The organism is Mycobacteriales bacterium (genome assembly GCA_035533475.1).
GTDB lineage: Bacteria > Actinomycetota > Actinomycetes > DATLTS01 > DATLTS01 > DATLTS01.
In genome coordinates this window covers 1-52969 of record DATLTS010000068.1, presented here as the reverse complement: position 1 = coordinate 52969, position 52969 = coordinate 1, and the positions used below count along the sequence as shown (strand labels likewise).

The following is a 52969-nucleotide window of genomic DNA, read 5'->3' as shown; positions in this document are numbered from 1 at the left end:
CGCCGGCAGTTTGACAGGGTGGGAAGAAGCCATAAATCCCGGCTGCCCGCTGACGGGACCGCTGGACACACCTCGCGGTGACAAGCGATCCTGAAACACGCCCGTTAGGCGATCACCCGTGCGTGGAAGGGCAGGCTAGCGGCGAGGCCACGCCCCCGCTCAGCCGCCATTCCGGGTGACCTCACCCCGCTCGGTGGGTAGGTTCGGCTAGATGATCGGACGCATCCCCATCCTCGACGTGGATCCCCTCGTCGAGTGCGGCCGTTGGCCGGCCAAGGCAGTAGTCGGGGAGTCCGTCATGGTGTCCGCAACGGTCTTCCGTGACGGTCACGACGTCGTCGGCGCCAACGTCGTCCTCCGCGATCCGGCGGGTCGTCCAGGTCCCTTCACCCGGATGGTGCTCATCGCACCGGGCACCGACCGGTGGGAAGCTCCGGTCACGCCGACCTGCGCCGGCCGCTGGACCTTCCAGATCGAGGCGTGGTCGGACCCCTTGGCTACCTGGCGACACGACGCGCAGATCAAGGTGGGCGCCGGTCAGGATGTAGAACTCGTCCTCGAGGAAGGCGCCCGACTGCACGATCGGGCAGCTCGCTTGGTACCGCCGGATCTGCGCCCGTTGGTGCGTTCGGTCAGCCGGGTCCTGCGAGACGCCTCGCGGCCGGCAGACGAACGGCTGGCCGTCGCGCTGGATCCGCACGTGATCGCGACCACGGATGACCACCCCGTGCGTGAGTTGGTGACCAAGGGCGCGATCGCCGCGCTCATGGTCGAGCGCGAGCGGGCCCTCGTCGGATCCTGGTACGAGTTTTTCCCGCGGTCCGAGGGGGCGGTGGCCGATCCGGTGAGCGGACACGTTCGGCCCGGTACCCTTCGCACCGCGCTGGAACGCCTCCCGGCGGTCGCGGCCATGGGCTTCGACGTTGTTTATCTCCCGCCCGTGCACCCGATCGGGCGCTCCTTTCGCAAGGGGCCGAACAATGCCGTCGAGTCCGGTCCCTCCGACCCAGGTTCGCCCTGGGCCATCGGCGGACCGGAAGGCGGCCACGACGCCATCCATCCCGAACTGGGCACACTCGAGGACTTTGACGCCTTTGTCGCCGGCGCCGCCGAACTGGGCCTCGAGGTGGCCCTGGACCTCGCCCTTCAGTGTTCGCCGGACCACCCGTGGCTGGCCGAGCATCCGGAATGGTTCACCACCCGTTCCGACGGTTCGATCAAGTACGCGGAGAACCCCCCCAAGCGCTACCAGGACATCTATCCGCTCAACTTCGATAACGATCCGGAAGGGCTCACGGCCGAGGTGCTCCGGATCGTTCGGCACTGGGTGGCCCACGGAATTCGCATCTTCCGGGTGGACAACCCGCACACCAAGCCCATCAGGTTCTGGGAGTCCCTGATCGCCGAAATTTGGCGGAGCGATCCCGACGTCGTCTGGCTGGCCGAAGCCTTCAGCCGACCCCCGATGATGCACGCCCTGGCCAAGGTCGGATTCAGCCAGAGCTACACCTACTTCACCTGGCGCAACGAGAAGTGGGAGCTCGAGGCTTATCTCCGGGACCTGGCCGGGCCACACGCCGCCTTCATGCGGCCGAACTTCTTCGTCAACACGCCCGACATCCTGCATGCGTACCTGCAGTCCGGGGGGCCGCCGGCCTTCAAGATTCGCGCCACCCTCGCCGCACTGCTCAGCCCGACTTGGGGCGTCTACGCCGGCTTCGAGCTGTTCGAGCACGTGGCCGCAGAGCCGGGGAGCGAGGAGTACCTCGACTCGGAGAAGTACCAGTACCGGCCGAGGGACTGGGCCGGCGCGGACCGCGAGCAACGTACCCTCGCCCCTTATCTGACCCGGCTGAACGAGCTGCGTGGGCGGCACCCAGCGCTGCGCCGGCTCCGCAACCTACGCTTCCATGCCGTGGACACTCCCGAGTTGATCTGCTGGTCCAAGCGGCTGCCCGGCGCCGCTGCCGAGGACGACATCGTGCTCGTCGTCGTCAACCTCGACCCGCACAGCGCACGGGAAGGCACCTTGAGCCTCGACCTACCCGCACTCGGGGCCGCCTGGTCCGAACAGCTGGAGGTAACCGACGAGTTGACCGGTGCGACGTACCACTGGGGGTCCAGAAGCTACGTCCGGCTCGACCCTTCGGTGGAACCCGCGCATATTTTCAGCGTTCGCCGGCTGCCGCAGTGACCCAGGATCCGCCCACGCGAGTGGCCCCCCGGGACCCGCTCTGGTACAAGCGCGCGATCTTCTACGAAGTTCTCATCCGTGGCTTCTCCGACAGCAACAACGACGGCACCGGTGATCTGCGCGGACTTCGGCAAAAGCTCGACTACCTCCAGTGGCTGGGCGTCGACTGCATCTGGTTGCTTCCGATGTACGGCTCGCCGCTGCGTGACGGCGGGTACGACATCAGCGACTTCATGTCGGTCCTTCCCGAATATGGCGACCTCGGCGACTTCGTGCTCCTCGTCGACGAGGCGCACCAGCGCGGGATCCGGATCATCGCGGACCTCGTCATGAACCACACCTCCGATCAGCACCCCTGGTTCCAGGCATCGCGTTCGGATCCCAGCGGGCCGTTCGGAGATTTCTATGTCTGGTCCGACAGCGACGAGCGGTACCGCGACGCGCGGGTCATCTTCGTCGACACCGAACAATCGAATTGGACGTTCGACCCGGTCCGCGGGCAGTACTACTGGCACCGGTTCTTTTCGCACCAGCCCGACCTGAACTTCGAGAACCCGACGGTGCAGAGCGTCATGATCGAGGTACTGCGGTTCTGGCTGGACCTGGGAATCGACGGCTTTCGCCTGGATGCTGTGCCCTATCTGTTCGAGGCGGACGGCACCAACTGCGAGAACCTGCCGGCAACGCACGCCTACCTCAAGCGGATTCGGAGGGAAATCGAGACGCAGTACCCGGAGACCGTACTGCTGGCCGAGGCGAACCAGTGGCCGGCGGACGTGGTCGAATACTTCGGGACCGGCGATGAGTGCCACATGGCGTTCCATTTTCCGCTGATGCCGCGAATCTTCATGTCGGTCCGGCGGGAACAGCGGTATCCGATCTCGGAAATCCTCGCGCAGACCCCGGAGATTCCGGCGAACTGCCAGTGGGGCATCTTCCTGCGCAACCATGACGAGCTCACCCTCGAAATGGTGACCGACGAAGAGCGTGACTACATGTACGCGGAGTACGCCAAGGACCCGCGGATGAAAGCGAACCTCGGAATCCGGCGCCGGCTCGCCCCGCTACTCGACAACTCCCGGGACCAGATGCAGCTCTTCACCGCACTGCTGCTCTCGCTACCCGGATCGCCGGTGATCTACTACGGGGACGAGATCGGGATGGGCGACAACATCTACTTAGGTGACCGGGATGGGGTCCGGACCCCCATGCAGTGGTCGCCGGACCGTAATGCCGGGTTCTCGACCTGCGACCCGCAGCGGCTGTACCTGCCGGTGATCATGGATCCGGTCTACGGTTACGCGGCACTAAACGTCGAGGCCGAGATGCGCCAGGCGACGTCGCTGTTGCATTGGACGCGGCGGATGATCGGTGTTCGGCGCCAGCACCCGACCTTCGGCCTCGGCACGTACTCGGAGCTGTCATCCTCCAATCCGAGCGTCCTTGCCTTCGTGCGCGAATTCGGCGACGACCTCGTGCTCTGCGTGAACAACCTTTCGCGCTTCGCCCAACCCGTGGAACTTGACTTACGCCGATTCGAGGGACGCACGCCGATCGAATTGCTCGGTGGTGTGCACTTCCCACCGATCGGGGAGCTGTCCTATCTGCTCACGCCGCCCGGACATGGCTTCTACTGGTTCCTGCTCTCGAACGTGGAGGGATGAGCTGACCACGACCCCGGAACTCCCGGCCGGATTGCCCGAGCTTCTGCGCGATTGGCTGCCTCAGCAACGCTGGTACAGCGGCAAGGGCCGGCCGATCCACAGTCTGGCGATCTCGAACACGACCCGGCTCAGCCAGCGTGACCCCACCCTCGACCATCTGGTCGTCGCGGTCGACCACGGCGACGGCGCCGAGCGCTACCAACTCTTCCTCTCGCTGCGGACGAGCGTGCCCGAGCGGCTCGACCATGCGCTCGTCGGGTGGGCGGGTGAGATCGCCGTACTCGACGCCGCGCACGATCAGGAGGCAACCCGAATCCTGCTGTCCGGGCTGGCGGCTGAATGGACGGTCGAACCGATGACCTTCCGCCGGCTCACCGACCGGCTGGAGACCGACCTACCCAGCCTGATGATGGGCGCCGAACAGAGCAACAGCTCGCTGATCTACGGTGACCGCTACATCCTGAAGCTATTTCGGCGCATCTCGCCGGGGCTCAACCCTGACCTCGAGGTCACCCGGGCCCTCGCAGATCTGGGGTGTCTGCGGATCGTGCCGCCACTCGGCTACCTGGAGACCATGCTGGACGGTGAGCCGACCACCGTCGCCATGCTCCAGCCGTTCCTCAAGTCCGCCAGCGACGGGTGGGCGCTCGCGGTCACCAGCGTCCGCGACCTGTACGCAGAGGGCGACCTGCACGCCGACGAGGTCGGCGGGGACTTCGCCGCCGAGGCCGAGCGGCTGGGGCAGGCCACCGCGGAGGTGCATCAGCGGATGGCCGAGGCGCTGCCCAGTGGGGTCGCCGACGCAGATGATCAAGCGCAGACCCTGGTTCGAATGCAAGAGCGACTCGACGCGGCGCTCGGCGCCGTCCCCGCCCTTCGCCGGTTCGAGGCGGGCCTGCGAGCCGCCTTCCAGGCGGTCGCCGAAGAATCCGGTCCGATCGCGGTCCAGCGCATCCACGGCGATTTCCACCTCGGTCAGGTCATGCGAACCGAGGCGGGCTGGGTGCTGTTCGACTTCGAGGGCGAACCGGCCCGCCCGCTCGAGCAGCGGGTCGCGCTGATGAGCCCGCTGCGCGACGTGGCGGGCATGCTGCGATCATTCGACTACGCGGCGCGACACCTGCTGACCGACCATCCGGCGGAACCGCACCTGGCATACCGCGCAGCCGAATGGGCAGAACGCAATCGGGAGGCGTTCTGCGACGGATACGCGTTGGCCGGCGGCCCGGATCCGCGGGACGGCGGACGGCTCCTGCGAGCGTTCGAACTCGACAAGGCGGTCTACGAGGTTGTCTACGAGACGCGGAACCGACCCAGCTGGCTCCCGATCCCGCTCGGCTCGATCGAGCGCATCGTCGCCTGAGTCGACGGGCGATTCAACCCTCCCAGCCGAAGAGATCGACCGGCTGATCGCGGGTAGGCATCACAACCCGCACACCATCCTCGGTGCCCACCCGAACGACCGCACCGTGACCGTGCGCTCGTTCCGCCCGGACGCCACCACGGTCGCCGCGCTGGTCGGCGACACCCGCTACCCCCTGACCCACCTCAGGGCCGGCGTCTGGACCGGTGAACTCGACCTGGCGAACGTCCCGGACTATCGGCTCGAGGTCACCTACGGTCAGGACCGTTTCGTCATAGACGATCCGTACCGCTTCCTCCCCACCCTCGGCGAGCTCGACTTGCACCTCATCGTGGAGGGGCGGCACGAGCAGCTCTGGCAGGTGCTCGGCGCGCACGTCCGTCGACTCGGCGGCGCGGTCGCAGAGGTCGATGGCACGTCCTTCGCGGTGTGGGCGCCGGCTGCCCAGGGGGTCCGGGTCCTCGGCGACTTCAACTCCTGGGACGGGCGGGCGCACCCGATGCGCTCGTTGGGGCCGAGCGGAATCTGGGAACTGTTCGTACCGGACGTCGGCGATGGAGCGCGCTACAGGTTCGAAGTGCTCGGTTCCGATGGGGTCTGGCGAAACAAGGCCGACCCGATGGCGTTCGCCGCCGAGCAGGCACCGGCCACGGCATCGATCGTCTACACCCCACAGTTCGAGTGGAGCGACAGCGAGTGGCTGGAGCGCCGCGCCCGAACCGACTGGTTGCGGGCCCCGATGAGCGTCTACGAAGTGCACCTCGGGTCCTGGCGGGCCGGCCTGTCATATCGGGAGCTCGCCGCGGAACTCGTCGACTACCTCACCGACACCGGCTTCACCCACGTCGAATTCCTGCCCGTCGCCGAACATCCATATGGCGGGTCATGGGGCTACCAGGTGACGTCGTACTACGCACCGACCTCCCGGTTCGGCTCGCCGGACGACTTCCGCCACCTCGTCAACGAACTGCACCGGGCCGGGTTCGCTGTGATCGTCGACTGGGTACCGGCCCACTTCCCCAAGGACGGTTGGGCGTTGGCCCGGTTCGACGGCACCGCGCTCTACGAACACGCCGACCCACGCCGCGGGGAGCAACCCGACTGGGGCACGCTCGTGTTCGACTTCGGCCGGAGCGAGGTCCGCAACTTCCTGGTGGCCAACGCCGTCTACTGGCTCGAGGAACTACACGTCGACGGGCTGCGGGTCGACGCGGTCGCCTCGATGCTCTACCTCGACTACTCCCGAAAGCCGGGCGCCTGGGCGCCCAACAAGTTCGGTGGCCGGGAGAACCTGGAGGCGGTCGCCTTCCTCCAGGAGATGAACGCGACCGTGTACAGGCGGGTTCCCGGGATCGTGACCATCGCCGAGGAATCGACTGCGTGGCCCGGGGTCACTCGGCCGACTTATCTCGGGGGCCTGGGGTTCGGATTCAAGTGGGATATGGGCTGGATGCACGACACGCTCGACTACCTGGCGAACGCCCCGGTGCATCGGATGTACCACCACCATCAGATGACGTTTTCGATGATGTACGCCTACACCGAGAACTTTCTGCTGCCCCTATCGCACGACGAGGTCGTACACGGCAAGGGGTCGCTGCTCCGCAAGATGCCCGGCGACCGCTGGCAGCAGTTGGCCAACCTGCGTGCCCTGTACGCCTACTTGTGGGCGCATCCGGGAAAGCATCTGCTGTTCATGGGCTGCGAGTTCGGTCAGGAGTCCGAGTGGTCGGAGTCGAGGTCCCTGGACTGGGCGCAGGCCGGCCAACCCGATCATGCGGCGGTGCGGGACCTGGTGCGTGACCTCAACGCCGTTTACCGGGGCTCCCCGGCACTCTGGTCCCAGGACGGGGCACCCGGCGGATTCGCCTGGATCGACGCGAACGACGCGGACAGTAATGTCTTCTCATTCCTTCGCTGGGGAGACGACGGCTCCGTGCTGGCATGCGTGGCGAACTTCGCCGGGATCCCGCACGAGGACTACCGGCTGGGGTTGCCCCGACCCGGCGAATGGCGGGAATTGATCAACACCGACGCCCCGGCCTACCTCGGCAGCGGGGTGGGCAACCTCGGCGCGGTCCGGGCGGTCGATCAGCCGTGGCACGGCCAGTCGGCGTCGGCGGTGCTCCGGCTCCCGCCCCTTGGGACGCTCTGGCTGGCCGGCCCCGAGTGAACTCGGCGGCACGCTAGAACAGCGCGTTGGCGAGCGCCCGACGGCCGGCGGTCACCCTTGGGTCCTCCGGATCGAGGGCGTCCAGCAGGCCCAGCAGGTGAGTGCGCACCTGCTCGCGCTCCGAACCCTGGGCGCCTCGCAGAGCCTCGATCAGCCGCGTCACTGCCTGTTCGACCGCCCCCTCGACGACCTCTAGGTCGGCGGCGGCGAGCTGAGCCCGCAGGTCGCCCGGGGTCGCTGCCGCGGCGCGGCGCGTCGCCTCCGGGTCGAGATCGCGGGTCCGCTCGATCAATCCGATCCGGGCCAGGGCCACCCGGGGTTCCGGGTCCGCCGGGGCCCGGAGCGCGAGCTGTTCGAAGGCCGCCCGCGCGGCGGCAAGGTCCCCTCGGGCCAGTGCCTGTTCCGCCTCGGCATAGCCCGGGTCCGCGACCGCTGCTGCGCCCGGCTCGACCCCTGACACGACTGTCATCAGGTCACTGATCCAGGCCCGAACCTCGGCTTCCGGCAGTGCGCCGGTGAACTCGCCGGCGATCGCCCCGTCGACGACCGCCTTGACGGCCGGGATTCCCTGCACCCCGAAAGCCTGCGCCAGCCGGGGATTCTGGTCGCAGTCCACCTTGCCGAGAAACCATCCGCCGGCGCCTTCGGCGGCCAGCTTCTCGAGCACCGGGCCGAGCGTGCGACACGGTGCGCACCAGGTGGCCCAGAAGTCGAGGACCACGGGTGTGGTCCGGGATCGTTCGACCACCTCGGTGGCGAAGTTGGCCTCGGTGACCTCGACCGTGTGGGCGCCGCTCGGCGCCGGCCCGGCCGGTACGGGGGCCGGCGCCCGGAGTGCAGCCAGGTCGACTGCGCCGTGCAGGCGCAGGTCAGCGGGTCGGGCGATCACCTGACCATCCTCGCCTAGACCCGCCGGTCAGAAACGCGGGGGTTCGAGGTAGGTACCCCACACCTCCCGCAACGCGTCGCACATCTCGCCGAGGGTGGCCTCGGCGCGGGCGGCGTCGAGCATGACCGGAATCATGTTGTGCCCGGACCGGGCCGCCGCGGTGAGGCCGGCGAGCGCCGCGTCCACCGCGGCCTGGGAGCGTTCCGCCCGGCGGGCGGCCAGAGCCGCACGCTGCGCCCGCTCGACCTCCGTGGAGACCCGGAGGATCTCCAGCGGCGCCTCGGTGGTGTCGGTCGCCACGTTGACCCCCACGATCCGCTTGTCGCCCTTCTCGAGCTTCTGTTGGTAGGCGAACGCGGCGTCCGCGATCTCGCTCATGAAGTAACCGTCGTCGATGCCCCGCAGGATGCCCGAGGTCATCGACCCGTCGGTGCCGAGTTCACGGATTCGGGCAAAGATCTCCTCGGCGGTGGCCTCCATCCGGTCGGTGAGCGCCTCGACGTAGTACGCGCCCCCGAGTGGATCAGCGACATTCGTGACCCCGGTCTCTTCCATCAGAACCTGCTGGGTCCGAAGCGCGATCTCCGCAGCGCGCGCCGAGGGGAGTGCGAGCACCTCGTCGAGCGCGTTCGTGTGCAGCGAGTTCGTCCCGCCCAACACCGCGGCCAGCGCCTCGACGGCGGTCCTCACTATGTTGTTCTCGGGCTGTTGCGCGGTCAGTGAGACCCCGGCGGTCTGGGTGTGGAAACGCAGCCACTGGGCCCGTGGATCGGTGGCCCCGTAGACGTCACGCATCCAGCGGGCCCAGATGCGGCGCGCCGCCCGGAACTTGGCGATCTCCTCGAAGAAATCGATATGCGCATCGAAGAAGAAGGACAGACCGGGCGCGAAACGGTTGACGTCGAGCCCACGGGACAGCCCGAGCTCGACGTAGCCGAAACCGTCGGCCAGGGTGTAGGCGAGCTCCTGCGCGGCTGTCGAGCCGGCTTCCCGGATGTGATAGCCGGAAACAGACAGCGGCTTGTAGCGCGGGATCTCGCGGTCGCAGAACTCCATCAGGTCGCCGATCAGACGCAGGTGCGGCTCCGGCGGGAACAGCCACTCCTTCTGCGCGATGTACTCCTTGAAGATGTCGGTCTGCAACGTGCCGTCGAGTCCCCCGATCGCGACCCCCTGCCGCTCGGCGGCCACCAGGTACATGCAGAACACCGGAGCGGCCGGCCCGGAGATCGTCATGCTCGTTGTCACGGAGCCGAGGTCGATGCCGGCGAACAGAACCTCCATGTCCGCCGCCGAGTCGATCGCCACCCCGCAGTGGCCCACCTCACCCAGAGCCTTGGCATCGTCGGAGTCCCGGCCCATCAGTGTGGGCATGTCGAAAGCCACCGAAAGCCCGTTGCCCCCGCCGGCCAAGATCATCCGATACCGCTCGTTGGTGTCCGCGGCGGAGCCGAATCCGGCGAACTGCCGCATCGTCCAGGGCTTTCCCCGATAACCCGACGCATACAGGCCCCGGGTGAACGGGAACTCGCCGGGCCAACCGATCCGCTCGAAACCGTCGGCGTCGGCCCCTGGCGGCGGCCCGTACACCGGAGCCACGTCCACCCCGGACAGCGTGCTGAAGTCGTTGTCCCGTAATGCCGCGTGCGCGAACCGCTCCGCCCATCGCTGGCGACCGGACTCGATGTCCTTCGCGTCCACCTGCGGCTCCCTCACCGGATCGACCCGCCCGGAGGCTCGTCACGGAATTGTCACCCAGAGTATCCGTACCCATTGCAAGCGAGCCCCGTCCGGCGCACACTAACCCCGTAAAAGCACGCACCGCCGTGAGCGTTCGGTTACAGGAGGTGAGGACAGGCTCAGGCGGGGACCAACCCGTTTCTCCAGATCAAGGAGACCGCAGATGGCAAGTCAGATCCGCATCCCGGAGGCGTCAACCGCCACCGAGCAGGTGCCGGCGCAGACGCCGGAAACGCCCACCACCTCGATCGCCGATCCAGGGCCGCTCGGGCTGGCCGGCTTCGCGGCGACGACCTTCATGCTCAGCGTCTTCAACGCCAACCTCATCAAGGACCCCAAGTTGCTCCTGGCGGTCCTCCCGGTCGCGCTCTTCTACGGCGGGCTCGCGCAGCTGCTCGCCGGGATGTGGGAGTTCAAGAAGGGGAACACCTTCGGCGCGACCGCATTCAGCTCGTTCGGAGCGTTCTGGCTCAGCTACGCGGCGCTGGTGAAGTTCGTCGCCCCCGGGCTGCCGGCCGCGACGGCGTACAAGGTGATCGGGCTCTATCTGCTGATCTGGACGGTCTTCACCGCTTACATGCTGATCGCCTCGCTGCGCTCGACCGGTGCGGTGGCGCTGGTGTTCGCCGTACTAACCGTCACGTTCGTCCTGCTGACGATCGGGGCCTGGGACCAGAGCGCCAAGATCACCCATATCGGCGGGTGGGCAGGCCTGGTGACCGCCGTGGTCGCCTGGTACGCCAGCTTCGCCGGGGTGACGAACGCCACCTGGGGCCGACCGGTCCTGCCGGTGGTGCCGCTCAACGGCACCAGCCGCCGGAGTGGGCACCGGGCCTGAGATCCGGCCGCCGGCGGGTCAGCTCATCGAGAGATCATCCCCGCGATGAGCTGATCCGCCGCGGAGTACGGGTCGCTCTCGCCGGCCACCACGCGGCCGGCCAGCGAGTCGAGCACGCTCCCACCCCTGAGGTCGCCCATCCGTTCCCGGAGCTGGGTAGCGGCGATCGCCTCGATCTCGTCGGCGGCCCGGAGCCGGCGGCGGGCGTCTAGCCGGCCGCTCTCGGCCAGCCAGTCCGCGTGCGAGTCGAGCGCACCGACGACCTCGGCAATCCCCTCGCCGCGGGTCGCGACCGACTTGATCACCGGCGGACGCCAGCCGGCCGGGTCGGACCGGTCGCCCATCGACAGCATGTGCCGCAGGTCCCGGGCAGCCTGATCGCCACCGTCGCGGTCGGCCTTGTTCACGACGAAGACGTCCGCGATCTCGAGGATCCCCGCCTTGGCCGCCTGGATCCCGTCGCCCATGCCCGGGGCCACCAGCACGACCGTGGTGTCGGCCAGCGACGCCACGTGAACCTCCGCCTGGCCGACCCCTACCGTCTCGACGAGGATAACCGCGCAGCCCGCCGCGTCGAGAACCCTGACCGCCTGCGGGGTTGCCCAGGCCAGGCCGCCGAGGTGGCCACGGGAGGCCATCGAGCGGATGTAGACGCCCCGATCGGTGGCATGGTCCTGCATCCGCACCCGGTCCCCGAGCAGAGCCCCGCCGGAGAACGGCGACGATGGGTCCACGGCGAGCACGCCGACCCGTAGGCCGCGCCGCCGGTACTCGGTGACCAAGGCATTCGTCGTCGTCGACTTGCCCACTCCCGGCGAGCCGGTGAGGCCGATCACCCGGGCCCCGCCGGCCAGCGGGGCGAGGGCCCGCATGACGTCCCGCAGCAACGGCGCCGCGTCCTCGACGAGCGAGATCAGGCGGGCGACAGCGCGTGGGTCCCCCGTCGCAGCCCCCGCGACCAGCTCGTCGACGTCCGGGCCGCGCCGGCTCACGCTCCGGGAACGCGAAGCACCAGCGCGTCACCCTGGCCACCGCCGCCGCACAGTGCGGCCGCGCCGACCCCGCCGCCACGGCGGCGCAGCTCGTTGGCAAGGTGCAGCACGATCCGTGCGCCGGACATCCCGATCGGATGCCCGAGCGCGATCGCCCCGCCGTCCACGTTGACCTTCTCGGGGTCGACGCCGAGCTCACGCATCGACTGGATACCGACCGAAGCGAACGCCTCGTTGATCTCGATGAGGTCGAGATCGGCCACGCTCAGTCCCTTCTCTCGGGACAGTGCCTTCTTGATCGCGTTCGACGGCTGCGACTGGAGCGAGGGATCCGGGCCGGCAACCACCCCGTGCGAGCCGACTTCCGCAAGCACCGGCAGGCCGAGCCCGGCCGCCTTCGCGGCGGACATGACGACGACGGCACATCCACCGTCGGAGATCTGCGAGGCCGACCCGGCGGTGATCGTGCCGTCCGCGGCGAACGCCGGACGGAGCCGGGCCAGCGACTCGACGGTGGTCTCCGGACGAACCCCTTCGTCCTCGGTGACGAGGATCGGCTCACCGCCGCGCTGCGGGATCGGCACCGGGACGATTTCCGCATCGAAGCGGCCGTTCTTCATCGCCGCCGCGGCCCGTTCGTGCGACCGTGCTGCGAACTCGTCCTGCTCGCCGCGACTGATCCCGAGTTTGGCGTTGTACCGCTCGGTCGACTCCCCCATCGCGCACTGGTCGAAGGCGCAGAAGAGACCGTCGTGCGCCATCGAATCCACCAGCGTGACGTCGCCGTACTTGAAACCGGACCGGGAGGCCGGCAGCAGATGCGGCGCCAGGGTCATCGACTCCATCCCGCCGGCAACCACGATCTCGAACTCCCCGGCCCGGATCAGCTGATCGGCCAACGCGATGGCGTCCAGCCCGGACAAGCAGACCTTGTTCACGGTCAGCGCAGGCACGGTCATCGGGATGCCGCCCTTGACCGCGGCCTGCCGGGCGGTGATCTGGCCCTGGCCCGCCTGGAGTACATGGCCCATGATCACGTAGTCGACCTGGTCCCCGGACAGTCCAGCCCGCTCGAGCGCGGCCTTGATGGCGATCCCGCCGAGGTCCATCGCGGTGAGGCCCTTGAGGGCCCCGAGCAGGCGGCCGATCGGCGTGCGAGCGCCCGAGACGATGACGGAACCGGCCATGGGTGGAGCCTCCTCGCGAGGACGGACAGGCGTCCTGCAACGATAGCGACCCGCCCCGGGGCGACCGACAGAGGAGGCAAGCGTTGCTTACCCGGATCGACCACATCGGGATCGCGGTCAGTGACCTCGAGGCCGCCACCGCATTCTACGCTTCGACGTTCGGTCTCACCGTGGTGGCCCGCGAGGTGCACGAGGACCAGGGTGTGCGGGAGGCGATGCTCATCGTCGCCGACGCCGACGCCGGCGGCTCCTACGTCCAACTGCTTGAACCGACCCGGCCCGACTCACCGGTCGGGAAGTTCCTCGAACGAAACGGCGAGGGCGTGCACCACGTCGGCTACGGAGTCGACGACATAACGGCTGCCCTCGCGACGGTGTCGGCCCAGGGCGTTCGGCTCGTGGACGCCCGTCCGCGGCACGGCTCGATGGGCGCGTCCATCGCCTTTCTGCACCCCAAGGATGTCCAGGGAGTGCTCACTGAACTGGTTGAGGCACCAAAGCGTCGTTGAAGAAAACTCCTGCCTGGGACGATCCGAAAAGAGGACACGTGAAGGACATCCGGGACGCGATCCTTGCCGGGGACACCCGGCCCGAGGAATTCGCCGAGCTGCCCGTTCCGGACAGCTACCGCGGCGTCGTGGTTCGCAAGGACGAGACCGAGTTGTTCGCTGGGCTGGCGACCCGGGACAAGGATCCCCGCAGATCCCTGCACGTCGACGAGGTGCCCACCCCGGAGCTCGGCCCCGGTGAAGCACTCGTCGCGGTGATGGCGAGTGCCATCAACTACAACACGGTCTGGACGTCCATCTTCGAGCCGCTATCCACATTCGGCTTCCTCGAGCGATACGGGCGGATGTCGCCGCTATCGAAGCGGCACGACCTGCCGTACCACGTTGTGGGATCCGACCTGGCCGGGGTCGTCCTGCGCACCGGGCCGGGGGTGCACGCCTGGTCCCCCGGCGACGAGGTCGTGGCGCACTGCTTGTCGGTGGAGTTGGAGAGCCCGGACGGGCACGACGACACGATGCTCGACCCGGAGCAGCGGATCTGGGGGTTCGAGACGAATTTCGGCGGGCTGGCCGAGTTGGCCCTCGTCAAGGCGAACCAGCTCATGCCGAAGCCCGCTCACCTGACCTGGGAGGAGGCCGCCGCCCCCGGCCTGGTGAACTCCACCGCCTACCGCCAACTGGTGGGGCGGCATGGTGCGGTGATGAAGCAGGGCGACGTCGTGCTGATCTGGGGCGCATCCGGTGGCCTCGGGTCCTACGCCACCCAGTTCGCGCTGAACGGCGGAGCCACCCCGGTGTGCGTCGTGTCGAGCCCGGAGAAGGCCGAGCTGTGCCGGCGGATGGGGGCCGAACTCATCATCGACCGAGCCGCCGAGGACTACCACTTCTGGAAGGACGAGAACACCCAGGATCCCAAGGAATGGCAGCGATTCGGCAAGAGCATCCGCAAGCTCACCGGCGGCGAGGACCCGGACATCGTGTTCGAGCATCCCGGCCGGGAAACCTTCGGCGCCAGCGTCTACGTCGCCCGGCGCGGCGGGGTCGTGGTGACCTGCGCTTCGACGTCGGGATTCCTCCACAGCTACGACAACCGCTATCTGTGGATGAACCTCAAGCGGATCGTCGGCAGCCACTTCGCGAACTACCGCGAGGCTTGGGAGGCCAACCGGCTGATCGCCAAAGCCCGCATCCACCCCACGCTTTCCAGGACCTACCCGCTCGAGGAGACCGGTCAGGCCGCGTACGACGTGCACCGCAACCTGCACCAGGGAAAGGTGGGGGTGCTCTGTCTCGCCCCCGAAGAGGGGCTCGGGGTGCGGGATCCCCAGTTGCGGGATCGGCATATCGAGGCCATCATGCGGTTTCGAAACAGATAGCCCGCAACGGGTGTCTGCGGCGGCCGAACTGGACACATTCCCACCATGACGACAGACGACACAACGATGATGCCGCTCGACGAGGCCATGAACGTCCGCAGCTTCGACCTCGTGCTCCGCGGCTACGACCGGGCGCAGGTCGACCGGCACGTCGACTGGCTGGAGACCGAGCTTGCCCAGGCCCAGGCCGAGCTGGCGCGCACCCAACCCTCCTACGAGGATCTCGGTGAGCGGATCGGTCAGATCCTCGAGCTCGCCGACGCCGAGGCAACCAGCCTCCGCACGGCCGCCCAGCTCGACGCCGAGCGGGTGCGCACCGACGCGCTCACCGCGACCGAGCGGGCCCGGGGCGAGGCGAGCGCGATCATCGAGGCCGCCCGCGGCGAGGCCGGGCAGCTCGTCGAGCAGGCACGCGCCGCGGCCGAACGTGAGCGGGCGGAGGCCCGTAGCCAGGTCCGGCAGATCCACGAAGCCGCCCAGCGGGAGGTCGACGAGCTGGCCGCGCAGCGCGAGCGGATCCGCGCCCGGCTCGGCGAGTTACGAGAGCAGCTCGCGGCCGTCGTCGCGGTTGCCGACCGGCCGGCGGTCGTCGCGCCACCGGAGGACCCGTCGCCGCCCACTGCCGCGATCATGGCGCAGGAGGACTCAACCCCTGGCTGATCCGAGCTCGGCAAGGAAGCCGGCCAGCGCCGCGTTGAACTCCTCCGGCGCCTCGACGGCGCTGAGGTGCCCGGCGCCGGGCAACGCGACCAGCCGCCCCCGCGGCACGGCGTCGGCCATCGCCCGGGCCTCGGCCGGCGGGGCCAGCGTGTCCTCCTCACCGACCACGACCAGGGTCGGCACGGCGACCGCCCGAAGCGTGGCGAACGAGTCAGGCCGGGCGGCCATCGCACGTTGAGCCCAGGCGACGGCCACCGGCGGGGCCGCCTGGACGAGGGCCTTGACCCGGCCGAGCACGAGCGGGCGGCTGGCGACCGAGGTAGGTCCGAGCAGGGTCGGGAAGACCTCCTCGATGAGCAGGGACGCGTCGTCGATCACCTGCTCCGCAATCCGTTCGCGGTTGGCCCTGACCTTCGGGGTATCCGGGCCGGCCTTGGTGTCCGCGAGCACGAGCCCGCGAACGCGGTCCGGGTGGCGGCGCAGGAACGCCATCGCCACGTAGCCGCCCATCGACAAGCCACCGAGAACGACCGAGCCCAGATCCTTGGCGTCGAGAAGGGCGGCGAGGTCGTCGGCGACGAGGTCGAGCGACGGCGGCTCTTCACCCAGCGGTGAGCCGCCGAAACCGCGCTGGTCCGGGGTGATGACGCGGTGGGTGGCGTTGAGGGCCTCCCGCTGAGCTAGCCACATCGCCGAGGACAGCGGGAAGGCGTGCAGGAGCACCAGGGCCGGCCCCGATCCGGTGTCCCGGTGATACAGCTCGACGGGGGACATGGTCCCGACCGTAGCCGAATCGCCGCCCCCGGTGGGAGGCCCGGCCGGACCCCTGCCGGGGCCCGCGTAGCACCGCCGGGGCCCGCGGAGCACCCGCCGGGGCCCGCGTAGCACCCTCCGGGGCCCGCGGAGCACCCGCCGGGGCCCGCGTAGCACCGCGAGTGTGCAATTTCCGACGGGGCCCGAGCGTACGGGGCGTCGGAAATTGCACACTCGCGGTCGGCTGGACTGCCGGCGCGCTCAAGACTGCCCGGGCGGCCAGGATCGGGGCAGCGGGTAGGCGGTCGGCTGGACGCAACGGACGATCTCGTCCAGGACCCGCTCGGTGTAGCCAACGAACAGGTGTTTCGCCCCAGGCACCTCGACCACCTCGGCCTGCCCGATCTCAGCGAACCGCTTCCTGGCCTCGGGCGGCCGGAGGTAGTCGTCGAACTCCGGGACGATGGCCACTACCGGCTTCCCCGAGGCACCCCAGGCCCGCAGATCGGTCGATGTGGCCTGACGCAACGGCGGCGCAAGCAGGATGAGCCCGGTCACGCTCGGGTCGAGCCCATGCCGCAGCCCCAGTTCGCTGCCGAAGGACCAGCCGACCAGCCACGGCTGCGGCAAGGGCTCGTGTTCGACCAAGTCCAGAGCAGCCGCGACATCGAGCCGCTCCCCGTCCCCGCCGTCAAAGCTCCCCTCGCTGGTGCCCAGCGCAGATCGGGTACCCCGGGTGTTGAAGCGCAGCACGGCGATCCCGGCGAGGGCCGGCAGTCGCCAGGCCGCCTTGCGTAACAGGTGGCTGTCCATCATTCCGCCCTGCGTAGGCAGCGGGTGCAGGAAGATCACGCAGGCAGACGCCGCGGCCCCGAGCGGCACGGCGAGCTCACCGACCAGCTTCAGCCGGTCGGCGGTGAACAACGTGACCGGTCGGCGGTCGGCCGGCAGCACGGTGTTCGCTCGGATGTCAGCCATCGCGGGCACCCTAGCCTCGGCCTGCCCCAGCCTCGTGGCCACCAGTCAAGGGCTAGGGCGCAGAAGTTCGCGTCCTCGACCGGGGGCGGACATGGTGCTCGCAGAGCATTACACGTCCTTGCGCGGCGGGCGCCTGCCCGTCGAGACGGTCACCTTCCGACGACCCGATCGGATCGGTTTCCGGCTCGGTGCCGATTTCGGGCCGCTCGGCCGATGGTGGGGAGACCTCGTCAGGATCAGCCGAACCGGGGCGCGTTCTTCGACCGATGGTCTTTGACTCCGCGACGGTCGCGGCGCTGCCAGCAGACCGTGTGCCAGTGCCGGCGCGACTCGCTGCCGGCAAATGCGCCGCTCGCGGGCCAGACCACCACATGCGGCAACGTCGAGGAGAACTCCTGGTCACAACCGGGGCAACGGTAGGTTCGGCCCGCCCGGCCGGCGAGCCGGCGCACCACCCAGTCCCCGTCGGCACCCTCCTCGACTACCTCCGGAGTGGTCGGGGGCGAGCTGGCCGGGGGCTCCCGGCGGCGACTGCGCCGCGGCGTCACCGGCTCGAGTAGTCACGGAATCCTCGGCCGGTCTTGCGGCCGAGGTAGCCAGCCGTGACGAGGTGCTCGAGCAACGGCGCCGGGGCGAAGCCGGGCTCACGGAACTCGAGGTAGAGACGTTGTTGGATGGCGAGTGACACGTCGAGGCCCACGACGTCGAGCAGCTCGAATGGGCCCATCGGATAGCCACAGCCAACTTTCATCGCCGCATCGATGTCCTCGGCGCTGGCGTAATGCCCTTCCAGCATGCGCACCGCATCGTTGAGGTAGGGGAACAGCAGCGCGTTGACGATGAATCCGGCCCGGTCCCCGCAGAGGACCGGGTGCTTGCCCAGAGTGGCGCAAAGCCCGTGCACGGTGGCAACCACGTCCTCCGTGGTCCGCACCGTCGGGACGACTTCGACGAGTCGCATTATCGCGGCCGGGTTGAACCAATGCATGCCGATCACGTCGCCCGGCCGGGAGGTCGCCGTCGCGCATTCGATCACGGGAAGGCTCGACGTCGTGGACGCCAGAATCGCTCCAGGCTTCACGACCTCGTCCAGCGCCGCGAACAACGGTTGCTTGACGGCGAGATCCTCCACGACCGCCTCGAGCACGAGGTCCGCGTCGGCCAGGTCGTCCAGGCGGCTGGTACCGGTGATCCGGCTCAGCGCCGCCGCCCGCTCGTCCGCGGAAAGCTTGCCGCGCTGGACCGCCTTGTCCAGCGACTTTTCGATCCGCGCCCTAGTCTCCGCGACCTTCTCGTCACCGCGGGCGCGAAACACCACATCGAAGCCGGACTTGGCACAGACCTCAACGATCCCCGAGGCCATCGTGCCAGTTCCGACGACACCGATCCGCGAGACTTGCCGACCAAGCTCGTGCGACGGCCCGGCAACGCCCCCGCTGTCGACGACCTCGGGCGAGTCCACCCCGGCGTAGCTGTAGAAACCCCGGCCGGTCTTGCGGCCGAGGAAGCCGGCGGTGACCAGTTGCTTGAGAATCGGAGCCGGCGCATGTCGCAGGTCACGAGACTGGTGGTACATCGTGTCCAGGATCTCGTAGGCCGAGTCGAGCCCGATCAGGTCGAGCAGCGCAAGCGGCCCCATGGGCAGACCGCAACCCAGCCGCATCGCCGCATCGATGTCCTCCCGGGAGGCGTAATGCGCCTCGTACATCGACACGGCCTGGTTCAGGTAGCCGAAAAGCAGGGCATTCGCGATGAACCCAGCTCGGTCTCCGGCCGTGACATCGGTTTTGGAGACTCGGGCGACCAACGCCTCGACGTCCGCGACGACCTCCGGATCGGTGACCACGGTGCGCACGACTTCGACCAGGCCCATGACCGTGGCCGGATTGAACCAGTGCATGCCAACCACACGCGACGGGCGCCGGGTGGCCACCGCGAGCTCGGTGACGGACAGCGATGAGGTGTTGGTCGCGAGGATGGTCTCGGGCCGGGTGACGTCGTCCAGGTTGGCGAACAGCGCCCGCTTGAGGTCGAGCCGCTCGGGGATCGCCTCGACGACCAACTCGACGTCAGCCAGCGCCGAGAGCTCGGTGGTGAATCTGATTCGTGCGAGAAGCTCCCGCCGCTCGTCCTCGGTCAGCTTGCCGCGGCTCACCGCGCGAGAGGTCGAGCTGTCGAGATGGCCGCGGCCGCGTTCGAGCCCGGGCTCGTCGACCTCGACCCCAATGACCGCTATGCCAGATCTGGCCAGCACCTCGGCGATTCCCGCCCCCATAGTGCCGAGCCCGACGACCCCGATGCTGCTGAACTCGCGACCCACGTCCGCTCCTCGGTCCGGGGCGACACCGCGCCCACATCGACGGTCAGTCTCGCAGAGCCGCCGAGCCCGGCCCCGGCCGAGCCCGGCCCTGGCCGAGCCCGGGTCCACCGGACCGGGTCAGAACAGCGTGGGGGCGGCGGGCTCGAGTCCGCACATCGCCTCGTAGTCGAGGACCAGGCAGCCGATGCCCCGGGCCTGGGCGAGCACCCGCGCCTGCGGGCGGATCTCGCGGGCCGCGAGCACCCCGCGCACCGGCCGCAGGGCGGGGTCGCGACCAAGTCGTTCGAGGTAGCGTGTGAGCTGTTCCACCCCGTCGATCTCACCCCGTCGCTTGACCTCGACGGCTACGGCCCGTCCATCGCCGTCTCTGCAGAGGAGGTCAACCGGACCAATGTCGGTCGGGTACTCACGTTGGACCAGCCGGAAGCCCTCGCCGAGCAGGTCCGGCGTGGCCGCGAGCAGTTCCTGAAGATGGGATTCGACGCCATCCTTGCGTAGCCCGGGGTCGATCCCGAGTTCGTGCCGCGAATCGTGCAGAACCGCTTCGATCGTGATGACGAGTTGCTCGCCGGCCCGGTTGCTCACGGTCCAGTGGTCGACATCCTCGAGCAGGGTGCAGGGCGGGCTCATCCAGTTCAGCGGCTTGTAGGCCCGGTCATCGGCATGGATGGACACTGACCCATCCGCCTTGACGAGCAGCAGCCGCAGCGCGGACGGCAGATGGGCCGTGAGCCGGCCGACGTAGTCGACGCTGCAACGCGCGACGACGAGGCGCACCCGGCTCAGCCCTCGGAGATCGGCGGCAAGCCGTGGGATTCGCGGATCACGGCAACGATCTCGCGCATGATGGCGGTCATCTCGTAGTCCTTCGGGGTAAAAACCCTCGCGACACCCGCCGAGCGCAGGCCAGCGGCGTCCGCGGCCGGGATGATCCCGCCGACTACCACCGGCAGATCTCCGGCGCCAGCCTCGCGTAAGGCATCGAGCACCATGGGGACGAGTTCGAGATGAGAGCCGGACAGGATGGATAGGCCGACGCAGTGCACGTCCTCTTCCACCGCCGCGGACGCGATCTGCCCCGGCGTAAGCCGAATCCCCTGGTAGACGACCTCGAACCCGGCATCGCGGGCGCGTACGGCGATCTGCTCGGCGCCGTTCGAGTGGCCGTCCAGTCCTGGCTTTCCGACGAGAAGGCGCAGCCGACCACCGAGATCGTCGCCGGTCTTGCGGACCAGCGCCCGCACCGCAGCGAGTTCCGAGCCGGCCTCGGCAACAACTCCGACGGCCGCGGTCACGCCGGTCGGCGCCCGGTACTCCCCGAAGACTTCGCGGAGCACCCCGGCCCACTCGCCGGTCGTCACCCCGGCCCGGGCACATGCAATGGTCGGCAGGACGAGGTTGGCCTCTGTCTTGGCCGTGTCCCGAAGGGCGCGCAGAGCCTCATCCACCGCGTTCGCATCCCGGCCAGCTCGCCAGCGTCCAAGTTCCTCGATCGCGTTGGCCTCGACCGCCGGATCCACCGCCTGGATACCGGCATCGAGCTCGGTGGCGAGCGGGTTCGGCTCCGTCGTGGTGAACCGGTTCACCCCAACCACGACGTCTTCTCCAGCTTCGATCCGGCGGCGCCGCTCGGCGTGCGAGCTGACCAGCTGCGACTTCATGTACCCGCTCTCGACTGCCGGCACCGCCCCACCCAGTGCCTGCACCCGATCGATCTCCTCACGCGCGGCCGCAACCATCTCGGCGACCCGCGAGTCGATGACGTGCGAACCGCGAAACACGTCGTCGTATTCGAGCAGGTCCGACTCGAAGGCCAGGATCTGCTGCGCCCGCAGAGACCACTGCTGATCCCATGGGCGGGGAAGCCCGAGGGCCTCGTTCCAGGCCGGAAGCTGGATCGCCCGCGCCCTGGCGTCGCGAGAGAGGGTAACCGCGAGCATCTCGAGCAGGATCCGGTAGACGTTGTTCTCGGGCTGGGCCTCGGTGAGTCCGAGTGAGTTGACCTGCACCCCGTATCGGAACCGGCGCTGCTTGGGGTCCTCGATGCCGTACCGATCGCGGGTGATCTCGTCCCAGAGCTCGACGAAGGCACGAAGCTTGCACATCTCCTCGATGAAGCGGACGCCCGCATTGACGAAGAACGACATCCGGGCGACTACCTCGCCGAAGCGTTCCTGCGGGACCTGGCCGCTCGCCTTGGCGGCGTCGAGAACGGCGATCGCCGTGCTCAGCGAGTAGGCGATCTCCTGAACCGGCGTCGCGCCGGCCTCCTGTAGGTGGTAGCTGCAGACATTGATCGGGTTCCATTTGGGGATGCTGGTGACCGTGTAGGCGATCATGTCGGTGATCAACCGCAGCGACGGGCCAGGCGGGAAAACGTAGGTACCGCGCGAGAGGTATTCCTTGATGATGTCGTTCTGGGTGGTGCCGCTGAGCTGACGAGGGTCGGCCCCCTGCTCCTCGGCGACCACCTGGTAGAGCGCCAACAGCCACATCGCCGTGGCATTGATGGTCATCGACGTGTTCATCTCAGCGAGCGGGATGTCGGCGAAAAGGGACCGCATGTCGCCCAGATGGGCGATCGGGACGCCAACCTTCCCGACCTCCCCACGTGCCAGCTCATTGTCGGCGTCGTAGCCGGTCTGGGTGGGCAGATCGAACGCAACCGACAGGCCGGTCTGCCCCTTCCCGAGGTTGCGCCGATAGAGCTCGTTCGACTCCCGGGCCGACGAGTGCCCGGCGTAGGTGCGCATTACCCAGGGCTGATCACGTTCCCGCCGCGGCACCGCGGCGGGCTGCTGCTCGCCCATCGGCTGCCTCCACTCGCCCACCCCGATGGTAGCGGGAGCGTGGACCACGCCGGCACGAAGAAGGAGGCAGCGGGGCGGGAGCCGGCGATCCCGCGAACTAGACCGCGGGAACCGGCCCCTCGATGTGCAGGATCCGGTTCAGCCGGGTGACGCGCAGCAGCCGGCTCATCTGCGGTGGCACCGAGCGAAGCACCAGCCGGCAGCCAGTGCGTGACGCGCGGCGATGCGCCCCGACCAGCAGGCCGAGACCGGTCGCGTCGATCACGAAGACTCCGGCAAGGTCGACGATCAGGTCCTCGTCGGCGGCGGCGGCGGCGTCGATTGCCGCGTGCAGCTTGAGTCGGAGGTCGGGCACGCTGGCCGCATCAACCGGACCGGTCAGTACGACCACCCGGTCCAGCTGCCCCTCGCGGACCAACATGACGCTCCCATACCTTGGACTCCTTCGACCGTACAGACGCCGGCCATCGATTTTTGGTTGCCGCGCCGGAGAGATATTCGCCTGGCAGCACCAACGTCAGCCCGGATACTCGTACCAGCCGCGGCCGGTCTTGCGTCCGAGATCGCCCGCCGCCACCATCCGCGACAGGGTTTCCGGCGGGAAGAACTTCTCGTCCTGAGTGTCGGCGTAAATGTTGCTTGCCGCGTTCACCATGATGTCCACGCCGGTGAGGTCCATGGTCTGAAGTGGCCCCATGGCATGCCCGAAGCCCAGTCGGCACGCCGTGTCGACGTCCTCTGCCGTGGCCACCCCCGACTCAACCAGGCGTACCGCTTCCACGGACAGCGCAGCGATCAACCTGGTGGTGACGAACCCGGCCACGTCGCGGCGGACGACGATGCAAGTTTTTCCAAGGCCCTCGGCGAATTCGCGCGCCGTGGCCAGCGTCCGGTCCGATGTCTTGTAGCCGCGCACGAGTTCGCAGAGGCGCATCATGGGGACCGGGGAGAAGAAGTGCGTTCCGACCACCTGCTCCGGCCGGCTGGTCACGGCGGCGATCGACGTGATCGGGATCGCACTGGTGTTCGTCGCAAGCACGGCGCGTTCCGGGCAGATCCGGTCGAGTTGGGCGAACACCTCCCGCTTGACGTCCAGCGCCTCGAAAACAGCCTCGACCACGACGTCGGCGTCGCCCGCGGCGTCGAGGTCGGTCGTCAGGGCGATCCGCGCGAAGGTGGCGTCCGCCTCGTCCGCAGCCAGCCGACCCTTAGTGACGAAACGATCGAGTGACGTGCGGATGGCCGTCGATGCCCGCTCCAGGGGCTCCGCCCCCACGTCACGAAGCCGCACCTCCCAGCCGGCTTGAGCGGCAACCTGGGCGATCCCCGAGCCCATGAGGCCAGCCCCGATAACAACCAATGTCTGTGCCACGTTGCACCCCGACCCGCTCGACGGTTCGACGGCTCTGCCACCGTCGCCGGGTCAGGCTAGCGGCCCCGGGCGAGCGGATTACTCCTCGAGTGGGCTGTCCTCGGGCTCCCGGCTGACCTCTGCCTGGAGACCGCGTAGCTGCTCGGCAAAGCCGGCGTATCCGCGATCGATGTGGTAAGCCCCGGTCACCGTCGTTACCCCGTCGGCGACCAAGCCGGCCATAACGAGCGCCGCCCCGGCTCGGATGTCGGTCGCCCGAACCGGGGCAGCGGAGAGCCGCTCGCGACCGCGGACGACGGCGTGGTGACCGTCGGTGCGGGCATCCGCTCCCAGCCGGATGAGCTCGTCCACGAACATGAACCTGCCCTCGAAGATGTTTTCGGTGACGAAGGCCACCCCGTCGGAGACCGAAGACAGGGCGATTACGAGCGGCTGTAGATCGGTGGGGAAGCCCGGATGCGGCAGCGTTACGACGTCGACCGCCCGTGGCCGTCGGTCCATCCTGACCCGGAACCCGTCACCGGTGATTTCGACGTCCGCGCCGGCCTGGACGAGTTTGTCCAGGGCGAGCTCCAGGTGGGTGGCGCGCGCGTTGCGGACAGTGATGTCGCCCCGAGTCATCACCGCGCCCACGGCAAATGTTCCAGCGACGATCCGGTCTGGAACCACCTCGTGGGTTGCGGGGTGCAGTTCGTGCACGCCATCGATCTCGAGGGTCGAGGTGCCGACCCCGCCGATCTGGGCACCCATCCCGATGAGCATCTCGCAAAGATCGACGATCTCCGGCTCGCGCGCGGCATTGTCGATGACCGTCGTCCCTTTGGCCAGTACCGCCGCCATCAGAATGTTCTCAGTGGCACCGACGCTGGGGAAGTCGAGCCAGATCGGCGCGCCAGTAAGGCCACCAGCCTCGGCGAGCAGGTAGCCGTGTTCGATGTCGATGGTCGCGCCGAGTCGCCGCAGACCACCCACGTGCAGGTCGAGCTGCCGGGAGCCGATGGCGTCGCCACCGGGTAGCGCAACCCGGGCCCGTCCGCACCGCGCGATCAGTGGACCGAGGACGCAGACGCTGCCCCGGATTCGGCGCACATGGTCGTAGTCCGCCTCGTGCCCCAGGGCCTCGCCGACGGTGATCTCGATGGCCGGCGGGCTCCCGCTGACTTCAGCGCCGAGTCCACGGAGCACGCTCGCCATGATCGGGACGTCGACGATGTCCGGGACGTTGGTCAGGCGCGTGGTGCCCGGGGCGAGCAGCGCGGCAGCCATGACCTTGAGCACGCTGTTTTTCGCCCCGGTGACCGCAACCTCACCGGTCAGCCGCGCTCCGCCGACCACCCGGAAGCGCTCCATCGGGTCATGGTAGATGGCCACGCCGGTAGGGTCGGAAGGGTGCCGGCCAGTCGCGGATCGAAACCCAAGCAACGTTCCACCGTGCATCTCACCCGGATCTACACCCGTACCGGTGACGACGGCGCGACGTCACTCGGCGATCTGAGCCGAGCGCTCAAGACGAGTCCGCGGATCGGCGCGTACGCCGACGTCGACGAGACCAATGCCGCGATCGGCGTAGCGCTGGCCCTCGGCGATCTCGCGGCGGACGTCGCGACCCTGCTCCTCGAAGTGCAGAACGACCTGTTCGACGTGGGCGCGGATCTTTGCACGCCAGTTGTGAGCGACCCCGCCTATCCGCCTCTGCGGATCGACGAGAGCTACATCGAACGGCTCGAGCACGCGTGCGACGACTTCAACGCGCGGTTGCAGCCGCTGTCGAGCTTCGTGTTGCCAGGGGGGGCGCCGGGCGCCGCGCTGCTCCATGTGGCCCGCACCGTTTCGCGCCGGGCGGAGCGTCGGGTCTGGGAGTTGCTGGCGGCCGAGCCGGATTCGACGAATCCGGCGCCGGCCCGCTACCTGAACCGGCTTTCCGACCTGCTGTTCATCCTCGCCCGGGTGGCGAACGCGGGACGAGGCGACGTCACCTGGGTGCCGGGCGACAAGCGCCGCTAGCTAGACCGACTCGCCAGCCGCCCGCAACCGGGCTTCGGCCCGGCTGGCCACCACCCGCGCCTCCTGGTCCTCCGGGCCGGCGCCGCGGTTACGATCGAGTTCCTGCCGAGCGTTCGCCACGTCTATCTCGTCCACGAGCTCGACCGTTTCGGCAAGGACCGATACCCCGGATTCGAGCACGGACAGGAATCCGCCAAAAACGGCGGCCACCAGTTCATCCCCCTCGCCGCGCACGATCCGGACCGGATGATCAACGAGAGCGCCGATCATCGGGGCATGACCGGGCAGGATGCCGAGCTCGCCGTCCGTCGTCCGGGCGAACACAGCCTCGGCCTCTCCGGACCACACCTCGCGTTCCGGAGAGACGAGTTCAACGTGCATGGTGGCCATGGCTACTAGTCACCGAGTTCCTTGGCCTTCGCCTCGACGTCCTCGATTCCTCCGCACAAGAAGAACGCCTGCTCTGGCACCTGGTCGTATTCGCCGTCACAGAGCCGTCGAAACGAGCCGATCGTCTCTTCGAGGGGGACGAATTTGCCTGGGATACCGGTGAACTGCTCCGCCACGAAGAATGGCTGGGACAGGAAGCGCTGGATTCGCCGAGCCCGCTGAACGATGACCTTGTCCTCCTCGGACAACTCGTCGATCCCGAGGATCGCAATGATGTCCTGCAAGTCGTTGTAACGCTGAAGAATCTCCTGCACCCGTCTGGCGACCGCGTAGTGCTCGTCGCCGAGGTAGCGCGCGTCGAGAATCCGACTGGTGGAGTCCAGCGGGTCGACGGCCGGGTAGATACCGAGCTCGGAGATGGCCCTGGAGAGCACGGTAGTGGCATCGAGGTGGGCGAAGGTCGTGTGCGGCGCCGGGTCGGTGATGTCGTCGGCTGGCACGTAAATCGCCTGGAGCGAAGTGATCGAGTGTCCGCGGGTCGAGGTGATGCGCTCCTGCAGCTCGCCCATCTCGTCGGCGAGGGTCGGCTGGTAACCAACCGCCGAGGGCATTCGGCCGAGCAGGGTGGAGACCTCCGAGCCGGCCTGGGTGAACCGGAAGATGTTGTCGATGAACAGCAGTACGTCCTGCTTCTGCTCGTCCCGGAAGTACTCCGCCATGGTCAATGCCGCCAACGCAACCCGCAGCCGGGTGCCCGGCGGCTCGTCCATCTGTCCGAAGACGAGAGCGGTCTTGTCGATGACACCGGACTCGGTCATTTCGAGGAAAAGGTCATTGCCTTCACGGGTGCGCTCGCCGACCCCGGCGAACACCGACACCCCGCCGAAGTTTTCGGCGACCCGGTAGATCATTTCCTGGATGATGACGGTCTTACCTACCCCGGCTCCCCCGAACATCCCGATCTTGCCGCCCTGGACGTAGGGGGCGAGCAGGTCGATGACCTTGATCCCGGTCTCGAACATCTGCGTCTTGGATTCGAGCTCGTCGAACGGGGGCGACGAGCGGTGGATCGGCCAGCGCACTTCGGCATCGACCGACTCCACGTCGAGCGGTTCCCCGAGCACGTTGAACACATGACCCTTGGTCGCGTCGCCTACCGGCACGGTGATCGCCGAGCCAGTGTCCTGTACCGGCGTGCCCCGCACCACGCCGTCCGTGGGCTGCATGGCGATGGCCCGAACCATGTTGTCGCCGATGTGCTGGGCAACCTCGAGGGTGAGCGTCGCGGTTTCCTGCCCGAGGGTTCGATCGACGTGCAGCGCGTTGTAGATCTCGGGCATTTCGTCCGGGGCGAATTCGACGTCAACGACCGGGCCGATGATCCGGACCACTCGTCCGGTCCCACCGCCGGTGTGGGCGTCGTCGAGTTCTTCGGTGGTCGCAGTCATTACACGCCTTCCGTTTTCGACAGCGCTTCAGCGCCACCGACGATTTCCATGATTTCCTGGGTAATCTCAGCCTGCCTGGCCGAGTTGGCGGCACGGGTGAGAGACTTGATCAACTCATCCGCATTGTCCGTCGCAGCCTTCATCGCTCGCCGTCGGGCAGCCGATTCGGACGCGGCGGAGTCCAGCAGGGCCGCGTAGAAGCGGCTCTCGACATATCGGGGCAACAGGGCATCGAGTACCTCCTCCTGTGAGGATTCGAACTCGACGAGGGCACTCAGGCCATCGCTCTGTTCGTCGCTGAACTCGAGCTCGAGTGGGAGCACCCGTTTCGCGACCGTTCGCTGGGTGAGCGCGGAGACATATTCGGTGTAGACCAGGTGGATCTCGTCCACGCCGTCCTCGGCCGATCCCGCGATGAAGTCAGCGATCACGCGATCGGCAACCTGCTTGGCGTCGGCGTAGCCTGGTTGCTCCGAGAAGCCAGTCCAGTTTCGGCTCGTATCCCGGCTGCGGAAACGATAGAACGCGAGCCCCTTGCGACCGATGAGGAACGGCACAGGCTCCTTGCCCTCGGAGCGCAGCAGCTCGTTGAGGCCCTCCGCGGCCCGCAGGGCGTTCGCGTTGTAGGCACCGGCCAGTCCCCGGTCGCTGGTCACGACCACGACGGCCGCACGCCCCGGGGACTCCCGCGGCGTCGTGAGCGGGTGTTCACCGCGGGTGTAACTCGCGGCCTCGGTGACGACTCGGGTGATGGCTTCGGCATAGGGCCGAGCGGCTGCGACCCGTTGTTGCGCCTTCTGGATCCGGGAAGCCGCGATGAGTTCCATCGCGCGCGTGATTTTCTTCGTCGACTGGACCGAACGGATCCGCCGGCGGTAGACGCGAAGCTGGGCACCCATCGGTCAGGAGTCCCGCTTGCCCGGCTCGGGCCGCCGGCGGGCCTGGATCTTCTCCGTGCCCTCACCATCTTTGTCCATCGGCTTGGTGTGGTGCTCGTCGCGGCCGCGGGCCCCGAAGTCGTCGTCGCCCCCATCACCGGCAACGGCATCATCACCGGCAACGGCATCAGTATCGGCATCGGCGTGCGCCTCGGCCTCGGCGTGCTTGCCTTCGGCGCTGAGCAACTCACCCTCGGCGGGGGCGAACTGGCGCTTGAAGGCGGCGATGGCGCCTTCAAGCGAGGTGACGGTGTCGTCGGACAGCTGGCCGGTCTGCAAGATGGCGTCGTAGATGCCCTGATGGTGGTGACCGATGAAATCGAGGAATTCGCCTTCGAAACGACGGATATCTGGAACCGGAACATCATCGAGGTTCCCGGTTGTGCCGGCCCAGATCGAAATCACCTGTCGCTCGACCGGGAAAGGCGCGTACTGCGGCTGCTTGAGCAACTCGACGAGTCGAGCGCCACGGTCGAGTTGTGCCTTGGAGGCGCGGTCGAGATCCGAACCGAACGAGGCGAATGACTCGAGCTCCCGGAACTGGGCCAGGTCGAGCCGGAGCCGCCCGGCGACCGATTTCATGGCCTTGATCTGCGCATTCCCCCCCACCCGGGATACCGAGATCCCAACGTTGATCGCCGGCCGGACTCCCGAGTTGAACAGGTCGGTCTGCAGGAAGATCTGCCCGTCGGTGATCGAGATGACGTTCGTCGGGATGTAAGCCGACACGTCATTCCCTTTGGTCTCGATGATCGGCAGCCCGGTCAGGGACCCGCCGCCGAGGTCGTCGGACAACTTCGCGCAACGCTCGAGCAGCCGAGAGTGCAGGTAGAACACGTCGCCGGGATAGGCCTCACGACCGGCCGGACGGCGCAGCAGCAAGGAGATGTTGCGATAGGCCTCAGCTTGCTTGGACAAATCGTCAAAGATGATCAACGCGTGCTGGCCCTGGTACATCCAGTGCTGGGCGATCGCCGACCCGGCGTACGGCGCGATGTATTTGAAAGCGGCCGGCTCTGACGCCGGTGCGGCCACGATCGTCGTGTACTCGAGCGCACCGGCCTCCTCGAGCGCGCCCTGGACAGCCCGGATGGTCGAGCCCTTCTGCCCGATCGCGACGTAAACGCACTTGACCTGCTTCTTCGGGTCCCCGGACTTCCAGTTGTCCAGCTGGTTGATGATCGTGTCGATCGCCACCGCGGTCTTGCCGGTTTGCCGGTCGCCGATGATGAGCTGCCGCTGGCCACGGCCGATCGCGGTCATCGCGTCGATCGCCTTGATTCCGGTCTGGAGCGGTTCCTTCACCGGCTGGCGCTGAACCACCGAAGGCGCCTGAAGTTCCAGGGCGCGGCGCTCGCTGGTTTCGACGTCGCCCTTACCGTCGATCGGCCGCCCCAGCGGATCCACCACCCGGCCAAGAAACCCGTCACCCACCGGCACCGAGAGGATCTCGCCGGTCCGGCGGACCTCCTGGTTCTCCTCGACGTGCTGCGAGTCCCCGAGGATGACGCAGCCGATCTCGCGCTCGTCAAGGTTGAGCGCGAGGCCCAGCACCCCACCCTGGAACTCGAGCAGCTCGTTCGTCATGCAGGAGTGCAAGCCTTCGACCCGGGCGATGCCGTCCCCGGTCTCGGTGACCCGGCCGACCTCCTCGCGCGTGGTGTCCGGCTTGTAGCCCTGGACATAGCGCTCCAACGCCTCCCGGATCTCATCCGGCCGGATCGTCAACTCGGTCATGTCGCTGTCTCGTTTCCTCGTGGGCTCGGTGCCGTCTCGGTGGTTTCGACGGTCAGGTCAGTCCGCGCAGCGCCTGGCTCAGGCGGGTGGCCACGCTGCCGTCGATGACCTCGTCCCCGACCCGGATGACAATGCCGCCGACGAGTGCCGGGTCGATGCTCACCTGCAGCCGCACGTCATGGTCGAACATCGCGCCCAGCCGGTCGGTGAGCCGCGCCCGTTCGGCCTCGGTGAGCTCGACAGTGGCGTGCACATCGGCGATGTATCTGGACTGCCTTTCCGCCGCGAGCCGGGCCAGCTCCGCTACCGCCTCGTCGACCGCTCGGCCACGCGGCTGGCGGACGACGCTGTCGATCAGGCGCAAGCTGACCGGGGTGACCTTCCCGGCGAGCAGCGCGTGCACCAGCTCCAGCTTGTTCTCGGTAGGGAGTGTGGGGTCGGCAAGCGCCGCCCAAAGCGCAGGCTCACGGTCCACGATCCGGCCGAAGCGGAAAAGCTGGTCCTCGACCTCGTCGAGACTGCCGGCGCGCTCGGCCCGGGCGAACAAGGCTTCGACGGCGAGCCGCTCGATCGAGTCGACAAGGTCGACCGACCGCGACCACCTTCCGGCGGCCAGTGCCTGGACGACGCCGACCGCAGCCGGCGACATCTGCGACCCGAGCAACTGCGCGATCACGTTCTGCTTGGCTTCCCCCGGGAGCCCGGGGTCGGACAACGTCCGCCGCAGGCCGTGCTCCCCGTCCAGCAGGCGAACCGCGGCGAACAGGTCGTCGGCGAGCCCCATCAAAGCGTCCTCGGCGAGCTCGGTGCCGAGGGCATCCAAGCGCCGCCGTCCGACGGCCAGCGACGCGCGGCTGGCGCCTTGCATCAGCGGACCTGCTCGGCGGTTTCCGGCTGTTCGAGCTCGGCGAGGAATCGCTCGACGACCCGGTGCTGCAGGGCGTCGTCACTGAGCTGCTCCCCGACGATCCGCCCGGCCAGCTCGACCGCGAGGGTGCCGATCTGGGTCCGGAGCTCCTCGAAAACGCGCTGGCGTTCGGCGCCGAGTTGTTCCTCGGTGCGCGCCAAAATGCGGGCCGCCTCCTCCCGGGCTTCGGCGAGGATCTCGTTCTTGCTCCGCTGCGCGTCTGCGTGTGCCTGCTCGCGGATCTCGGCCAGCTCGGCTTTGGTCTTGGCGACCGCCGCCTTGTACTCCTCCTCGGCCTTCTCCAGCCGCTCGCGGGCCGCCTGGCTCTCGTCCAGCTGCTGCTGGATGAACTGCTGCCGCTCGTTCATCGCCTTCTGAACGAAGGGCAGGATCCACTTGGCCAGTACACCCAGGATCACAAAGAAGATGACCAGTTCGACGATGAATGTGGCGTTCGGGACCAGGAAGTTGCTCTGGCCCGACGCCGCAAGGACGTTCAGGCGCATCCCGGCTACTTCTTCGCGAGGACGAAGACGAACAGGGCCATGAATGCGAGATTGATGAAGTACATCGCCTCAACGAGACCCACCGTGAGGAAGAAGATCGAGAACAGTCGGCCCTGAGCCTCCGGCTGCCGGGCCACGCCGGCGATCGTCGAGCTGCCGGCCAATCCGTCGCCGATGGCAGCGCCGATGGCGCCCCCGCCGAGAGCCAGGCCGCCGCCGGTGAAGGCGCCGGCGTATTGGATCGCTTGGTTGAGCGTGTTCGCTGCCATTTCTCTCCTTGGTACGGAACCGGGGGAAATTTCTGGACTAGCCGGCGGCCCGCGTCAGTGTCCCTGCTCCGACACGGCGAAGCTGAAATACAAGATCGTAAGGAGCGCGAAGATGAAGGCCTGGATGACGCCGATCGCGGAGTCGAAGACCTTCCAGATCAGGTTCGGCGCCCACAGGATGAACACCGGCATGATTCCGATGAGGGCCAGCATGATGCCGCCGGAGAAGATATTGCCGAACAACCTCAGCGCGAGCGTGATGGGCTTCGCAATCTCCTCGATGATCTTGATTGGGGACAACCACAGCGGCTTGAAGAAACTCTTGACGTACGGGAAGAACCCCCGCCGGCGGATCGCAGCCGCGTGGACCCAGAAGACGACGGTGAAGGCCAACGCATAGGTGAGGTTCGTATCCGCGGTCGGTGGCGGGATGTAGTTGGGCGTGTCGCCGAACGGCAGCTGGCCGATCCAGTTCGCAACCAGGATGAACAGGAACAGGGCCATCGCCAACGGCACGGCTGCCGGGACAACGTCGACCCCGATGCTGTCGTGAACCTGCTTCTGGACGGCAGCGGCGACGGTCTCGAAGAACAGCTGGAGCTTACCGGGAACTCCGTGCGTCAGTCTGCGCCGGACCCAGAGCCCGAGCACCAGGACGATCGCCGCCGCGATCAGGGTGGACCAGATCGTGTCGACGTTGAACGTCAGCCCGAAGAACTTGCGGGTGACATGGTCCCCGATCTGAATGTCGGCCGCGGGTAGCCGGATCATGACTTCCGGATCTCCTGCAACAGCGGCCGCGCGGCCATCGTGAGGAGCAGGACCTGGAAGCCCGCGAGGCCCACCAGCACTCCCCAGCCGCCCGGACGGACCGCGACGAGCAGGAGCAGTGCGATCGCGCTGATGACCGCGAGCCGTCCGAGGGCGCCTCCGACGAAACGGCGCTTCCGATAGGTGCGTTCCCCAGCGGCGATCCGGGCGGCCCCATGCGCCACCATCCGGGAGTTATATGCGCCGAGGCCGAGCCCCACGCACACCAGCAGGCCAGCGGCGTAGGAGCCGGTGAGCGAAAGCGCCGCGAGAGCGACCCCGCCGACGATCAACGCCACGATCAGCGTCCGGCGGTAGTTGACTGCAACCTCGGAGAGCGGCTGCCCGGGATAGGCGTGCACTAGACCTTCCGTCTCAGTCCCTGAAATACGTGCGGATCTGCCACCAGGTAGCGAGGCCGGCCGCGAGGATGCCGGCCGCCAAGCCCACGAGGGTGAATACGGGAGTGCTGGCGAGCTGCCGGTCCAGGAGCCAACCGAGCCCCATCCCGGCCACCAGGCACAGTGCCGTCATCGTACCGAGCGTCAGCAGCGTGCCCACATCCGGCCCGCGCCGGGGTGGTTCCCATTGCTTACCCGGGGGGCCCGGGTCGGCTGATGCAGGCACTCACGGTCATCTCCATCGAGGGTCGGGCCGGCACGACTAGCGCATCGCACCGGCGGGCGGTTCGGCTGGCGCGGCGCCGCCCGTCCCGCTCGGAGCGAACGGACGCTACCACGCTGCCTAGCGCGCTCGGGAAGTCGGGTCGGCCATGCCGCCGGCGGGAACCGATTTACCGGCGGACCGCGGCCGCGCGGCGGGCCCACCACCGTGGCCGGCTGCTGACGAGCACCAGCAGGACGGCCAGGCTGCCGGCGACAGCGAGCACCGGAACGGTGCCGTGCGTGATCGACACGGCGACGGCGGTTCCGGCCAACAGTGCCGACCAGAAGTACATGATGAGGACGGCCCGGGTCTGGGTGTGCCCGATCTCGAGGAGCCGATGGTGCAGATGCGCCTTGTCCGGTGCCCACGGGGCCCGGCCGCTACGGGTCCGGCGAATTACCGCGAGGAGAAGATCGACGAGTGGAACGGCAAGAACAGCGAGCGGTACGAGCAGCGGGAGCAGCGCGGGGAAGACGTCGGAGTTCTGCACGGCGTTCGCATCGAGCTGGCCAGTGAGGCTGATCGTCGATGCGGCAAGCATCAGCCCGAGCAGCATGGATCCCGAATCTCCCATGAAGACCCGTGCCGGGTTGAAGTTGTGCGGCAGGAAGCCCACGCATGCCCCTGCGCACACGGCCGTCAGGAGCGTGGGGGCGGTCGCCCGGTCGAAGTGGTGCACCACAGAGAGCTGGTAGGAGTACGCGAAGAACGCCAGCGAAGCGATGCAGACGATCCCGGCCGCCAGCCCGTCCAGCCCGTCGAGGAAGTTAACCGCGTTGATGGTGAGGACGACGAGCAGCACTGTCGCCGGCACACCCACGTCTGGGCTAAGTGACAGCTCGAAGTGCGGGAACGGGAGGAAAAGTAGCTGCACCCCCTGCAACACCATGATCCCGGCAGCGAGGATCTGGCCCGCCAGCTTGGTGAGCGCGTCGAGCTCGTAGCGGTCGTCGAGCGCACCGAGCACGACGAGCAACGCACCGCCGAACAACACGCCGCGAGTCGCCGAGGAGATGAAGACCCGCTGCAGCGTGGGCAGCCGGCTCGCGACAAGCAGGCCAGCCGCGATCCCGGCGTACATGGCGATCCCGCCGAGTTTCGGCGTCGGGATGGTGTGGACATCACGATCGCGGACCCGCGCCAACGCGCCCAGCGCAACCGCGAGTCGACGGACCAGCGGGGTCATTACGTAGGTCACCCCGGCGACAACGACGAGAGTCAGCGCGTACTCCCGCACCGGGGGCTCGCCGTTCGCTCGGGTCGCGGCCGGCGCTAGGAGCGGGGGTACGCGGGGTGGCGGTCGACGAGGGCTCGGACCGCGGCTCGGATCTCACCGGCCGCCGAGCCGCTCTCGTCGCGCACGGCGCGGCCGATCAGCGAGGCGACCTCTTTCATCTCCCCCTCCGTCATCCCCTGCGTCGTCACCGCCGGGGTTCCGACCCGAACCCCGGAGGCGACGGCCGGCGGTTGCGGATCGAACGGGATGGCGTTCTTGTTCAGGGTGATCCCGGCGACGTCGCATCGACTCTCGGCATCTCGCCCAGTGACGGCAAGCTCTCGGAGATCGAGCAGGGCGAGGTGGGTGTCGGTCCCGCCGGCCACCGGCCGCAGCCCTTCCGCGCCCAGACCCTCGGCGAGCGCTTGGGCGTTGGCGATCACCTGCCGGGCGTAGGACCGGTACTCGGGTGCCAGCGCCTCCTTGAGCGCCACCGCCTTGGCCGCGACCGCGTGCATGAGCGGACCGCCCTGAGTGAACGGGAAGACCGCTTTGTCGATCCGCTGAGCAAGGTCAGCCTTGCAGACGATCATCCCGCCGCGCGGACCGCGCAGCACCTTGTGCGTCGTAAACGTGACCACGTCCGCGTGTGGCACGGGAGACGGGATGGCCTGGCCAGCAACCAGGCCGATGAAGTGCGCGGCGTCGACGACCAGCCACGCTCCCACCTCGTCGGCGATCGCCCGGAAGGCCGGAAAGTCGATCAGCCGAGGGTAGGCAGTGGCGCCGCAGATGATCATCTTCGGATGGTGCTCCCGGGCAAGCTCGCGCACCTGGTCGTAGTCGATCAGCTCGGTGTCCGCACGGACGCCATAAGGCACGATCGCGAACCATTTGCCGGAGAAGTTCACCTTGCTGCCATGGGTGAGGTGACCACCGTGCGGCAGGCTCATCGCGAGCACCGTGTCGCCCGGATTGAGCAGCGCCGCGTAGGCCGCCAGGTTGGCCGATGCCCCCGAGTGCGGCTGAAGGTTGGCGTGCTCGGCTCCGAAGAGTTCCTTCGCACGCGCGATGCCGATCTCCTCGGCCTTGTCGACCTCGGAGCATCCTCCGTAGTAGCGCCGACCCGGATAGCCCTCGGCATACTTGTTCGACAGGGTGCTGCCGAGGGCGGCGAGCACCGCCGGCGAAGTGAAATTCTCGCTCGCGATGAGCTGTAATCCCCCGCGCAGGCGTTCGAGCTCCCCGAGCACGACAGCGGCGATCTCAGGATCTGTGGTCTGGAGGGACGCGAAGTCCGGGCCCCAGAAGGGGGTGTCGAGCACGCTCATCGGCATCTCCCGGACGTTCGGCGTCGGCGGTGGACCTACTCTACGACCCGGCGCCGGTGCGTTCCGTGCTCGCCACGATCACCGACAGTGGACCGGCCAACCCGTCCTGGATCAGGGTGGCGCAGTCCCGGAAGACGCTGGCCGGCCCCCGATACGGGTCCGGGATGTCGTCGTCAGCCGGCGCCACCGGCGGAACGAGGCCCCGCCGGGCAGCGGCCGCCCGGACCAGCGACTGGGCCCGGACGGCTGGTGGGCCCGCCAGCAGCGTAGCCGGGTCAACCGCCGCGACCAGCCGAGCGAACTCTCGGATGGTGAAGGTGCGACCGGCCGCCCGGGGGGAGAGCGTCACGACCGCGGCCCGATGCTCGCGGCTCGCGGTGAGAATGAGCTCGGCCGTCTCGACCGTCGTGACGGTGAGGTCACGGGCACCCAAAAACCCGTCCGGATCGCCCCCGAGCTCGTGTACCGCATCGGCGGCAAAGGGTTCCATCGGTGCGCCGGCAATACCCCACGTGCCGGCACTGGTCACCTCGAACCCCGCGGCCCCGCCCAATCCGGCAGCGAACAGCCGCTCGGCCATGGGCGACCGGCATAGGTTCCCAGTGCACACGAATAGCACCCCGAAGGCCATCAGACTTCCACTACGAGGTCCGCGACCACCTCGCGAATCCGGTCCGCCCCGAGCGCCCCCGCTCTGAGTAGCCGGGGAACCGAACCGGTGAGGTCGACGATGGTCGACGCGAGACCGCTGCTGACCGGACCGGCGTCGAGGTAGACGTCGACAGACCCACCGAGCTGGCGTTCGGCCGTCGCGGCATCGCCGGCGGGTGGCAAGCCGCTCCGGTTCGCACTCGAGACGGCGAGTGGCCCGGTATCGGCGATCAGCTCCAGGGCCACCGGATGCAGGGGCATCCGGACGGCCACCGTGCCGCGGCTGTCACCCAGATCCCAGGCCAGGTGCGGCGGATGGTGGAGCACGAGGGTCAGCGGACCCGGCCAGAAGGCGTCGACCAACGAGCGAGCGGCGACGGACAGCCCGTCAGAGACCCCGTCGAGCATGCGGATGGAGGCCACCAGGACGGGTACCGGCAGCTCCCGGCCCCGCCCCTTGGCGGCCAAAAGCATCTCGACGGCCCGCGGCGTGAACGCGTCCGCGCCGATGCCGTACACCGTGTCGGTCGGCAAAACAACCAGGGATCCCCGACCGATCGCACCGATCGCCGCCCTAAGCCCGCGCTCCCGGTCCAGCGGATCGGCGCAGTCGTACCGCTCGCTCACGTCGGTCGCCGACCGGTGGCGAAACGCGGCCGACCGGTCAGATCCGAGTGGTCGGCCGGGTCCAGAAACCCGAGCCCAGCGAGCAGCTCGACGGCTGCCGGTCCCTGGGTGTCGCCGTGCTCCACGGCGACGAGGCCGCCGCCGCTCAGCAGCTCCCAGGCGCGACGTGCAACCATCCGCACCCCGGCCCGGCCGTCCTCGTCGGCCCACAACGCCGCCGCCGGCTCGTGCTCGCTCACCTCTGGCTCCACGATGGCGAGGTCGGCGTGACTCAGATATGGCGGATTCGCAACCACGAGGTCCACCGGCCCGTCCGGGCCAGCGGTCGCCGCGTCGCCCGGCCAGCAGCGCACCGCCGAGCCCGCCGTGTTGCGGCACAACCAGTGGAGGGCGGCGGGTTCGCGCTCGACTGCGTGGACTTGTGCGGCCGGCAGTTCGTGGGCCAACGCCAGCGCGATCGCACCGGAGCCGGCGCACAGGTCGACGATCCGAGGCGCCGGATGGGCACCGAGCTCGCGCACGCACCAGCCGACTAGGGCTTCGGTCTCCGGTCTCGGGATGAACACCCCTGGACCGACGGCGAGGTCGATCCGCCGGAATCCCACCGTGCCAGTCAGATACTGCAAGGGCACGCGCGTCGCGCGGCGCGCCACCAATTCGGCGAAGCGCCGCTCCGCAGGAATGGAGAACCCGGCGGCGCGGGCGAGCTGTCCGGGCGGGACGCCGAGTACCTGCGCGGCAAGCACCTCTGCATCGTGCCTCGGCGAGGCGACCCCCGCGATCGCCAACGTCTGCACGGCAGCCCGCACCGCGGCGTCGCCGTCCCCCGTCACTCGGTCACCTCCCCGAGTCGCTCCGCGGTGTCAGCGTCGATGAGCGCCTGCACCACCGCGTCCAGGTCGCCGTCGAGCACCTGATCGAGGTTGTAGGCCTTGAACCCCACCCGGTGGTCGCTGATCCGGTTCTCCGGGAAGTTGTAGGTACGAACGCGCTCTGACCGGTCGACGGTCCGGACCTGGCTGCGCCGCTCGGCGCTGGCCGTAGCCGCCGCCTTCTCCTCTGCCGCGGCAAGCAACCGGACCCGCAGGATGCGCATTGCCTGTTCCTTGTTCTGCAGTTGACTCTTCTCGTTCTGACAGCTCACCACGATGCCGGTTGGCAAATGGGTGATGCGAACCGCTGAGTCGGTGGTGTTCACGCTTTGCCCCCCCGGTCCTGAGGAGCGGTAGACGTCGATCCGAAGATCCGCCGGGTCGATCGTCACCTCGACATCCTCGACCTCGGGCATCACGAGCACGCCGGCGGCACTGGTGTGGATCCGCCCCTGCGACTCGGTCGCCGGGACCCGCTGGACTCGGTGCACGCCGCCTTCGTACTTCAGCCGGCTCCACGCACCCGTGTCGCCGCGCCCGCGGATCGCGACAGTCACGTCCTTGTAGCCGCCCAGATCGGACTCCGTGGCATCGAAAACTTCCGTCTTCCAGCCCTGCCGCTCGGCATAACGCAGGTACATGCGCAAAAGGTCCGCCGCGAACAGTGCCGACTCTTCGCCACCCTCGCCGGCTTTGACCTCGAGGAGAACGTCCTTGCCATCGTTGGGATCTCGGGGGACCAGCATGATCCGGAGCCGTTCGGCCAGCTCGTCGCTACGGGCGGTCAGGCTGGCGATCTCGGAGCGGAAGGACTCGTCCTCGGCGACCAATTCGCGCGCGGCCGAGAGATCGTCTTCGGTGGCCCGATAGTCACGGTAGAGCTCGACCACGGGTCCGAGTTCGCTGTAGCGACGCCCCACGCGCCGGGCGGTCACCGGATCGTTGTGGATGGCCGGGTCGGCGAGTTGGCGCTCGAGCTCGAGGTGCTCGGCGACGAGCGCAGCCGCCGTCGCGAAGTCACTCACCGGCCCTCCTCATTGGAATCCCCGCGGACATGCCACGGCGCCGGTCGCCAGGCCACCCAGAGGCGCCCAGCGGCCGGCGCCGCCGCGAAGCTAGGCCTTGCCGGTCTTTTTCCCGAAACGCCGCTCGAACTTCTCGACCCGACCACCGATGTCGAGAATCTTCTGCTTCCCGGTGTAGAAGGGATGGCAAGCCGAGCAGACCTCAGCATGGATGACACCGCTCTTCGCGGTGCTCCGTGTGCTGAATGTATTCCCGCAGCTGCATGTGACCGTCGTTTCGACGTACTCCGGGTGGATGTCAGCTTTCACAGTTACTCCCTCAGGGCCGAGCGTTGGTCTTTGCCTTTAACGACGCCCCCTCCCCCGCGCTTCCCGCGGGGTCGGGGGAATCCGTCGGGCTATTCGTTTTCCCCGACTGTGGTCTTCTGGATCTGCATCAGGAACTCGATATTCGTGTGGGTCTTCTTCATCTTGTCGAGAAGAAGTTCCAGAGCCTGCTGCTGATCCAGCGCGTGCAACACGCGACGGAGCTTCCAGACCACGGCGAGCTCATCCGGGGCGAGCAGGATCTCTTCCTTGCGGGTGCCGGAAGCGTCCACGTCGACGGCGGGGAAGATCCGCCGGTCGGCCAGCTTCCGGTCGAGTTTGAGTTCCATGTTCCCGGTGCCCTTGAACTCTTCGAAGATGACTTCGTCCATTCGGGAACCGGTCTCGACGAGCGCGGTAGCGAGGATGGTGAGCGACCCACCGTCTTCGATGTTGCGGGCCGCGCCGAAGAACCGCTTCGGAGGATACAAGGCGGTCGAGTCCACGCCGCCGGACAGGATCCGCCCGGACGCCGGCGCCGCCAGGTTGTAGGCCCGACCCAACCGGGTGATCGAATCCAGCAGGACCACCACGTCGTGGCCAAGCTCGACGAGCCGCTTGGCCCGCTCGATAGATAGCTCGGCGACGGTCGTGTGGTCCTCCGCAGGCCGGTCGAAGGTAGAGGCGATGACCTCGCCCTTCACCGAGCGCTGCATGTCTGTGACCTCCTCGGGCCGCTCATCGACGAGCACAACCATGAGATGAACCTCGGGGTTGTTCGTCGTGATCGCGTTCGCGATGGCTTGGAGCACCATCGTCTTTCCGGCCTTGGGCGGCGAGACGATCAGGCCACGCTGGCCCTTCCCGATCGGGGCGATGAGGTCGATGATCCGGGTCGTGAGCTGCTGGGGCTCGGCCTCGAGGCGCAGCCGCTCCTGCGGGTACAGCGGGGTCAGTTTGTTGAACTCGACCCGCTGCCGGGCCTCGTCCGGCTCGGTGCCATTGACCGTGTCCAGGCGAACCAGCGCGTTGAATTTCTCCCGCCGTTCACCGTCGCGCGGCTGGCGGATCGCTCCGGTGACCGCGTCGCCCTTTCGCAGCCCGTTGCGCCGGACCTGGGCCAGGGAGACGTAGACGTCGTTCGGGCCGGGAAGGTAGCCGGACGTCCGGACGAACGCATAGTTGTCGAGAATGTCGACAATCCCCGCGATCGGGAGCAGGACGTCGTCCTCGCCGATGACCGGCTCGGCTTCGCCACCGAACCGCTCGCGCGGACCTCGGTTGCGATTGCGCTCCCGGAACCGCCCACGCCGGTTGCGCCGGCTGTCGAAATCGTCCCCGACTGGGCTTTGACCCGGCGGACCCTGGCCCTGACCCGACTGGCCCTGGCCCTGGGCCGACTGGCCCTGGCCCTGGCCCGACTGGCCCTGGCCCGACTGGCCCTGCTGACGGTCCCCGCCCGGGTGCCGGTCACCCTGCGGGCGTTGCCCGCCCTGGCGCGGCTGGTTCTGCCGGTCCTGGCGCGGCGGGGGTCGCTCACCGGCGGCACCGGGTCCGGCACTGGCCGGCGAGTCGCCGGCCGGCGCGACCCAGGCCCTGCTCTCCGGACTGGAGCTGCCGTTGCCGTTGGCCAGCGCGGGCGGCGGGTTGCGCCGCTCCTCGATGGCAGAGATGAGCTCGCTCTTGCGCATCTTCGCCGTCCCGCTGATGCCGAGCTCGGTAGCCATGCCCTGAAGTTCCGGCAGCAGCATGGTGGTGAGCGCTCCTCCGCGTCGGCGAGGGCGGCCGATAGCCGCGCCCGTCTCCCCGGCCGTATCGGCGGGATTCGAAGGGAGCACTTCGGTGGTGTCGCTCAATTGGGGTCCTTCCTTGCGACGGCCGGTCCGCGTGATGGCGGACCCAGCCACAGAGGAGCGACCGGCGTTGATCGCCGGGTCTCCCGCCGCGGTTGACGGCGAGAGTCCATGGGGCACGTCGCCCGACGGTGGCGCTACCTGGCGGCGGCGCTCGACCGGCTGGTCTCGGGGGGCGGCACACCCGACCCGCCGGTCCGGGCGGTGGCGTCAGACGCCGCGCCGACCGGAAGCAGGAGACCACGTGCCGAGCGTTCGCGGGGAACTTTGCGGCGACGGGGTGGTGTACACGCGCCCACGGAGGGGCGGTCATGCTGGGTTTACGGTAGCTGTCCTACCCGTGCAATGGCAACAACACCCCCCGGCCGGTCGCTATTCCGGTCAACCGTCGACCGCGTCGACGGCCAGCACCCGGGCCCCGTGATCCGCGACGCCGAGCTGCAACGGCGTGAACCAGCGGCCGGAGAAAGCGATCGCATCAGCCGCATTCTCGGCGGTCGTGAGGGCGAGCACGGTCGGCCCGGCCCCGGAGATGACGGCCGGAATCGCAGCCTGGCGCAGCTTGTGGACGAGCGCGGCAGATCGCGGCATGGCCGCCGCCCGGTACGGCTGGTGCAGGCGATCCTCGGTGGCGTCGAGCAGCAGGTCCGGCCGGTTTCCGAGCGCCTCGACGAGCAGCGCCGCTCGTCCAGCGCCAAACGCGGCATCGGCATGGGGCACCGTGTCCGGCAACATCCGGCGGGCCTTAGCGGTGGACCCGTGCGTCGTCGGGACGAAGAGGACCGGGGTCAGGCTGGGGTGCACGGGCAGCGCGACCCGTCGCGGCGGCGAACCGGGGATGGCCCAGGCCAGGCTGAGGCCGCCGCCCAAGCAGGCGCCCACATTGTCCGGATGCCCTTCGATCTGGGCAGCGAGCCGGAACGCCGCAAGGTCGTCGAGGCGCTCCAGGCCGCCGAGCACCAGTGCTCGAGCGGCCACGATCCCGGCCACGATCGCCGCCGCCGATGAGCCGAGGCCCCGCGACTGCGGGATCCGGTTCGCGCAGATCACGTCCAGACCGCGGGGCTGGCCTCCGAGTGCCGCAAAAGCTGCGCGCATCGACTTGACCACCAGGTGCCGATTGGTCCGCGGAAGAGACTCGGCGCCCTCCCCCGCCACGTCGACCCGGAGCCCGGACTCCGTCACTTGTACGACGACGTCGTCATACAAGGTGAGCGCCAGCCCCAGAGCGTCGAAGCCCGGACCGAGATTGGCACTGGTCGCGGGCACCCGGACGCGGACCGGTGCGGCTCGAAAGGCGGGTGCCGGCACGGACTAGAGCCCCAACGCGGCAGCGGCTGCCGCGGCGTCGATCGGTATCGTCACGGGCACCGGAGCTCCCGCGATCGCCCACTCCGGGTCCTTGAGTCCGTGTCCGGTGAGCGTGCAGACCACCCGAACGCCGGACGGCAGACTCCCCTGCGCCCGAGCCTGGAGCATGCCCGCGACGCTGGCCGCACTGGCCGGTTCGACAAAGACCCCCACCTCGCGGGCCAGCAGACGGTAGGCCTCGAGGATGGCCCGGTCCGTGACCGCCTCGATCGCCCCGCCGGACTCGTCGCGGGCGGCCAGGGCGGCGGCCCACGACGCGGGATTGCCGATCCGGATCGCCGTGGCAATGGTCGTCGGACGCGCCACGGCCGCGCCGGCCACGATGGGCGCGGCACCGGCGGCCTGGAATCCGCGCATGACCGGACGGCGGGAGGCGATGCCGGCATCCGCGTACTCCCGGTAGCCCAGCCAGTACGCCGTGATGTTGCCGGCATTGCCCACCGGAAGACAGTGCACGTCCGGTGCGTCACCGAGGGCGTCGACGATCTCGAACGCGGCCGTCTTCTGGCCCTCGATCCGGTACCGGTTCACCGAGTTGACCAGGCTGACCGGATAGCGATCGGCCAGATCGCGCGCGAGCCGCAAGCAGTCGTCGAAACTGCCCTCCACCTGGAGCAGCCTGGCCCCATGGACCAACGCCTGCGCCAGTTTGCCCATCGCGATCTTTCCGGACGGGACGAGCACGGCACAGACCATCCCGCCGCGCACGGCGTAGGCCGCCGCGGAGGCGGACGTGTTCCCGGTCGAGGCGCAGATCACCGCCTTCGAGCCATCCTCGGCTGCCTTACTGATCGCCAAGGTCATTCCGCGGTCCTTGAACGACCCCGTCGGGTTCGCCCCTTCGACCTTCAGGTACACCTCGCACCCGGTGCGCGCGGAGAGGGTCGGCGCCTCGATCAGGGGGGTGCCACCCTCGAGCAGGCTGATCACCGGGGTCGCGTCCGTCACCGGGAGCCGCTCGCGGAACTCGGCGATCACCCCGCGCCAGGGGCTCGTCCGCGTCGTGGTCACGCGACAACCTCGCCCTCGACTCGCATGACGGACGCCACTGCCCGCACGACGTCGAGGCCGCGGAGTTCCTCGATCGTCTCAGCCAGGGCTGCGTCCGTCGCCGTATGCGTGACGAGGACGAGTTGAGCGTCATCGCCACGGCCTTGCTGTCGCAACTCCTGGATGGACACATCGTGGCGTGCGAAGGCGGTCGCAACGCTCGCCAGCACCCCGGCTTTATCCGCAACGTCGAGGCTTACGTGGTAACGGGTACGGGTCTGCCCCATCGGACGTACCCCCAAGTCGGCGTAAGCCGATTCTCCCGCGCCACGGGCTCCCGTGAGGCGGTTTCGAGACACCGCAACGACATCGCCGAGCACGGCACTCGCCGTCGGCGCGCCCCCGGCGCCCCGGCCGTAGAACATCAACTGTCCGGCGGCGTCGGCCTCGACGAACACCGCGTTGAACGCATCCCGCACACCGCCAAGCGGATGGCTGCGCGGCAGCATCGCCGGATGTACCCGCACCCCGATGCTCCGACCGTCTTCACCGCGCTCGGCGATGGCCAGCAGTTTCACGACACAGCCCATCGCACGGGCGCTCGCGACGTCAGCGGCGGTGACCTCACTGATCCCCTCGCGGTGCACGTCTGCGGATGTCACTCTGGTGTGAAAGGCCAGGCCGGCCAGGATGGCAATCTTGGCGGCGGCGTCGAAGCCCTCGATGTCGGCGCTCGGATCATGCTCTGCGTAGCCGAGAGCCATCGCTTCTTCGAGCGCCTCCGCGAAGCCGGTACCGGTTTCGTCCATCCGGCTCAGGATGTAGTTCGTCGTGCCGTTGACGATCCCCATTACCCGGGTGACCCGGTCGCCGGCCAGGCTCTCTCGCAGGGGCCGGATCAGCGGTATCGCGCCGGCCACACTGGCCTCGCAGTAGAGGTCGACTCCGCCCCGGCGGGCAGCCTCGTAGAGGGTGGCACCGTCCTCGGCCAGCAGCGCCTTGTTCGCGGTCACGACCGATCGTCCCAACCGCAGGGCGCTGAGCAGGAGTGACCGCGCGGGCTCGATGCCACCGATAACCTCGACGACGACATCCAGATCGGACCGCTCCACCAGCGCCTGGGCGTCGGCCGTGTACAGAGCGGGATCCACGGGTAGATCCCGGGGACGGCCGGGCCGGCGAACGCCGATGCCGACGAGCTCTAGCGGCGCGCCGACCCGAGCTGCGAGATCGTCCCGATGCTTGTCGAGCAGCCGCACCACTTCGCTGCCCACCACCCCACAGCCGAGCAGTGCGATCCGCAGCGGGGCGGTCATCCGGCATCCAGCCTGAGCAGATCGGACTCCTCCTCGCGGCGGATGAAGATCCGGCTCTCCCCGTCGCGGACAGCGATGACGGGCGGCCGCGGCACATGGTTGTAGTTCGAGGCCATCGATCGCTGGTAGGCGCCACTCGCCGGAATGGCGAGCAGGTCGCCGGGCGCCAGATCGGCCGGCAGCGCAACATGCGACACGAGGACGTCACCGGACTCGCAGTGCTTACCGGCGACGGTGACGGTCTTCGGGTCGGCGGCGGAGACCCGCGAGGCGAGGACGGCCGTGTAGTGCGCGCCGTAGAGGGCCGTCCGGATGTTGTCGCTCATCCCGCCGTCGACGCTGACGTAGGTACGCAATCCGGGCAGATCTTTGACGGTGCCCACCTCGTACACCGCCACCGTGGTGGGCCCGACAATGGCCCGGCCCGGCTCGACCGCAATTCGCGGCGTCGCCATCCCGGCCGCAGCGCACTCTTTGGCGACGATGGCGCGCAGCCGTTCAGCCAATTCGGCTACCGGAAGCGGGCCGTCCTCGGAGGTGTAGGCAATGCCGAGGCCACCGCCGAGGTTCAGCTCGGTCAGCTCGATCCCCTGCTCGGTGGCTATTTCGGCGACCAATCCGACGAGCCGATGGGCGGCGATCGCAAACCCCTGGGTATCGAAGATCTGCGAGCCGATGTGCGCGTGCAACCCGGCCAGTTCGAGACTGGGCAGTCCGGCAACCCGACGGGCCGCTTCAGCGGCGGCTCCCGAGGCGAGCGAAAACCCGAACTTCTGATCTTCCTGACCGGTGGCGACGTATTCGTGAGTGTGCGCCTCCACCCCAGGGGTGACCCGGATTAGCACCCGCTGGCGAATACCCGCCAGCTCAGCCAAATGGGCCAACCTGACGATCTCTTCGAATGAGTCGAGCACGACTCGGCCGATGCCGAGCGCCACCGCCCGCTCGAGTTCGCGCACCGACTTGTTATTGCCGTGGAACACCATGCGCTCGGGAGGGAAACCGGCCCGCTCGGCGACCGCGATCTCCCCGCCGGTGCACACGTCCAAGCCGAGTCCCTCCTCGGCGATCAACCGCACGAGGGCGACACAGAGGAATGCCTTCCCGGCGTAGAACACGTCGCCGTCGACGAACGCCTCGCGCCAGACTCGGCAGCGCGTTCGCAGGTCCTCCTCGTCGAGCAGGTACAGCGGGGTGCCGAACTCCGCCGCAAGATCGCGAACGTCGAGACCGCCGAGCTGGAGCGCTCCGTCGACCCGGCGCGCGGTCACCGGCCACACTTCGGAATCCAGATCCGTCACATCCGCTCCGGGGCGCTGACGCCGAGCAGGCCGAGGCCGTTGGCGATGACGATCCGGGTAGCCTCGCAGAGCGCTAGCCGCGCGCCGGTCAGCCCCGTGACCTCCTCGTCGCCCAACGGGAGGACCCGACAGCTGTCGTAGAAGCGGTGGTAGGTCTTGGCAAGCGACTCGAGGTAGCGCGCAACCGTGTGCGGTTCGCGCAACTCGGCCGCCGACCTGACCACACGGGGGAACTCGCCAAGCGCACCGAGTAGGTCACCTTCGCGTGGTTGGGTCAATAGCCCTGGGTCGAACCCGTCGGGGCCAGACCGTGCGATCCCCAGCTCCGCCGCGTTGCGCATCACGGAGCAGATGCGGGCGTGCGCGTACTGGACGCTGAAAACCGGATTGTCGGCGGCCTGCCTGGTGATGAGGTCCAGGTCGAGATCTAGCGCCGAATCGGTCGACGACCGGGCCAGGCTGTAGCGGGCGGCATCCACGCCGACCAGCTCGACGAGGTCCTCGAGCGTCACAACGTTGCCGGCTCGCTTGCTCATCCGGACCGTCTCGCCACCCCGAACCAGATTGACCAGCTGCCCGATCAGGATCTCGAGATGCTCGTCGGGATCTTCGCCATAGCAACCGACGACCGCCCGCATGCGCCCGATGTAGCCGTGATGGTCAGCACCCAGCATCATCACTATCCGGTCGAAGCCGCGCTCCCGCTTGTCCAGGTAGTAGGCGGCGTCCGAGGCGAAGTAGGTTGGCTCACCCGAGCTGCGGATGAGCACGCGGTCCTTGTCATCGCCGAAGTCCGTCGTACGCAGCCAGACCGCTCCCTCCTCCTCGTAGACGTGACCATGCGTGCGCAGCCGCTCTACGGCCCGGTCGATGGCACCGGACTCATGGAGACTCCGCTCCAGGAAGTAGACGTCGAAGCGCACACCGAAGTCGGCCAACGAGCGGCGGATCTGCTCGAGCATGATCCGGACCCCGTCTTCTCGGAGAACTCCGAGAATCTCCTCAGGCGGCCGGTCGAGTAACCCCGGATGGTCCGCCAGGACCCGGTCGGCGATCTCGGCTATGTACTCACCCGCGTAGCCATCTGCCGGGATCGGCTCGTTCCTAGCCGCAGCCGCCAGGCTCGCCGCGAAATGGTCGATCTGGGTGCCAGCGTCGTTGAAGTAATACTCGCGGGCTACCTCGGCTCCGCATGCCTCGAGCAGCCGAGCCAGGGCATCTCCGACGGCTGCCCAGCGCACGGCGCCGATGTGCACCGGACCGGTGGGGTTCGCGCTGACGAACTCCAGGTTGAGCCGCTGGCCGAGCGACGCTGCGGAGCAGCCATATCGGGAGCCTTCGCGCAAGACCGTGCCGGCGATCTCCCCGAGGGCGCTCTCATCCAGGGTGAGGTTGAGGAAGCCGGGGCCGGCAACATCCACCCGGGCGATCCCCGGGGCGCTTCGCAGGCGCATGGCCAGCAACTCACCGACCTGCCGCGCAGGCAGGCCGGCCGGCCGGGATAGGGCGAGCGCGATGCTCGTCGCATAATCCCCGTGCTCATTGCTCTTCGGCCGCTCGACCCGGACCTGATGGGGAACGACCACGGTCAATTCACCGTCCCGCACCGCGGATGCAACAGCGGCAAGGACCGCGTCGGCAACTTCGGCGGGGGTCACGGCCGCGAGGTTATCGCAGCACCACCAGCCTTATCGGTCGTCGAGAGCCGTCAGGAGCCCGGGGGGAAGCTGTAACTGGACGGGACGGGCCGAACCGCAATGATCGGCCCGAAGATGAGCGCGATCTCTTCGTGGGGGGTGATGGTGATGCCGGCCGGGTCCTGGGCGTACCGCCGCCCATCGACGTAGGCCTGAAGTGTTCCATCCAAGCCGGTGCAGGCGGCACCCAGGCAGCTCCCGTCGAGCCGGACATCCCATTCGGTGAAAAACTCGCCCAGAGTGAAGGTCGACGGCTGGTCGGTCTCGACGTGCAGCACACCGGTCGTGTCAAAGGTATGCAGTGGGGATAGGTGCTCCCCGGACAAGTCGATGCCGATGTAGGCGGGGATAGCCACGGGCTGGTCGTTGATGACGATGTCTAGGTGCGCCGTGAATCGGATGACGCTGCCCTCGAACGCCGAGGCGGGGAGCCCAGCGGCCCGGATGAAGTTCGCGGTGTTGTCGGGGGCTGCCCAGGGCGGCGGGATCTCCCGGCCGGGCGCCGAGCGTGAGACCTGGTCTGCCACGTGGACGTCGCCCGGCCCGCTGTGTCCCCCGCAGCCGGCTCCGAGGAGTATGGCGCCCATGGCCAGCAGGCCGATCCTCTTGCGCATCAGCCGTCGGTCGCACCGGCACGCTCGGCCGGGTCAGCGGCGAGTCGCCGGACGGTGTCGATCAATACGTCCGGGTCGAACGGCTTGGTGAGGTAGGCATCGACACCGATTTCCGACCCTCGACGCAGGTCGCGCTCCTGGGCCTTGGCGGACAGGAGAAGGATCTTGATCCCCCGCGTCTCGGGGTCGGCGCGCAGCCGCTCCGCGGTCTGGTAGCCGTCTAGTCGCGGCATCATCACGTCGAGCGTGATCACGTCCGGAGCCAGCTCTTTAACCCGGTCGAGGCAGTCCTGGCCGTCGACTGCTGTCACAACCTCAAAACCCTCCAGCTCGAGGTTGACACATACGAGTTGTCGGATGACCGCGTCGTCGTCGACGACGAGCACCCGGGTTCGCATGACGACGACCCTAATGGGCCAGATCGCGGCTGGTACCCTCGGTTCCCTCCCCGGCCCCCGTAGCTCAGGGGATAGAGCACCGCCCTCCGGAGGCGGTGGCGCAGGTTCGAATCCTGCCGGGGGCACCGACCCTGACGGGGGTCGAACCATTGCGTCGCTGGTAGGTTCGGCAAGTCCGGCCGGGTGTTGGCCGGTCAGTTGGACGCGGAAGTAGGGACGGACCGCGTTACGGCTCTCGACCTGGATGTCGGCCACGAGTGCTTGCAGGAGTCCTTTTTGCGCGTCGGGGACTCCGTGGGTGATGGTGTGCTCGACGCGGTGGCGGAGGGCCTGGAGGTCGGCTTCGGTCACGGTGGGTTGCTGGTCGGCGTCGAGTTCGGCGGCTAGGACTGCGCGGCGGGAATGCAGGGTGGCGATCTTGTCTCCGAGTGTTTGGACTCGCTGGCCGCAGGTGTTTTCGGACATGGTGCCGGCTTCGAAGGCGAGGAAGTAGCGCTCGATGGCTTCTTCGGCCTTGCTGAGTTCCTTTTCTACGAGGTCGAGTTCGTCTTGCCGTTGGCGTCGCTGCTGACCGGACCGGGCGTGCCCGGCATTCAGGGCGACGTTGAGGAGGTCGTGTCGCCGGTAGGTGTGTAGGAGCGCGGCGAGGACCGCGGTTTCGAGTTGGTCGGCGGGCAGCCGGTCGGCCGGGCAGGTCGTCGTGCCGTAGCGATGGCGTGAGAAGCAGGTGTAGTAGCGGTAGCGGTATCGGTTGCCGTGCGCGGCGGTGCCGACGAACTTCTTCCCGCAGTGGGTGCAGGTGAGCAGCCCGGCGAGCAGGTAGTCACTGGCATTGGATGCCCGGTGGGCGTGATCTTCGCCGCGCTGGGTGAGGATCTGCTGGGCGAGCTGGAATGTCTCGACATCGACGAGCGGCTGGTGGGGCGCGAGATGGTAGGTGTCGCGGAAGAAGATCTCACCGAGGTACGCGCGGTTGCGCAAGACGGTGAGGACGGCCATGTGGTTCCAGGGTTTACCGGATTTGGTTCGGTGGCCGTGGGTGTTGAGCCAGGTGGCAATGCTTTTTGCGCCGTGCCGCTGGCGTGCGTAGTGGTCGAAGATGATCTCGATGAGGGGCGCCTCATCCGGGTTGGCCACGAGGTGACCGGTGGCTGGGTTGACGAGGTAGCCGTGTGGGCGTGACCCGCCGCACCACTCGCCGCGGGCGGCCTTGCGTTCCATGCCAGCAATGACCCTGTCGATGATGGTGGCACGTTCGAACTCGGCGAACACGCCGAGCATCTGCACCATCATCCGTCCGGCGGGGGTGGCGGTGTCAAACGGCTCGGTCGCGGATCGGAACGCCACACCCGCGGCGTCGAGCTGTTCGAGCAGGGTCGCAAGGCCACGGACCGAGCGGGCGAACCGGTCGACCCGGTACACCAGTAGCAGGTCGTAGCGGTGCGCTCGCGCTTCGGCTAGCGCCCGCTGCAGCCCGGGACGTTCGGTGCTGGCACCCGAGGCCTGGTCGGTGAACTGACGGACCAGCTGCCAGTCCTCTTGGCTGTCCACGTAGGAACGCAGCCGAGTGGCTTGCGCGTCCAGCGAGTAGGGCTGCCGGGTTTCATCGGTTGAAATCCTCGTATAGGTGGCGATCCTCACGTCCAGCTCCTGCCTATCGACGGTGACGTCCCAGGAGGGCTCTGCAATCGCGGAGAGTCAACTGTCTTCGAGCAGCTGATTGTCTTCACCGATCATCGCCGGCCGGTCGCCGCGGAACAGCGGTGCCAACAGTTCAGCGAGTGCGATCAGCGCCCGGCGCGCATGTTCGGCGTCGAGCGGGACTTCGACAGGGGTGAGCAAGGTGACGGTGTCTTGGGCGTAGCTGCGCCGGTAGGCGCAAGTGCTGGCACGCGTCGGCTTGTCGTGCGGCGCAGTACTCACGCGCGCCGGAAAACGAGCAGGTCCTCGTGGGCGATGACCGAGCGTGGGATGCCGCGGGTTCGGGCGCGCCGTACTTGGTCGAGGGCGAAAAACGACACCCGTGGCACCAGCCGGTCCTCACGCAGGCCGCAGAGCAGGACGGCGTTGCGTTCGAATAGCACGAGCCCGGCTTGTTCACCGGTCCGGGCCAGCTGCCCGGGGAGGTCGATGAGTTCCCCGTTGTGCCACCAGGGTCGGACGGTCATCGCGACGATCCCGCCGGGACGCAGGACCCGGGCGGCCGCGGTGAGTACTTCGCGCATGGCCGCCAGTAGCCGGTCCAGCCCGACGTGGGCAAGGTTCGCCGGATCGCTGGAGTACCGGTCGTGGCTCTTGGTGATGCCGCCGCCGGGCCGGGCGGTGACTTGGCCGTGTACCGACGGCCCGTACGGCGGTGAGGTGAGCACGAGTGCGACCAGGCCGTGCACGGCGGGATCGAGCAGCCCGGTCAAATGCCGGGCATCACCGGTGAGGACTTCGCCGTGACCGGGCGCGCCCTGCTGCCGGGCGAGGGTGAGGTTGGCGGTGGCGAGTTGCGCCCAGGTGGGTTCGTATTCGACGCCGATCGCGTCCCGGCCGAGGTGGATGGCTTCGACCAGGGTGGTGCCGATGCCGCACATCGTATCGACGACCAGGTCCCCGGGCCGGGTGTAGGCGGTGATCGCGGTACGGGCGATCGCGGGCAGCATTTTGCCGGGATGCGCCACGGTGGCCGGCAGGTAGCGGCCGGCACGTTGGACCCGGGCGGTCTGCTGGGCGGTCGGCCACACCGACAGCGGCAACGGGGCGCTCATCGGCCCGACCGCCCGAAGATGCAGAGGTCTTCGTGGGTGACCAGGTGCGCGGGGTCGCCGCGGTCGTGGGCATGGCGGAGTTGGGTGAGTTGCCAAAACGACGGCCGGGCGTGCAGGCCGCTGTCGCGGACCGCGGCGTGCAATGCGATGACGTGTTGCAGGTAGCCGAAGCCGGCCGCCCGGGCGAGGGTGACGGTGGTGCCGGCGAGGTCGAAGCAGCGTCCTTGCCGCCGGGTGTTTTTGGTGACGGTGACGAGTAGTCCGCCGGGGCGCAGCATGGCGTGACAGCCGGCGTAAATGGCGGCCATCGCGCTCGGGTAGGCCGGTCCGCGGGCGTGTCCGACATTCGTCTTGCCGGTGGAGTAGTTCAAGCTGTCCGGCGGGCAGAGCCGCTGGCCGGCGAGCCAGCCGGGTTTGTCGATCACACCGGCGTCGCAGCCATAGGGCGGGGACACCACGATCAGGTCAACGCTTCCGGTGGCGGTGCCCGGGCCGAGCAGGTCGGGTAGCCGGGTGGCGTCACCGACCCGAATGTCGGCGAGGCGGCGTTGCCGCCGGTCCAGGATGTGGTCGAGGTTGGCGCGGGCGATGTCGGCCCAGCGGGGTTCCAGTTCGATTCCGATGGCCCGCCGGTCGAGCAGGGCGGCTTCGACCAGGGTGGTGCCGATGCCGGCCATCGGGTCGGCGACGAGCTGACCGGGGGTGGAGTATTCGGTGATGATCCGGGCGGCCAAGGCCGGCAGCATCTTGCCTGGATGTGCGGTGCTGGCGGGCAGGTAGCGGCCGGCCCGCTGGTATTGGGCGGAGGTTTGCGCGACCGGCCAGACGGCCAGCGGCACATCGGCGGGGTGGGACGGGTGTTGGGTGGGGTGTGGGGCCATGGGCTGATGCCCGCGGCGGGGATTGTGCGCCAATTAGAACCGGCAAGCGGGCCCGTTTCGGCGACAAATCCGGGGGTGGCCTTGAGGTCCCGGCCGGGTCGAGGTAGGACCTGGCAGGACCATCCGGCACCGGGCCTGTCAAGTTCTCTGTGTGTGACGGTGCTTGATGGATGGGGCTGAATAGCTCCTGGACGAGCACTGGCTCGTCGCAGTTGGGGCAATGGCCGCCGTCTCCCAGCCGGCGGCTGAACAGGTTGCAGTCCGGGCAGCG

Annotated in this window: 50 protein-coding genes, 1 tRNA gene and 3 pseudogenes; 12 read left to right on the top strand and 42 right to left on the bottom strand. The window is 68.3% G+C overall.

The annotated features are described in order from the left end of the window. The first annotated feature begins 211 nt into the window (after nt 1-211). From VNG13_16285 to glgB, 4 genes are read left to right on the top strand one after another with little or no spacing between them, the layout of a single operon-like run. On the top strand, nt 212-2194 hold the full coding sequence (locus VNG13_16285; GenBank protein ID HVA62074.1) for an alpha-1,4-glucan--maltose-1-phosphate maltosyltransferase: 1983 nt from the start codon (nt 212-214) through the stop codon (nt 2192-2194). After that, on the top strand, nt 2191-3858 hold the full coding sequence (gene treS, locus VNG13_16280; protein ID HVA62073.1) for a maltose alpha-D-glucosyltransferase: 1668 nt from the start codon (nt 2191-2193) through the stop codon (nt 3856-3858). The genes VNG13_16285 and treS overlap by 4 nt, the downstream gene beginning before the upstream one ends. Before the next feature lie 31 nt (nt 3859-3889). Then, nucleotides 3890-5221, top strand: coding sequence for an aminoglycoside phosphotransferase (locus VNG13_16275; protein HVA62072.1), 1332 nt, complete (start codon nt 3890-3892; stop codon nt 5219-5221). Nucleotides 5222-5255: 34 nt separating this feature from the next. Next, entirely contained in the window at nt 5256-7394 is a 2139-nt protein-coding gene (gene glgB / locus VNG13_16270; protein HVA62071.1) for a 1,4-alpha-glucan branching protein GlgB, read from the top strand. 13 nt (nt 7395-7407) lie between these two features. Here the strand turns inward: glgB and VNG13_16265 are convergent, their stop codons facing one another. Continuing rightward, nucleotides 7408-8283 carry a tetratricopeptide repeat protein gene (locus VNG13_16265; GenBank protein ID HVA62070.1) on the bottom strand — a complete coding sequence of 292 codons (876 nt, stop codon included), beginning with the start codon at nt 8281-8283 and terminating at the stop codon, nt 7408-7410. A 27-nt stretch (nt 8284-8310) separates the two neighbouring features. Then, the gene (locus tag VNG13_16260) at nt 8311-9984 is read right to left on the bottom strand and encodes a methylmalonyl-CoA mutase family protein (GenBank protein ID HVA62069.1); all 1674 of its coding nucleotides are present in this window, start codon (nt 9982-9984) and stop codon (nt 8311-8313) included. Nucleotides 9985-10186: 202 nt separating this feature from the next. Here VNG13_16260 and VNG13_16255 point away from each other — a divergent pair, with 202 nt between their 5' ends. Beyond that, nucleotides 10187-10861 carry an acetate uptake transporter gene (locus VNG13_16255; GenBank protein HVA62068.1) on the top strand — a complete coding sequence of 225 codons (675 nt, stop codon included), beginning with the start codon at nt 10187-10189 and terminating at the stop codon, nt 10859-10861. Between the two features lie 23 nt (nt 10862-10884). On the opposite strand, the gene meaB is transcribed toward VNG13_16255, so the two are convergent. After that, nucleotides 10885-11853: a methylmalonyl Co-A mutase-associated GTPase MeaB gene (gene meaB, locus VNG13_16250; GenBank protein HVA62067.1), complete on the bottom strand. Its 969-nt coding sequence runs from the start codon at nt 11851-11853 to the stop codon at nt 10885-10887. Then, on the bottom strand, nt 11850-13040 hold the full coding sequence (locus VNG13_16245; GenBank protein ID HVA62066.1) for an acetyl-CoA C-acetyltransferase: 1191 nt from the start codon (nt 13038-13040) through the stop codon (nt 11850-11852). Before VNG13_16245 ends, meaB begins: the two co-directional genes overlap by 4 nt. Before the next feature lie 83 nt (nt 13041-13123). On the opposite strand from VNG13_16245, the gene mce reads away from it, so the two are divergent. The 3 genes from mce to VNG13_16230 are packed head-to-tail and all read left to right on the top strand — an operon-like array spanning nt 13124 to nt 15585. Then, nucleotides 13124-13549, top strand: a complete 426-nt coding sequence (mce, locus tag VNG13_16240) for a methylmalonyl-CoA epimerase (protein ID HVA62065.1) — start codon at nt 13124-13126, stop codon at nt 13547-13549. Nucleotides 13550-13587: 38 nt separating this feature from the next. Continuing rightward, nucleotides 13588-14925, top strand: coding sequence for a crotonyl-CoA carboxylase/reductase (gene ccrA, locus VNG13_16235; protein ID HVA62064.1), 1338 nt, complete (start codon nt 13588-13590; stop codon nt 14923-14925). Nucleotides 14926-14970: 45 nt separating this feature from the next. Beyond that, nucleotides 14971-15585 (top strand): hypothetical protein, encoded by a 615-nt coding sequence (locus tag VNG13_16230; GenBank protein HVA62063.1) that lies wholly within the window; start codon nt 14971-14973, stop codon nt 15583-15585. On the opposite strand, the gene VNG13_16225 is transcribed toward VNG13_16230, so the two are convergent. The 10 genes and pseudogenes from VNG13_16225 to murA all read right to left on the bottom strand — a co-directional run bounded on the left by VNG13_16225 (nt 15571) and on the right by murA (nt 25168). Continuing rightward, nucleotides 15571-16359, bottom strand: a complete 789-nt coding sequence (locus VNG13_16225) for an alpha/beta fold hydrolase (GenBank protein ID HVA62062.1) — start codon at nt 16357-16359, stop codon at nt 15571-15573. The two genes, VNG13_16230 and VNG13_16225, sit on opposite strands and share 15 nt — an antisense overlap. Nucleotides 16360-16599: 240 nt before the next feature. Next, on the bottom strand, nt 16600-17316 hold the full coding sequence (locus VNG13_16220) for a hypothetical protein (protein ID HVA62061.1): 717 nt from the start codon (nt 17314-17316) through the stop codon (nt 16600-16602). 236 nt (nt 17317-17552) lie between these two features. Then, nucleotides 17553-17864, bottom strand: a complete 312-nt coding sequence (locus VNG13_16215; GenBank protein HVA62060.1) for a hypothetical protein — start codon at nt 17862-17864, stop codon at nt 17553-17555. Continuing rightward, nucleotides 17861-18712: pseudogene (locus tag VNG13_16210) on the bottom strand (3-hydroxybutyryl-CoA dehydrogenase). The gene VNG13_16215 and the pseudogene VNG13_16210 overlap by 4 nt, the downstream one beginning before the upstream one ends. An 84-nt stretch (nt 18713-18796) precedes the next feature. Beyond that, nucleotides 18797-19636, bottom strand: a pseudogene (locus VNG13_16205) (3-hydroxybutyryl-CoA dehydrogenase). 117 nt (nt 19637-19753) lie between these two features. Further along, nucleotides 19754-20413 (bottom strand): endonuclease NucS, encoded by a 660-nt coding sequence (gene nucS / locus VNG13_16200; protein ID HVA62059.1) that lies wholly within the window; start codon nt 20411-20413, stop codon nt 19754-19756. 5 nt (nt 20414-20418) lie between these two features. Then, nucleotides 20419-22446, bottom strand: a complete 2028-nt coding sequence (locus VNG13_16195) for a protein meaA (GenBank protein ID HVA62058.1) — start codon at nt 22444-22446, stop codon at nt 20419-20421. Between the two features lie 97 nt (nt 22447-22543). Then, the gene (locus VNG13_16190; protein ID HVA62057.1) at nt 22544-22867 is read right to left on the bottom strand and encodes an STAS domain-containing protein; all 324 of its coding nucleotides are present in this window, start codon (nt 22865-22867) and stop codon (nt 22544-22546) included. A gap of 96 nt (nt 22868-22963) precedes the next feature. Next, complete coding sequence (locus VNG13_16185) at nt 22964-23818, bottom strand: 3-hydroxyacyl-CoA dehydrogenase family protein (protein ID HVA62056.1); 855 nt, start codon at nt 23816-23818, stop codon at nt 22964-22966. Nucleotides 23819-23896: 78 nt separating this feature from the next. Continuing rightward, nucleotides 23897-25168 carry a UDP-N-acetylglucosamine 1-carboxyvinyltransferase gene (gene murA / locus VNG13_16180; GenBank protein HVA62055.1) on the bottom strand — a complete coding sequence of 424 codons (1272 nt, stop codon included), beginning with the start codon at nt 25166-25168 and terminating at the stop codon, nt 23897-23899. A gap of 39 nt (nt 25169-25207) precedes the next feature. On the opposite strand from murA, the gene VNG13_16175 reads away from it, so the two are divergent. Next, entirely contained in the window at nt 25208-25822 is a 615-nt protein-coding gene (locus tag VNG13_16175; protein ID HVA62054.1) for a cob(I)yrinic acid a,c-diamide adenosyltransferase, read from the top strand. On the opposite strand, the gene VNG13_16170 is transcribed toward VNG13_16175, so the two are convergent. From VNG13_16170 to VNG13_16050, 25 genes and pseudogenes are all read right to left on the bottom strand, one after another. Beyond that, nucleotides 25823-26212, bottom strand: a complete 390-nt coding sequence (locus tag VNG13_16170) for a F0F1 ATP synthase subunit epsilon (protein HVA62053.1) — start codon at nt 26210-26212, stop codon at nt 25823-25825. It abuts the gene before it with no gap. A gap of 5 nt (nt 26213-26217) precedes the next feature. Further along, nucleotides 26218-27660: a F0F1 ATP synthase subunit beta gene (gene atpD / locus VNG13_16165; protein HVA62052.1), complete on the bottom strand. Its 1443-nt coding sequence runs from the start codon at nt 27658-27660 to the stop codon at nt 26218-26220. Next, nucleotides 27660-28559 (bottom strand): F0F1 ATP synthase subunit gamma, encoded by a 900-nt coding sequence (locus VNG13_16160; protein HVA62051.1) that lies wholly within the window; start codon nt 28557-28559, stop codon nt 27660-27662. Before VNG13_16160 ends, atpD begins: the two co-directional genes overlap by 1 nt. A 192-nt stretch (nt 28560-28751) precedes the next feature. Next, nucleotides 28752-30335, bottom strand: a pseudogene (atpA, locus tag VNG13_16155) (F0F1 ATP synthase subunit alpha). A 52-nt stretch (nt 30336-30387) separates the two neighbouring features. After that, entirely contained in the window at nt 30388-31203 is an 816-nt protein-coding gene (locus VNG13_16150) for a F0F1 ATP synthase subunit delta (GenBank protein HVA62050.1), read from the bottom strand. Further along, complete coding sequence (locus tag VNG13_16145) at nt 31203-31748, bottom strand: F0F1 ATP synthase subunit B (GenBank protein HVA62049.1); 546 nt, start codon at nt 31746-31748, stop codon at nt 31203-31205. The genes VNG13_16150 and VNG13_16145 overlap by 1 nt, the downstream gene beginning before the upstream one ends. 5 nt (nt 31749-31753) lie before the next feature. Next, the gene (locus tag VNG13_16140) at nt 31754-32017 is read right to left on the bottom strand and encodes a F0F1 ATP synthase subunit C (protein HVA62048.1); all 264 of its coding nucleotides are present in this window, start codon (nt 32015-32017) and stop codon (nt 31754-31756) included. Nucleotides 32018-32071: 54 nt separating this feature from the next. Then, nucleotides 32072-32788, bottom strand: coding sequence for a F0F1 ATP synthase subunit A (gene atpB / locus VNG13_16135; protein HVA62047.1), 717 nt, complete (start codon nt 32786-32788; stop codon nt 32072-32074). Then, on the bottom strand, nt 32785-33189 hold the full coding sequence (locus VNG13_16130; protein HVA62046.1) for a hypothetical protein: 405 nt from the start codon (nt 33187-33189) through the stop codon (nt 32785-32787). The genes atpB and VNG13_16130 overlap by 4 nt, the downstream gene beginning before the upstream one ends. 13 nt (nt 33190-33202) lie before the next feature. After that, a complete protein-coding gene (locus VNG13_16125; GenBank protein HVA62045.1) occupies nt 33203-33388 on the bottom strand; it encodes an AtpZ/AtpI family protein in 186 nt (61 codons plus the stop codon). A 232-nt stretch (nt 33389-33620) separates the two neighbouring features. Beyond that, nucleotides 33621-34730, bottom strand: a complete 1110-nt coding sequence (locus VNG13_16120; protein HVA62044.1) for an MraY family glycosyltransferase — start codon at nt 34728-34730, stop codon at nt 33621-33623. 35 nt (nt 34731-34765) lie between these two features. Then, the gene (gene glyA, locus VNG13_16115; GenBank protein ID HVA62043.1) at nt 34766-36040 is read right to left on the bottom strand and encodes a serine hydroxymethyltransferase; all 1275 of its coding nucleotides are present in this window, start codon (nt 36038-36040) and stop codon (nt 34766-34768) included. 40 nt (nt 36041-36080) lie between these two features. After that, entirely contained in the window at nt 36081-36671 is a 591-nt protein-coding gene (locus VNG13_16110; protein HVA62042.1) for a hypothetical protein, read from the bottom strand. Continuing rightward, nucleotides 36671-37318 carry an L-threonylcarbamoyladenylate synthase gene (locus tag VNG13_16105; protein ID HVA62041.1) on the bottom strand — a complete coding sequence of 216 codons (648 nt, stop codon included), beginning with the start codon at nt 37316-37318 and terminating at the stop codon, nt 36671-36673. Before VNG13_16105 ends, VNG13_16110 begins: the two co-directional genes overlap by 1 nt. Then, entirely contained in the window at nt 37315-38151 is an 837-nt protein-coding gene (gene prmC / locus VNG13_16100) for a peptide chain release factor N(5)-glutamine methyltransferase (GenBank protein ID HVA62040.1), read from the bottom strand. The genes VNG13_16105 and prmC overlap by 4 nt, the downstream gene beginning before the upstream one ends. After that, a complete protein-coding gene (prfA, locus tag VNG13_16095; GenBank protein HVA62039.1) occupies nt 38148-39215 on the bottom strand; it encodes a peptide chain release factor 1 in 1068 nt (355 codons plus the stop codon). The genes prmC and prfA overlap by 4 nt, the downstream gene beginning before the upstream one ends. A gap of 90 nt (nt 39216-39305) precedes the next feature. Beyond that, entirely contained in the window at nt 39306-39524 is a 219-nt protein-coding gene (gene rpmE, locus VNG13_16090) for a 50S ribosomal protein L31 (GenBank protein HVA62038.1), read from the bottom strand. 89 nt (nt 39525-39613) lie between these two features. Continuing rightward, a complete protein-coding gene (gene rho / locus VNG13_16085) occupies nt 39614-41272 on the bottom strand; it encodes a transcription termination factor Rho (protein HVA62037.1) in 1659 nt (552 codons plus the stop codon). A gap of 483 nt (nt 41273-41755) precedes the next feature. Next, a complete protein-coding gene (gene thrB, locus VNG13_16080) occupies nt 41756-42643 on the bottom strand; it encodes a homoserine kinase (protein HVA62036.1) in 888 nt (295 codons plus the stop codon). A 45-nt stretch (nt 42644-42688) separates the two neighbouring features. Further along, nucleotides 42689-43756, bottom strand: a complete 1068-nt coding sequence (thrC, locus tag VNG13_16075; GenBank protein ID HVA62035.1) for a threonine synthase — start codon at nt 43754-43756, stop codon at nt 42689-42691. Continuing rightward, complete coding sequence (locus VNG13_16070) at nt 43753-45051, bottom strand: homoserine dehydrogenase (protein HVA62034.1); 1299 nt, start codon at nt 45049-45051, stop codon at nt 43753-43755. The genes thrC and VNG13_16070 overlap by 4 nt, the downstream gene beginning before the upstream one ends. Then, entirely contained in the window at nt 45048-46352 is a 1305-nt protein-coding gene (gene lysA / locus VNG13_16065; protein ID HVA62033.1) for a diaminopimelate decarboxylase, read from the bottom strand. Before lysA ends, VNG13_16070 begins: the two co-directional genes overlap by 4 nt. Next, nucleotides 46349-48010, bottom strand: coding sequence for an arginine--tRNA ligase (argS, locus tag VNG13_16060; protein HVA62032.1), 1662 nt, complete (start codon nt 48008-48010; stop codon nt 46349-46351). Before argS ends, lysA begins: the two co-directional genes overlap by 4 nt. Before the next feature lie 50 nt (nt 48011-48060). Beyond that, nucleotides 48061-48663: a hypothetical protein gene (locus tag VNG13_16055; protein HVA62031.1), complete on the bottom strand. Its 603-nt coding sequence runs from the start codon at nt 48661-48663 to the stop codon at nt 48061-48063. Continuing rightward, nucleotides 48663-49061 carry a response regulator gene (locus tag VNG13_16050; GenBank protein ID HVA62030.1) on the bottom strand — a complete coding sequence of 133 codons (399 nt, stop codon included), beginning with the start codon at nt 49059-49061 and terminating at the stop codon, nt 48663-48665. The genes VNG13_16055 and VNG13_16050 overlap by 1 nt, the downstream gene beginning before the upstream one ends. Nucleotides 49062-49114: 53 nt before the next feature. On the opposite strand from VNG13_16050, the gene VNG13_16045 reads away from it, so the two are divergent. The 3 genes from VNG13_16045 (at nt 49115) to VNG13_16035 (ending at nt 50243) form a co-directional block, all read left to right on the top strand. Beyond that, nucleotides 49115-49186: transfer RNA gene (locus VNG13_16045), tRNA-Arg, on the top strand. A gap of 307 nt (nt 49187-49493) precedes the next feature. Then, nucleotides 49494-49697 (top strand): hypothetical protein, encoded by a 204-nt coding sequence (locus tag VNG13_16040; GenBank protein HVA62029.1) that lies wholly within the window; start codon nt 49494-49496, stop codon nt 49695-49697. Nucleotides 49698-49904: 207 nt separating this feature from the next. Beyond that, nucleotides 49905-50243 (top strand): hypothetical protein, encoded by a 339-nt coding sequence (locus VNG13_16035; protein ID HVA62028.1) that lies wholly within the window; start codon nt 49905-49907, stop codon nt 50241-50243. Nucleotides 50244-50759: 516 nt separating this feature from the next. On the opposite strand, the gene VNG13_16030 is transcribed toward VNG13_16035, so the two are convergent. Genes VNG13_16030 through VNG13_16020 form a run of 3 tightly spaced genes read right to left on the bottom strand, consistent with a single transcriptional unit; the run spans nt 50760 to nt 52698 of the window. Continuing rightward, nucleotides 50760-50984, bottom strand: a complete 225-nt coding sequence (locus VNG13_16030) for a hypothetical protein (protein ID HVA62027.1) — start codon at nt 50982-50984, stop codon at nt 50760-50762. Next, nucleotides 50981-51817 carry a DNA methyltransferase gene (locus VNG13_16025; protein HVA62026.1) on the bottom strand — a complete coding sequence of 279 codons (837 nt, stop codon included), beginning with the start codon at nt 51815-51817 and terminating at the stop codon, nt 50981-50983. The genes VNG13_16030 and VNG13_16025 overlap by 4 nt, the downstream gene beginning before the upstream one ends. Then, nucleotides 51814-52698 (bottom strand): DNA methyltransferase, encoded by an 885-nt coding sequence (locus VNG13_16020; GenBank protein ID HVA62025.1) that lies wholly within the window; start codon nt 52696-52698, stop codon nt 51814-51816. Before VNG13_16020 ends, VNG13_16025 begins: the two co-directional genes overlap by 4 nt. Nucleotides 52699-52969: the final 271 nt, after the last annotated feature.

Coding starts and splice junctions, on each gene's coding strand:
- VNG13_16285 (HVA62074.1), top strand. CDS start 212: ATGATCGGACGCATCCCCATCCTCGACGTGGATCCCCTCGTCGAGTGC.
- VNG13_16255 (HVA62068.1), top strand. CDS start 10,187: ATGGCAAGTCAGATCCGCATCCCGGAGGCGTCAACCGCCACCGAGCAG.
- VNG13_16245 (HVA62066.1), bottom strand. CDS start 13,040: ATGGCCGGTTCCGTCATCGTCTCGGGCGCTCGCACGCCGATCGGCCGC.
- VNG13_16230 (HVA62063.1), top strand. CDS start 14,971: ATGACGACAGACGACACAACGATGATGCCGCTCGACGAGGCCATGAAC.
- VNG13_16225 (HVA62062.1), bottom strand. CDS start 16,359: ATGTCCCCCGTCGAGCTGTATCACCGGGACACCGGATCGGGGCCGGCC.
- VNG13_16220 (HVA62061.1), bottom strand. CDS start 17,316: ATGGCTGACATCCGAGCGAACACCGTGCTGCCGGCCGACCGCCGACCG.
- VNG13_16195 (HVA62058.1), bottom strand. CDS start 22,446: ATGGGCGAGCAGCAGCCCGCCGCGGTGCCGCGGCGGGAACGTGATCAG.
- VNG13_16190 (HVA62057.1), bottom strand. CDS start 22,867: ATGTTGGTCCGCGAGGGGCAGCTGGACCGGGTGGTCGTACTGACCGGT.
- murA (HVA62055.1), bottom strand. CDS start 25,168: ATGGAGCGCTTCCGGGTGGTCGGCGGAGCGCGGCTGACCGGTGAGGTT.
- VNG13_16170 (HVA62053.1), bottom strand. CDS start 26,212: ATGGCCACCATGCACGTTGAACTCGTCTCTCCGGAACGCGAGGTGTGG.
- atpD (HVA62052.1), bottom strand. CDS start 27,660: ATGACTGCGACCACCGAAGAACTCGACGACGCCCACACCGGCGGTGGG.
- VNG13_16160 (HVA62051.1), bottom strand. CDS start 28,559: ATGGGTGCCCAGCTTCGCGTCTACCGCCGGCGGATCCGTTCGGTCCAG.
- VNG13_16150 (HVA62050.1), bottom strand. CDS start 31,203: ATGCAAGGCGCCAGCCGCGCGTCGCTGGCCGTCGGACGGCGGCGCTTG.
- VNG13_16145 (HVA62049.1), bottom strand. CDS start 31,748: ATGCGCCTGAACGTCCTTGCGGCGTCGGGCCAGAGCAACTTCCTGGTC.
- VNG13_16140 (HVA62048.1), bottom strand. CDS start 32,017: ATGGCAGCGAACACGCTCAACCAAGCGATCCAATACGCCGGCGCCTTC.
- atpB (HVA62047.1), bottom strand. CDS start 32,788: ATGATCCGGCTACCCGCGGCCGACATTCAGATCGGGGACCATGTCACC.
- glyA (HVA62043.1), bottom strand. CDS start 36,040: ATGAGCGTGCTCGACACCCCCTTCTGGGGCCCGGACTTCGCGTCCCTC.
- VNG13_16110 (HVA62042.1), bottom strand. CDS start 36,671: ATGGCCTTCGGGGTGCTATTCGTGTGCACTGGGAACCTATGCCGGTCG.
- rho (HVA62037.1), bottom strand. CDS start 41,272: ATGCTGCTGCCGGAACTTCAGGGCATGGCTACCGAGCTCGGCATCAGC.
- VNG13_16070 (HVA62034.1), bottom strand. CDS start 45,051: ATGACCGCCCCGCTGCGGATCGCACTGCTCGGCTGTGGGGTGGTGGGC.
- VNG13_16055 (HVA62031.1), bottom strand. CDS start 48,663: ATGCGCAAGAGGATCGGCCTGCTGGCCATGGGCGCCATACTCCTCGGA.
- VNG13_16050 (HVA62030.1), bottom strand. CDS start 49,061: ATGCGAACCCGGGTGCTCGTCGTCGACGACGACGCGGTCATCCGACAA.
- VNG13_16025 (HVA62026.1), bottom strand. CDS start 51,817: ATGAGCGCCCCGTTGCCGCTGTCGGTGTGGCCGACCGCCCAGCAGACC.
- VNG13_16020 (HVA62025.1), bottom strand. CDS start 52,698: ATGGCCCCACACCCCACCCAACACCCGTCCCACCCCGCCGATGTGCCG.